The organism is Methylobacterium isbiliense (genome assembly GCF_022179325.1).
GTDB lineage: Bacteria > Pseudomonadota > Alphaproteobacteria > Rhizobiales > Beijerinckiaceae > Methylobacterium > Methylobacterium isbiliense.
In genome coordinates, this window is the sequence record NZ_BPQQ01000022.1 from 273,616 (window position 1) to 323,073 (window position 49,458).

Annotated in this window: 48 protein-coding genes and 2 tRNA genes (1 of these 50 only partly in view); 23 read left to right on the forward strand and 27 right to left on the reverse strand. The window is 71.0% G+C overall.

What is annotated here, in order from left to right:
- A protein-coding gene (locus MFF61_RS10860; protein WP_238235125.1) for a pyridoxal phosphate-dependent aminotransferase crosses the window boundary here: on the forward strand, positions 1-705 show its 3' portion. Its footprint begins 474 nt before the window's first position; the window shows 705 of its 1,179 coding nt (coding positions 475-1,179); its start codon lies beyond the left edge, outside the window; it ends in the stop codon at positions 703-705.
- Positions 706-739: 34 nt separating this feature from the next.
- Positions 740-1,309 carry a sugar O-acetyltransferase gene (locus MFF61_RS10865; protein ID WP_238235126.1) on the forward strand — a complete coding sequence of 190 codons (570 nt, stop codon included), beginning with the start codon at positions 740-742 and terminating at the stop codon, positions 1,307-1,309.
- 169 nt (positions 1,310-1,478) lie between these two features.
- Here MFF61_RS10865 and MFF61_RS10870 read toward each other — a convergent pair whose 3' ends face one another.
- Together MFF61_RS10870 and MFF61_RS10875 are read right to left on the reverse strand one after the other, a co-directional pair.
- Complete coding sequence (locus MFF61_RS10870) at positions 1,479-2,321, reverse strand: DUF1206 domain-containing protein (protein ID WP_238235127.1); 843 nt, start codon at positions 2,319-2,321, stop codon at positions 1,479-1,481.
- A 5-nt stretch (positions 2,322-2,326) separates the two neighbouring features.
- Positions 2,327-2,848 carry a DUF533 domain-containing protein gene (locus MFF61_RS10875; protein WP_238235128.1) on the reverse strand — a complete coding sequence of 174 codons (522 nt, stop codon included), beginning with the start codon at positions 2,846-2,848 and terminating at the stop codon, positions 2,327-2,329.
- Positions 2,849-2,975: 127 nt separating this feature from the next.
- On the opposite strand from MFF61_RS10875, the gene MFF61_RS10880 reads away from it, so the two are divergent.
- Positions 2,976-3,665 carry a phosphatase PAP2 family protein gene (locus tag MFF61_RS10880; RefSeq protein WP_238235129.1) on the forward strand — a complete coding sequence of 230 codons (690 nt, stop codon included), beginning with the start codon at positions 2,976-2,978 and terminating at the stop codon, positions 3,663-3,665.
- Here MFF61_RS10880 and MFF61_RS10885 read toward each other — a convergent pair.
- From MFF61_RS10885 to MFF61_RS10895, 3 genes are read right to left on the reverse strand one after another with little or no spacing between them, the layout of a single operon-like run.
- Complete coding sequence (locus MFF61_RS10885; RefSeq protein ID WP_238235130.1) at positions 3,580-6,702, reverse strand: efflux RND transporter permease subunit; 3,123 nt, start codon at positions 6,700-6,702, stop codon at positions 3,580-3,582. The two genes, MFF61_RS10880 and MFF61_RS10885, sit on opposite strands and share 86 nt — an antisense overlap.
- A gap of 57 nt (positions 6,703-6,759) precedes the next feature.
- On the reverse strand, positions 6,760-7,977 hold the full coding sequence (locus MFF61_RS10890; RefSeq protein WP_238235131.1) for an efflux RND transporter periplasmic adaptor subunit: 1,218 nt from the start codon (positions 7,975-7,977) through the stop codon (positions 6,760-6,762).
- Positions 7,977-8,630: a TetR/AcrR family transcriptional regulator gene (locus MFF61_RS10895; RefSeq protein WP_238235132.1), complete on the reverse strand. Its 654-nt coding sequence runs from the start codon at positions 8,628-8,630 to the stop codon at positions 7,977-7,979. Before MFF61_RS10895 ends, MFF61_RS10890 begins: the two co-directional genes overlap by 1 nt.
- Before the next feature lie 159 nt (positions 8,631-8,789).
- On the opposite strand from MFF61_RS10895, the gene MFF61_RS10900 reads away from it, so the two are divergent.
- The 5 genes from MFF61_RS10900 to MFF61_RS10920 all read left to right on the forward strand — a co-directional run bounded on the left by MFF61_RS10900 (position 8,790) and on the right by MFF61_RS10920 (position 13,067).
- On the forward strand, positions 8,790-8,963 hold the full coding sequence (locus MFF61_RS10900) for a hypothetical protein (RefSeq protein WP_238235133.1): 174 nt from the start codon (positions 8,790-8,792) through the stop codon (positions 8,961-8,963).
- A gap of 221 nt (positions 8,964-9,184) precedes the next feature.
- A complete protein-coding gene (locus MFF61_RS10905; protein WP_238235134.1) occupies positions 9,185-9,838 on the forward strand; it encodes an ABC transporter ATP-binding protein in 654 nt (217 codons plus the stop codon).
- 81 nt (positions 9,839-9,919) lie between these two features.
- Positions 9,920-11,161 (forward strand): KpsE/RkpR family capsule polysaccharide export protein, encoded by a 1,242-nt coding sequence (locus MFF61_RS10910; RefSeq protein WP_238235135.1) that lies wholly within the window; start codon positions 9,920-9,922, stop codon positions 11,159-11,161.
- 52 nt (positions 11,162-11,213) lie between these two features.
- Entirely contained in the window at positions 11,214-11,915 is a 702-nt protein-coding gene (locus MFF61_RS10915; protein WP_238235136.1) for an SHOCT domain-containing protein, read from the forward strand.
- Positions 11,916-11,996: 81 nt separating this feature from the next.
- The gene (locus tag MFF61_RS10920) at positions 11,997-13,067 is read left to right on the forward strand and encodes a spore photoproduct lyase family protein (RefSeq protein ID WP_238235183.1); all 1,071 of its coding nucleotides are present in this window, start codon (positions 11,997-11,999) and stop codon (positions 13,065-13,067) included.
- Between the two features lie 15 nt (positions 13,068-13,082).
- Here the strand turns inward: MFF61_RS10920 and MFF61_RS10925 are convergent, their stop codons facing one another.
- Together MFF61_RS10925 and MFF61_RS10930 are read right to left on the reverse strand one after the other, a co-directional pair.
- Positions 13,083-13,391, reverse strand: coding sequence for an ETC complex I subunit (locus tag MFF61_RS10925; protein ID WP_238235137.1), 309 nt, complete (start codon positions 13,389-13,391; stop codon positions 13,083-13,085).
- 25 nt (positions 13,392-13,416) lie between these two features.
- Positions 13,417-13,493, reverse strand: a tRNA-Pro gene (locus MFF61_RS10930).
- 1,021 nt (positions 13,494-14,514) lie between these two features.
- On the opposite strand from MFF61_RS10930, the gene MFF61_RS10935 reads away from it, so the two are divergent.
- From MFF61_RS10935 to mtnA, 4 genes are all read left to right on the forward strand, one after another.
- Complete coding sequence (locus MFF61_RS10935) at positions 14,515-15,714, forward strand: glycosyltransferase family 61 protein (protein WP_238235138.1); 1,200 nt, start codon at positions 14,515-14,517, stop codon at positions 15,712-15,714.
- A 123-nt stretch (positions 15,715-15,837) separates the two neighbouring features.
- Positions 15,838-15,990, forward strand: coding sequence for a hypothetical protein (locus MFF61_RS10940; protein WP_238235139.1), 153 nt, complete (start codon positions 15,838-15,840; stop codon positions 15,988-15,990).
- A 634-nt stretch (positions 15,991-16,624) separates the two neighbouring features.
- Positions 16,625-18,310, forward strand: a complete 1,686-nt coding sequence (locus tag MFF61_RS10945; protein WP_238235140.1) for a methyl-accepting chemotaxis protein — start codon at positions 16,625-16,627, stop codon at positions 18,308-18,310.
- A 99-nt stretch (positions 18,311-18,409) separates the two neighbouring features.
- Entirely contained in the window at positions 18,410-19,507 is a 1,098-nt protein-coding gene (gene mtnA, locus MFF61_RS10950; RefSeq protein WP_238235141.1) for an S-methyl-5-thioribose-1-phosphate isomerase, read from the forward strand.
- A 15-nt stretch (positions 19,508-19,522) separates the two neighbouring features.
- Here mtnA and MFF61_RS10955 read toward each other — a convergent pair whose 3' ends face one another.
- Complete coding sequence (locus MFF61_RS10955; RefSeq protein WP_238235142.1) at positions 19,523-20,371, reverse strand: transporter substrate-binding domain-containing protein; 849 nt, start codon at positions 20,369-20,371, stop codon at positions 19,523-19,525.
- A gap of 110 nt (positions 20,372-20,481) precedes the next feature.
- On the opposite strand from MFF61_RS10955, the gene MFF61_RS10960 reads away from it, so the two are divergent.
- The gene (locus MFF61_RS10960; protein WP_238235143.1) at positions 20,482-22,314 is read left to right on the forward strand and encodes a glycosyltransferase family 2 protein; all 1,833 of its coding nucleotides are present in this window, start codon (positions 20,482-20,484) and stop codon (positions 22,312-22,314) included.
- A gap of 22 nt (positions 22,315-22,336) precedes the next feature.
- On the opposite strand, the gene MFF61_RS10965 is transcribed toward MFF61_RS10960, so the two are convergent.
- Positions 22,337-22,930, reverse strand: coding sequence for an SCO family protein (locus tag MFF61_RS10965; RefSeq protein WP_238235144.1), 594 nt, complete (start codon positions 22,928-22,930; stop codon positions 22,337-22,339).
- A gap of 188 nt (positions 22,931-23,118) precedes the next feature.
- Between MFF61_RS10965 and serA the strand changes: the two genes are divergently transcribed.
- On the forward strand, positions 23,119-24,369 hold the full coding sequence (serA, locus tag MFF61_RS10970) for a phosphoglycerate dehydrogenase (RefSeq protein WP_238235145.1): 1,251 nt from the start codon (positions 23,119-23,121) through the stop codon (positions 24,367-24,369).
- A gap of 67 nt (positions 24,370-24,436) precedes the next feature.
- On the opposite strand, the gene MFF61_RS10975 is transcribed toward serA, so the two are convergent.
- From MFF61_RS10975 to MFF61_RS10990, 4 genes are all read right to left on the reverse strand, one after another.
- Positions 24,437-24,512: transfer RNA gene (locus tag MFF61_RS10975), tRNA-Ile, on the reverse strand.
- A gap of 291 nt (positions 24,513-24,803) precedes the next feature.
- On the reverse strand, positions 24,804-26,546 hold the full coding sequence (locus MFF61_RS10980) for an ATP-binding protein (RefSeq protein ID WP_238235184.1): 1,743 nt from the start codon (positions 26,544-26,546) through the stop codon (positions 24,804-24,806).
- Between the two features lie 264 nt (positions 26,547-26,810).
- The gene (locus MFF61_RS10985; RefSeq protein WP_238235146.1) at positions 26,811-27,689 is read right to left on the reverse strand and encodes an outer membrane protein; all 879 of its coding nucleotides are present in this window, start codon (positions 27,687-27,689) and stop codon (positions 26,811-26,813) included.
- Positions 27,690-27,818: 129 nt separating this feature from the next.
- Complete coding sequence (locus MFF61_RS10990) at positions 27,819-27,965, reverse strand: hypothetical protein (protein ID WP_238235147.1); 147 nt, start codon at positions 27,963-27,965, stop codon at positions 27,819-27,821.
- A gap of 243 nt (positions 27,966-28,208) precedes the next feature.
- Between MFF61_RS10990 and MFF61_RS10995 the strand changes: the two genes are divergently transcribed.
- The 3 genes from MFF61_RS10995 to MFF61_RS11005 all read left to right on the forward strand — a co-directional run bounded on the left by MFF61_RS10995 (position 28,209) and on the right by MFF61_RS11005 (position 32,458).
- On the forward strand, positions 28,209-29,747 hold the full coding sequence (locus tag MFF61_RS10995) for a YifB family Mg chelatase-like AAA ATPase (protein WP_238235148.1): 1,539 nt from the start codon (positions 28,209-28,211) through the stop codon (positions 29,745-29,747).
- A gap of 319 nt (positions 29,748-30,066) precedes the next feature.
- Positions 30,067-32,124: an ATP-binding protein gene (locus tag MFF61_RS11000; RefSeq protein WP_238235185.1), complete on the forward strand. Its 2,058-nt coding sequence runs from the start codon at positions 30,067-30,069 to the stop codon at positions 32,122-32,124.
- 76 nt (positions 32,125-32,200) lie between these two features.
- Complete coding sequence (locus tag MFF61_RS11005; RefSeq protein ID WP_238235149.1) at positions 32,201-32,458, forward strand: hypothetical protein; 258 nt, start codon at positions 32,201-32,203, stop codon at positions 32,456-32,458.
- Between the two features lie 31 nt (positions 32,459-32,489).
- Here MFF61_RS11005 and MFF61_RS11010 read toward each other — a convergent pair whose 3' ends face one another.
- From MFF61_RS11010 to MFF61_RS11030, 5 genes are all read right to left on the reverse strand, one after another.
- Complete coding sequence (locus MFF61_RS11010) at positions 32,490-32,879, reverse strand: GcrA family cell cycle regulator (protein WP_238235150.1); 390 nt, start codon at positions 32,877-32,879, stop codon at positions 32,490-32,492.
- A 138-nt stretch (positions 32,880-33,017) separates the two neighbouring features.
- Positions 33,018-33,437 carry an RNA polymerase-binding protein DksA gene (dksA, locus tag MFF61_RS11015; RefSeq protein ID WP_238235151.1) on the reverse strand — a complete coding sequence of 140 codons (420 nt, stop codon included), beginning with the start codon at positions 33,435-33,437 and terminating at the stop codon, positions 33,018-33,020.
- Between the two features lie 167 nt (positions 33,438-33,604).
- Positions 33,605-34,294, reverse strand: a complete 690-nt coding sequence (locus MFF61_RS11020; RefSeq protein ID WP_238235152.1) for a class I SAM-dependent methyltransferase — start codon at positions 34,292-34,294, stop codon at positions 33,605-33,607.
- A 76-nt stretch (positions 34,295-34,370) separates the two neighbouring features.
- Positions 34,371-35,744 (reverse strand): MBOAT family O-acyltransferase, encoded by a 1,374-nt coding sequence (locus tag MFF61_RS11025; protein ID WP_238235153.1) that lies wholly within the window; start codon positions 35,742-35,744, stop codon positions 34,371-34,373.
- 72 nt (positions 35,745-35,816) lie between these two features.
- Positions 35,817-36,236 carry a flagellar assembly protein FliX gene (locus MFF61_RS11030; RefSeq protein WP_238235154.1) on the reverse strand — a complete coding sequence of 140 codons (420 nt, stop codon included), beginning with the start codon at positions 36,234-36,236 and terminating at the stop codon, positions 35,817-35,819.
- Positions 36,237-36,466: 230 nt separating this feature from the next.
- Between MFF61_RS11030 and MFF61_RS11035 the strand changes: the two genes are divergently transcribed.
- The 3 genes from MFF61_RS11035 to MFF61_RS11045 are packed head-to-tail and all read left to right on the forward strand — an operon-like array spanning position 36,467 to position 38,430.
- Positions 36,467-37,570, forward strand: coding sequence for a flagellar basal body P-ring protein FlgI (locus MFF61_RS11035; RefSeq protein WP_238235155.1), 1,104 nt, complete (start codon positions 36,467-36,469; stop codon positions 37,568-37,570).
- Between the two features lie 52 nt (positions 37,571-37,622).
- Positions 37,623-37,973: a rod-binding protein gene (locus MFF61_RS11040; RefSeq protein WP_238235156.1), complete on the forward strand. Its 351-nt coding sequence runs from the start codon at positions 37,623-37,625 to the stop codon at positions 37,971-37,973.
- A complete protein-coding gene (locus MFF61_RS11045; RefSeq protein WP_238235157.1) occupies positions 37,957-38,430 on the forward strand; it encodes a hypothetical protein in 474 nt (157 codons plus the stop codon). Before MFF61_RS11040 ends, MFF61_RS11045 begins: the two co-directional genes overlap by 17 nt.
- A gap of 10 nt (positions 38,431-38,440) precedes the next feature.
- Here MFF61_RS11045 and MFF61_RS11050 read toward each other — a convergent pair whose 3' ends face one another.
- The 4 genes from MFF61_RS11050 to MFF61_RS11065 form a co-directional block, all read right to left on the reverse strand.
- Positions 38,441-38,785: a porin gene (locus MFF61_RS11050; RefSeq protein ID WP_238235158.1), complete on the reverse strand. Its 345-nt coding sequence runs from the start codon at positions 38,783-38,785 to the stop codon at positions 38,441-38,443.
- A gap of 205 nt (positions 38,786-38,990) precedes the next feature.
- Positions 38,991-40,793: a flagellin gene (locus tag MFF61_RS11055; RefSeq protein ID WP_238235159.1), complete on the reverse strand. Its 1,803-nt coding sequence runs from the start codon at positions 40,791-40,793 to the stop codon at positions 38,991-38,993.
- Positions 40,794-40,797: 4 nt separating this feature from the next.
- Positions 40,798-42,666, reverse strand: coding sequence for a flagellar hook-associated protein FlgK (gene flgK, locus MFF61_RS11060; RefSeq protein WP_238235160.1), 1,869 nt, complete (start codon positions 42,664-42,666; stop codon positions 40,798-40,800).
- Between the two features lie 97 nt (positions 42,667-42,763).
- Positions 42,764-44,134, reverse strand: a complete 1,371-nt coding sequence (locus MFF61_RS11065) for a flagellar hook protein FlgE (protein ID WP_238235161.1) — start codon at positions 44,132-44,134, stop codon at positions 42,764-42,766.
- 235 nt (positions 44,135-44,369) lie between these two features.
- Here MFF61_RS11065 and MFF61_RS11070 point away from each other — a divergent pair, with 235 nt between their 5' ends.
- The 3 genes from MFF61_RS11070 (at position 44,370) to MFF61_RS11080 (ending at position 46,178) form a co-directional block, all read left to right on the forward strand.
- Entirely contained in the window at positions 44,370-44,837 is a 468-nt protein-coding gene (locus MFF61_RS11070; protein ID WP_238235162.1) for a BLUF domain-containing protein, read from the forward strand.
- Between the two features lie 141 nt (positions 44,838-44,978).
- Positions 44,979-45,431, forward strand: coding sequence for a response regulator (locus MFF61_RS11075; RefSeq protein ID WP_238235163.1), 453 nt, complete (start codon positions 44,979-44,981; stop codon positions 45,429-45,431).
- Between the two features lie 165 nt (positions 45,432-45,596).
- On the forward strand, positions 45,597-46,178 hold the full coding sequence (locus MFF61_RS11080; RefSeq protein ID WP_238235164.1) for a pyridoxamine 5'-phosphate oxidase family protein: 582 nt from the start codon (positions 45,597-45,599) through the stop codon (positions 46,176-46,178).
- 14 nt (positions 46,179-46,192) lie between these two features.
- On the opposite strand, the gene MFF61_RS11085 is transcribed toward MFF61_RS11080, so the two are convergent.
- From MFF61_RS11085 to MFF61_RS11105, 5 genes are all read right to left on the reverse strand, one after another.
- Entirely contained in the window at positions 46,193-46,729 is a 537-nt protein-coding gene (locus MFF61_RS11085) for a hypothetical protein (protein ID WP_238235165.1), read from the reverse strand.
- A gap of 29 nt (positions 46,730-46,758) precedes the next feature.
- On the reverse strand, positions 46,759-46,968 hold the full coding sequence (locus MFF61_RS11090; protein WP_238235166.1) for a hypothetical protein: 210 nt from the start codon (positions 46,966-46,968) through the stop codon (positions 46,759-46,761).
- 31 nt (positions 46,969-46,999) lie between these two features.
- Positions 47,000-48,016, reverse strand: coding sequence for a formate dehydrogenase subunit gamma (locus MFF61_RS11095; protein WP_238235167.1), 1,017 nt, complete (start codon positions 48,014-48,016; stop codon positions 47,000-47,002).
- A gap of 22 nt (positions 48,017-48,038) precedes the next feature.
- Complete coding sequence (fdh3B, locus tag MFF61_RS11100) at positions 48,039-48,635, reverse strand: formate dehydrogenase FDH3 subunit beta (protein ID WP_238235168.1); 597 nt, start codon at positions 48,633-48,635, stop codon at positions 48,039-48,041.
- An 18-nt stretch (positions 48,636-48,653) separates the two neighbouring features.
- The coding region (locus MFF61_RS11105) for a molybdopterin dinucleotide binding domain-containing protein (RefSeq protein WP_238235169.1) at positions 48,654-49,458 on the reverse strand (805 nt) is incomplete at its 5' end.

Genomic DNA, 49,458 nt, shown 5'->3' on the forward strand with positions numbered 1-49,458 from the left:
GGCCTGATCACCCCGCGCACGCGCCTGGTGATCCTGAACTCGCCCGCGAACCCGACCGGCGGCGTGACGCCGAAGGCCGAGATCGACCGGCTGGTGGCGGGCCTCGCCGGGCACCCGCAGGTCGCGGTGCTGTCGGACGAGATCTACGGCACCATGACGTATGACGGCGAGCGCCACCACACGCTGCTCGCCTATCCGGAGATCCGCGACCGGCTGATCTATCTCGACGGCGCCTCCAAGACCTACGCGATGACCGGCTGGCGCCTCGGCTGGTCTGTCTGGCCGGCGCCCCTGTACGAGGCGGCGCGCAAGCTCGCGGTGAACTCGTTCTCCTGCGTCAACGCCGCGACGCAATGGGCCGGGATCAGTGCGCTCGATGGCCCGCAGGACGCCGTCGCCGCGATGATGGCCGAGTTCGACCGCCGCCGCCTGCTGGTGGTCGAGGGGCTCAACCGGCTGCCGGGGGTGTCCTGCATCACCCCGAAGGGCGCCTTCTACGCCTTCCCCAACATCGCCGGCACCGGCTGGAAGGCCAAGGCGCTCGCCTCCGCGCTCCTCGAAGAGGCCGGCATCGCCACCATCGGCGGCCCCGATTTCGGCGTGCACGGCGAGGGCTATCTGCGCCTCTCCTATGCCAACTCCGCCGAGAACATCGCCCGGGCGCTGGAGCGGATGGGCGCCTTCCTGGCGGAACGGCGGGCCTGAGCGGGCGCTCCGGTCGCCGTCCGCGGGAGACGACATGACGCGATCCGAGAAGGACAAGATGCTGGCGGGCGAACTCTACCGCCCTGAAGGCCCGGAGATCCTGGCCGACGTGGCGCGGACGGCCGAATGGCTCGCCCGCTACAACGCCCCGGGCGTGATGGACCCTGCGGCGCGGCACGCGCTGCTGCGCGCGTTCCTGGCCGAGGCCGGTCCCGACACGGTGGTGCGCCCGCCCTTCTACTGCGACCTCGGCTACAACATCCGTCTCGGGCGCAACGTCTTCCTGAACTACAACTGCACCATCCTCGACATCATGCCGGTGGAGATCGGCGACTTCACCCTGATCGGGCCGGGGGTGCAGATCCTGGCGGCGGACCACCCGCGCGACCCGGCGCAGCGCCGGGCGCTGCTCGAATTCGGCCGTCCGGTGCGCATCGGCGCCAATTGCTGGATCGGCGCCGGCGCCCTGGTGCTGCCGGGCGTCACGGTGGGGGACGACGCGATCATCGGGGCGGGCAGCGTCGTCACCCGCGACGTGCCGCCGGGCGCCACCGTGGCGGGCAACCCAGCCCGGCCGGTGCGGCGCACCGCGCCGGCCGGCTGACGCCATCGCCCCAGGATGCTGACGCATCGATCTCGATCCCGGGCAAGCCCGGGATCGACGGGGCCGATGACCCATCTCGACGTGTCGATGCCAAGCCAGAGGCTGGGCGACACGTCGAGAACGGAACCGACGGTCGCTTTCAACGACCGTTGGCATAGGCGGGCGCGGCTCAGCGCCCGAGCCCGACCCGGCGCGCGGCCGCAGCGGGATCGAGATCGGGCGGATCGATGCGGCGGTAGCGCGCCTGGACGAGGCCGAAGGCCCCGAACGCCGCAAGGCCCGCCGCCGTCAGGCCGAGGAGCGCGGCGCCGTAAGGCTGGTCGCGCAGGGTCCTGAGCGCTCCGCCGAGGCCCTGGACGGCGCTCGACCGGCTCTCGATCGCGGCCACGATCAGGAAGCCGCCGATGAGCCAGAACACGATGCCCCGCGCCGCGTAGCCGAAGCGGCCCGCGCGCGTCGCCCAGGGCCGGGCATCCACCGGCAGGGCGAGGAAGCGCGTGACGTCGCCGCGCCAGGCCTTGAGCAGGAAGGCGCCGCCGGCCGCGATCACCACGGCGCCCACGCCCCCGACGAGCCACGCGCCGAGCGGCTGCTGCAGCAGCCACGCGGTCCAGTCGCGCGCCGCCTGATCCTCCGCTCCGCCGCCGCCGCGGCCGAGCGCGGTCGCCGCCACCGAGACCGCGAGCGAGCCGTAGAGGCCGCCGCTGACGAGATGGCCGGCCCGCACCGCGAGCCCCTTCGCCGAGCGGCCGCGCCGGTCGGCATCCGTCACCGCCTCGACCACGCGCCAGAGCGCGAAGCTGGCGAGCCCCGCCGCCACGGCCCCGAGCAGGACGCGGCCGAAGGGCTGGCCGAGGAGCGTCGCGAGCGCGCTGCGGCTGCCGCCGGTCCGCCCGCCCTCCCCGATCGCCGCCAGGACCGCCAAGCCGCCGACGAGGCAATAGGTGAGCCCGCGGGCGCCGTAGCCCGCCCGCGCCAGGAGTTCGAGCAGGGAGGGCCGGGCATCCCGCATGGCGCTCAGGCTCCGGCTTCCGCCTCGACCCGCGCCACGACCTCCGCGTCGAGGTCGAGGGCTTCGGCGAGTTGGGCGAGGAAGGTGCGCTCCTGCACGGTGTCGGGGTCGATGGCGAGGCGCGCCGCCGCGTAGACCCGGGCCGCCGCGTCCGGGTCCGCCACCCGGTCGGCGATCTCGTCCACGGCCGGCGGGTCGGCAAACAGCCGGTCGAGGTCGCGGCGGCCCGCCGCGTCGAGGCCGGCCTCGTCGATCGCCGCATCGAGCCGGGCGCGCTCCTGCGTGTCGATCATCCCGTCCGCCAGCGTCGCCGCCACCATGGCCCGCAGGTACAGGTCCGCATCGTCGTCGCTGACATCCTCGGCCGAGAGGGCGCGCCGGGCGGCGGCCGGTGCGCCGTCGCGCGCCAGGGCGCGGTAGCCGAGCCCGGCGATGAGGGCGAGGCCGCCGAGCGCCGCCAGACCGCCCGCGAGGCCACCTCTGCGGGAGCGGACCAGGGCATCAACCAGTCGCTTCGTGTCGGCCATGGCGGATACTCCCACATTGCATGGTGTCGCGCTCGTCAACGGCCGAGCCCCGCGGCGGTTTCTGAGCAATGCGCGCGACGAACGCAGGGCCGGCGGGCACGATCGGCCAAGCTCCGCGTTGACGGCCATGCTGATCCTCAGACTCGCGATCGACGACGGACGCAGCGTCGAGCTGGAAGTGGCGTCCGCGGTCGAGGCGGCGGACATCGCGCTCGCGGTCGCCCTCGCGCGCGGCCGGGATGAGCCCCTGATGCGGGCTCTCGCCCGGACGAGCGAGGCGGGAAGCCAGCAGGCGCTGCTCGCGCTCTGCGGCGGCCTCCTCGCCTACGGCCTGCTCGCCGGACACAGCCCGGCCCTGCGCGCGGGCGGGCGGGCGCTCGCCGCCCATCTCGCGGCGAGCGCCGTCAAGACCACGCTGAAGCGCCTCCTCGTGCGCACGCGGCCGAACGAGATGCTGGAGACGGGCCGCTACGCCTTCCGGCGCGGGCGGCCGGATCGCGGGCCGCTGCAATCCTTCCCGTCCGGCCACGCCGCCGTGAGCGTCGCGGTGGCGCGCTCGCTCGCCCGCTCCTGCCCGGAGCTGCGAGCACCCGCCCTCGCTGCCGCCGCCGCCGTGACGCTGATCCAGGTGCCGCGGGGCGCCCACTACCCGGCGGATGCCGCGGCGGGCGCGGCGATCGGCGTGGCCGCCGAGTGGCTGGCCGCGCGGGTGGCCGACCGGCTGGCCGGCCCTACTCCGCCGCCATCGGCGGCGCATGAGCCCGAGGCTGATGGGCCTGAGGCTGATGCGAGGGAGGCTCGTCCACCGCCCCGATGAAGCGCCCGAACAGGCGGCCGAAGAGCCGCGAGAGATCGTCCATCAGCACGAAGATCGCCGGCACGAACAGCAGCGACAGCAGCGTCGAGACGAGGAGCCCCGAGATCACCGCGATCGCCATCGGCGAGCGGAACTCGCCGCCGATGCCGAGCGCCATCGCGGAGGGCACCATGCCGGCCGCCATCGCGATGGTCGTCATGACGATCGGCCGCGCGCGCTTGCGGCCGGCCTCCGTGATGGCGGTGATGCGGTCGACGCCGCGGGCCATCTCCTCGACGGCGAAATCCACCAGCATGATGGCGTTCTTGGTCACCACGCCCATCAGCATCAGGATGCCGATGACGACCGGCATCGAGATCGGCCGGTTGAAGATCAGGAGGCCGAGGATCGCCCCGCCGATCGACAGCGGCAGCGAGAACAGGATGGTGAGCGGCTGCAGGAACGAGCCGAACAGCAGGATCAGCACGCCGAGCACCATCATCAGGCCGGCGCCCATGGCGAGCGCGAAGCCCTCGAACACCTCGCCCATCACCTCCGCGTCGCCGGTCTGGCGGATCTCGACCCCGGGCGGCAGGTTCTTGGCCGCCGGCACGCTCATCGCCTGGGCGAGGGCGGCGGCGAGGGCGTCCGAGCCCTGGAGGTTCGCCTCCAGCGCCACGCGCACCGCGCGGTCGTAGCGGTCGATCGCGGTCGGCCCGCGGCCCAGTGTGATGTCGGCCACCGCCGTCAGCGGCACCGCGCCGCCGTTCTTGGTCGGGACCTTGAGGGCTTCGAGGGTGTCGAGGTCGCCGCGGGTCTCGATCGGCAGCTGGACGCGGATCGGGATCTGCCGATCGGTGGCGTTGAACTTGGCGAGGTTGGCGCCGATGTCGCCGATGGTGCCGACCCGCACCGTCTCGGCGATGGTGTCGGTGGACACGCCGAGATCGGCCGCGACCGCCGGCTTGGGGCGGATGCGCACCTCGGTGCGGTCGAGCGGCGCGGTCGACATCACGTTGACGAGGTTCGGGATCTGGGCGACCTCGCGCTGCATCCGCTCGGCCGTGTCCTTCACCACTGCCGTGTCGGGGCCGGCGACGATCAGCGCGAAGTCGCGCTGGCCGCCCTCGCGCAGGGACCAGTAGCGGATGTCGGGCTCCTCGCGCAGGAGGCTCATGATCGCCGCCTCCACATCGGCCTGCTTGCGCGCGCGGTCCTTCTTGGGCGTCAGGTTGATGGTCAGGGTGGCCAGCCGGATCTCCTTCTTGCCCGGCAGCTGGCGCCCGCCGTCCACGAAGACGGAGCGCACCTCGGGCAGGCCGCGGATGCGGTCGGCCACCCGGTCGGTGACCGCGATCGTGTCGTCCAGCCGGGCGCCCGGCGGCAGTTCCACGACGAGGAGGGTGCGCGCCGCGTCCTCCTTGGGGATGAATCCGGCGGGCAGGAGCTGCGTGGAGGCGATCGAGCCCGCGAACAGCCCGAGGCCGGCGACCAGCGTGATGTACTTGTGGCGCACCGACCACGCGACGACGCGGCCGTAGAGGCGCATGACCGGCCCCTCGCGCTCCTCGGCATGGCCGTGGTCGCGCATGAAGTAGGCGGCCATCATCGGGGTGATCAGGCGCGCGACGAGCAGCGACATGAACACCGCCGCCGCGATGGTGAGGCCGAACTGCTTGAAGTACTGGCCGGCGATGCCGCCCATGAAGCTCACCGGCGCGAAGATCGCGATCAGGGTCGCCGTGATGGCGATGACCGCGAGCCCGATCTCGTCGGCGCCCTCGATCGCGGCGCGATAGGGCGACTTGCCGAGCCGGATGTGCCGGACGATGTTCTCGATCTCCACGATCGCATCGTCGACCAGGATGCCGGTGACGAGGGTGATGGCCAAGAGGCTCACCGCGTTGAGGGAGAAGCCCATCGCGCTCATCGCCCAGAAGGTCGGCAGCACCGAGAGCGGCAGCGCCACCGAGGCGATCAGCGTCGCCCGCCAGTCGCGCAGGAACAGCAGCACCACCAGCACCGCGAGCGCCGCCCCTTCGAGCAGGCCCAGCATCGCCGAGTGGTAGTTGCCGATCGCGTTGGTGACGGAGGTGTCGATCAGGTCGAAGCGCACCTCCGGGTAGGCCCGGCGCAGCTCCTCGATCTTCCTCGCCACCACCTCGGCCACCGAGGCATCGCTCGCCCCGTTGGCGCGCGAGATCGCGAAGGCCACCACCGGCTCGCCGTTGAAGCGCGCGAAGGTGCGCGGCTCCTCGGCCCCGTCGCTGAGGGTGGCGAGTTCGTCGAGCCGCACCTTGCGGCCCCCCGGCAGCACGATCGAGGTGGCAGCCAGCGTGTCGAGGCTCGCCGAGGCCGCCAGCGTGCGGATCGACTGCTCCTGCCCGCCGATCTCGGCCCGGCCGCCCGCCATGTCGGCGGAGGTCAGGCGCAGCTGCCGGTTCACGTCGGCGGCGGTGATGCCGAGCGAGAGCAGCCTGTCGGGCTTGAGGGTGACCCGCACCTCGCGGGCGACGCCGCCCAGGCGCTCCACTCCGCCGACGCCGCGCAGGCCCTGGATCTGGCGCGCCACCACGTCGTCCACGAACCAGGACAGGTCCTCGGGCGTCATCGCGGGCGCCGAGGCGCCGTAGACCATGATCGGCAGGCCGACGATCTCGACGCGGTTGATGATCGGCTCGTCGATCGTCCGCGGCAGGTTCATGCGGATCTTGGCGATCGCGTCCTTGACGTCGTTGACGGCCCGGTCGGTGTTGACCTCCAGGCGGAACTCGATCGTCGTCGCCGAGGTGCCCTCGGTGATCGAGGAGGTGATGTGCTTGACGCCCTTCACCCCCGCCACCGCGTCCTCGACCCACTTCGTCACCTGGGTCTGGAGTTCGGAGGGGGCGGCGCCGGGCTGCGTCACCGTGACGGCGACGATCGGCACGTCGATGTTGGGGAAGCGGGTGATCGGCAGGGCGCGGAAGCTGACGAGCCCGAGCAGCCCCAGCACGAGGAAGAGCACGATCGAGGGGATCGGCTTGCGGATCGCCCAGGCGGAGACGTTGAGGCGCATCGTCGGGTGTCCTCGGGCGGCGGCGCAGGGTCAGTGGGCGCCGCCTCTCAGGGAGCGTCAGGGTCGGGCGGCGGCGTCGGCGGTCGCGGGCTGCGCGGGAAAGATCGGCCGCACGCGGTCGCCGTCGCGCAGGAAGCTGCCGGCGCGGGCCACCACCGCGTCGCCGGCCTTCACGCCGTCGCGGATCTCGATCAGGCCCCCGGCCGACAGGCCGGTGCGGATGCTGCGCGCCTCGACCCGGTCGCCCGTCACCACGAGCGCGGTGGCGCCGCCGGTGCCGTAGATCACCGAGGCGATCGGCACCGCGACGCCGGTGCGCCGGGCCACCTCGACGCTGCCGCGCGCGAAGGCGCCGATGCGCAGCCGCGGGTCGGGCTCCAGCCGGATGCGCACCTTGCCGAGCCGCGTCGCGCGGTCGATCTCGGGATAGACCGCACGCACGCGCCCCTGGACCGCCACCGGCCCCTCCGGCGTGTCGAGGTCGAGCCGGGCGGGCGCGCCCGCCTTGAGGCGCGGCATGCCGGTCTCGGTGACCTCGCCCTCCAGCTCGATCTCCCCGCGGGCGATCAGGCGGAAGAGCGGCTCGCCCGACCCGCTCGCGGTGGAGCCCACCCGCGCCGTGCGCCGGCTGACGATGCCGCCCTCGGGGGCGCGGATCTCGGTGCGGGCGAGCTTCAGGTCGAGCTCCCGGCGCAGCGCCCGCGCCTGCGTGAGTTCGGCCTCGGCGATCGACAGGCCGTTGCGGGCGGCGGCGAGCCTGCCGTCCGCCGAGCGGGCGGCGGCGGTGCGCTGCTCCAGCACCGCCTCGGTGGCGTTGCCGCTCTTCATCAGCGTGCGGGTGCGCTCCAGCGCCAGGGAGGCCTCGACCTGCGCGGCCTCGGCCTGGATGATGGTGCTCTGCGCCTGAGCCACCGCGCCCTCGGCCTTGGCGATGGCGGCGGCGTTCTGGGCGAGCTGGGCGTCGAGCATCTCGCGCGAGAGCCGGGCGAGCACGTCGCCCTGGGCGACCCGGTCGCCCTCCTCGACCAGAAGTTCGGTGATGCGGTAGCCGTCGATCTCGGGCGAGACCAGGATCTCGTCGCGCGGCACCAGCGTGCCGGTGACCACCGTGCGCTCGACGATCTCGCGCTCGGCCGCGACCGCGACGGTGACGGCCGGCACCGGCAGCTCGCTCCCGGCCGCGCGCGCCGGCAGGGCGGGCGCCGCGAGGGCGACGGCCAGGAGGGCCGCCACCGGCGCGGCGTGGACCCCGACGGGGAGACGGAGGCGAGGCATCACGGGCTGTCCTGAATGGATGCGGGGCTCTCGCCCCGGGTCGGATCGAATCGCCCGGCGCGCGCGGCTTCCACGAGCCTGAGCATGACGTCGAGAATGGGGCCGGGATCGAAGTCGGGCAGGAGCGCGCGGCGGGCCAGCATGCCGTCGGCCAGGACCATGATGAGCAGGGTCAGCGCCTCGGCGTCGGCGCCCTTCTCCTCGACGCCGGCCTGGCGCAGGATGCCGGTGATGCGCTGGCGCATCTCCTGCTCGAAATCGCGGCAGATGGCCGACATGGCCGGGTTGCGGGTCGCCTCCGCCCACATCTCGACGCAGAGCACCGCCTTCTCCACCGGCTCGTCCACGAGGTGCTGGCGGGCGAGCCCGAAGAAGGCCTGGAGCAGGTCCGGCCCGGTCGGCAGCGCCCCGAACCCCTCCTGGACCATGCCGCGGTCGCGCTCGGCGAGGCCGGCCACGATGGCGTCCTTGGACGGGAAGTAGCGGTAGAGGTTGCCGGGGCTCATGGCCGCCTCGGCCGCGACGTCCTGCATGGTGGTGCGGTGGAACCCGCTGCGCACGAAGCAGCGCTCCGCCGCATCGAGGATGCGGATGCGCCGCTCCCCGGCAGGGTCGTGAGGCTCTCGGGCGGGCAGGCTCGACACGGCGGTCACGGTTGCGTCAGGCTTGAGAATGAACGTTCATTCTCTATCCCGAAACGGGGCTGTGCACAAGGGCGCGGCGGCGGGGCGCCGCGGCCGGTCGCGCGCAACCGTCGCGGGACGATCCGCGTTGTGCAGACGACACATCGGGCGTGACGAGGGAGGCGCACCGTGACCATCTTCCAGATCAAGCAAGCTGCGACCGGCGCCGTGCTCTGGACGGGCGGCGCGGCAGACGAGCAGCAGGCTCTCGACGCGATGGCGCGCGAGGCCGGCTACGCCGATTTCGCGGCGCTCCCCGAATCCCTGCGGGGCGCCACCGTCGACCGCCTCAATCTCGGCTGATCGTCCGCCCGGTCCAGGAGCGCGGGCGGGGGGCGTGGCGGCCGGGACACGCTGTGGCGCGGGCTGCGCGACGGTGCGGCAATCTTCTCAGATTCGCCGTTTTCGCCCCCTAGGCGCCGGGTGAAGGCGGAGTTCCGGGCGCCGTGGCCGGCAGGTGGTCAACCTCCGGGTGCGGCCGTGGGCTCGTCCTTCGTGCCTGCCGCGCGCCGCCCACGGACCCCATGATCCGCTTCGATACCGTCACGAAGATCTACAAGACCAACGGGCACCGCCGCACCGTCCTCGACCGCGCCTCGATCACCATGCGGTCCGGGGTGAATTACGGCATCCTCGGCATCAACGGTGCCGGCAAGTCCACGATGATCCGGATGATGGCCGGATCGGAGAGCGCGACCCGCGGCCACATCCTGCGCACGAGCCGCGTGTCCTGGCCGCTCGGCTTCTCGGGCGGCTTCCACCCGTTGATGACCGGCAAGGAGAACGCGATCTTCGTCGCCCGAGTCTACGGGGAGGATCCGCGCAAGGTGCTCGACTTCGTCGCCGACTTCTCGGAAATCGGCGACTACATCAACGTGCCGATCCGCACCTATTCGTCGGGGATGAGCTCGCGGTTCAACTTCGGCATGAGCATGGCGATCCCGTTCGACACCTATCTGATCGACGAAGTGACCGCGGTCGGCGACGCGCGCTTCCAGCAGCGCTGCGAGGAGGTGTGGAGCACCCGCCGGGCGAATGCCGACATCATCATCTGCTCCCACAGCATGGAGACCCTGCGCTCCTACGCCACGGAGGGCATCGTGCTGGCGAACGGCCGGGCCGTGATCTATCCCGACATCAACGACGCCATCGAAGTGTATCAGCGCCTGAACCAGTGAGACGGCGCTTCGCCCTCTGCCTGCCGCCGCCGGTGGCACTGACCCCCCGGCCACTGCCGAACCGAACCGGAACCCGCCTGCATGACGGTCGATGCCCGCAACCCGCAAGGCCAGCCGCTCACCCCCTCCGAGCGCTCGCGCATGATCTCGGAGTCGCTGCGGCAGATGGCCCGCGTGTCGCGCTACAACGATCCGCGCCAGCAGATCCGGGGCGTGCGGGCGCACCGGCGCCGCGACATCATCACGCCGCTCCTGTTCGTCGGCCTGTTCCTGCTGCCCTCCCTCATCGGAGCGCTGGTCTTCGGCCTCTACCTGTCCGACCGCTTCGTCACCGAGGCGCAGTTCGCGATCCGGCCGGCCATCGGCAGCGCGGACAAGTCCCTGCGCGACGGTGTCGGCACCTCCTCGGGCGTGCCCAAGGAGATGATCACCCAGGACACGCTCATCGTCGCGGAGTACATCCGCAGCCGCCCGATGGTGGAGGCGATCGAGCGGCAGCTGCCGCTGCGGGAGATGTTCTCGCGCGACTCGATCGACTACTTCTCGCGCTTCGACCGCGAGAAGCCGATCGAGAAGCTGGTGCGGTACTGGAACAACCGGGTCTCGGCCAAGCTCGAGGGAACCTCCGGCATCGTCTTGGTGACGGTCAACACCTTCGACGCCCAGGACGCGCTCGCAATCATGCAGGCAATCCTGTCCGAGAGCGAGCGCATGGTGAACGATCTGACGGCGCGCGCCCGCCGCGACGCGCTCGCCGAGAGCGAGCGCGAGATGCAGCGGGCCGAGGAGCGGCTCTCCGCCCTCCAGGTGGCGGTGCGCGACCTGCGCAACCGCGACGGGGTGCTCGACGCGCAGAAGACCAACGAGGCCAACGTGAGGATGGTCGCGGAGGTGCGCGCCCAGCGGATCAACCTCGCGGTGAAGCTCGCGCTGCTGCAGCGCGACCTGCGCGAGGACACGCGCAGCATCCAGGATCTGAAGGCCCAGATCGCGCAGCTCGACGCCACCATCGCCCGGGTGGAGCGGGAGGCGACGACGCAGGATCCCGACCAGCGCCGGGTGCTCGCCGACGCGCTGAGCCGGTTCGAACAGCTCGACGTCGAGCGCAAGAACGCCCAGACCTTGTACGGGCTCGTCATCTCGGCCCGGGAGCGCGCCCGCATCATCGCCGACCGGCAGATCGAGTTCTTCAGCATGGTGGTGCAGCCGGTGCTGCCCGAATCGGCCGAGCTGCCGCGCCGCCTGCTCTGGACCTGCCTCACGGTAGCGGGTGCGGCGCTCTCCTTCGGCGGTGCCGTGATGCTGCGCAAGTTCATCGCCTGAACGGGCGACCCGGGGAGACAGTCCGGGATCGCCGCGACCGACGGGGACACCGATGGCCGACCTCGATGCGATCGCCGCCCGCCATGGGGTGAGCCCCGCGGCCGCCCGGCACCTGCGCGACGCCCTGGCCCGGGGCGGCGGCCGCGCGGCACAGTTCAGCCATCCCGAACTCGGCGGCCTGGGGCAATGGTCCGCGGGCGGGATGATCATGATCGGCGACATGTTCAACAACGGCCTCAAGGCCCGGGTCGCCGCGCTCTGCGAGGAGCTCGCGCCCCTGGCCGGCGAAGCGCCGGCGGCGGGTGCGTGGTGGCCCGCCGATCTCGGCCGGCCCGCCGCGACCGGAGACCAGAACGGGCTGCGCTACGCCTACTTCCCCGAGACGCGCCGCCTCGCGGTGGAATCCGGCGGGCAGCTGAGCCTTTACGAGACCGGCGACCACCGCATCGGCGGGGTGTCGCAGCAGCAGGGCGCCGGCCGCACGCTCGCATTCACGAGCCAGCACGGGCCAGTCCGGCTGGAGGATCTGCCGCGCGTGCCGACCGCCGCGCAGGAGCCGCCTCCTCCCGCTCTCCCGGCGAGCGCGGCCGCGACCGCGCAGGCCGCGGCCGCGCCGGCGGTCTCCGCCTCCCCGGCCGGCTCCGGCGCCGAGATCCTGTCGCTGCTCGAACGGTTGGCCGAACTCCACCGCAAGGGCGTGCTCACGGAGGCGGAGTTCGTCGCCAAGAAGACGGACCTGCTCGCCCGCCTCTGAGCGGCGGCATTCCCGGGCCCGCCCGCCATCCCCATATGCGGGGCGACGCGGCGCGCCCGCGCCCCCGCGCGAGCCCCTGTCCTGACCCGTTCTGCCGCCCCTCCCCTCGCCGTCGACACGATCTACCTCGAACCCGCCGTCGAGGCTTTTCCGCGCGGGCGCGAGATCCTGGCGCGCTTTCCCGCGGCGCGGCGCATCCCGGTGCGCTCGCACTGGACCATCCCGGACCTGCACGGCAATGCCGGATCGGCAGAGGACTGGATCCGCATCAAGCGCTCGACCCTGGTGCTCGGGGTCAAGAAGGGGCTGGCGCTGCGGCCGAACGGGCGCAGCGCCCACTTCATCGCGCCCTCGACCTCCAACGGCTGCGCGATGGCCTGCGCCTATTGCTACGTGCCCCGCCGCAAGGGCTTCGCCAACCCGATCACGCTCTTCGTCAACGGCGAGGAGATCGGCCGGGCCATCGGCCGCCACGCCGCGGCGCAGGGACCCCTCCCGGCCCCGGACCAGATCGACCCGCAGGCCTGGGTCTACGATCTCGGCGAGAACGGCGATCTCTCGGTGGACGCGCTCGTCTGCGATGCGGTGCGCGACCTCGTCGCGCTGTTTCGCGACCTGCCGAACGCGAAGGGCTCCTTCGCCACCAAGTTCGTCAACCGCGATCTCCTCGCCTACGACCCGCAGGGGCGCACGCGCATCCGCTTCTCCCTGATGCCCGAGCGCATCGCCCGGATCGTGGACGTGCGCACCTCGCCCATGCCCGAGCGCATCGCCGCGATCGACGATTTCGTGCGGGCCGGCTACGAGGTTCACGTGAACTTCTCGCCGGTGATCCTCTACGAGGGCTGGGAGGCGGACTGGCGCGACCTCTTCCGCGCGCTCGATGCCGGCATCGGGGCCGCGGCGCGGCGCCAGCTCAAGGCCGAGATCATCTTCCTCACGCACAACGCCGCGCTGCACGCGGTGAACCTGCGCTGGCATCCCAAGGCCGAGGACCTGCTCTGGCGCCCCGACATCCAGGAGGCGAAGCGCAGCGAGGGCGGGCAGGAGAACCTGCGCTACCGCAGCGGCTGGAAGGGCCGCTGGCTCGCCCGATTCCGCGACCTGCTGGCCGCCGAACTGCCGTATTGCGCCGTGCGCTACGCGTTCTGAGCCGGCGGCGCCCGCTCAGTGGGTCCAGGGGGCCGTGCGGTTGTACTTGAAGTTGTCCGCGTAGGAGAGGCCCTTGCGCAGGGGCTGCTTGGGTTCCTCGATCCGGTAGGCGATCCCCTCCCGGGTGGCGTAGGCCACCGCCTCCTCCTGGGTGTCGAATTCGAGCCGCACCTGCTGCAGCATGTCGGAGGAGGAGGTCCAGCCCATCAGCGGGTCGGTCTCGCGCGGGCTCGTCTGGTCGAATTCGAGCACCCACTGCTTGGTCCGGGCCATGCCGGACTGCGACGGGTCCTTGGCGGGCTTGTAGATGCGGGCGCTCGACATCGATCACGGTCCGTCGGGAGGCGGGTGGTCGGGGCGGCCGGATTCGAACCAGCGACCCTCTGGTCCCAAACCAGATGCGCTACCAGACTGCGCTACGCCCCGTGCGGTGCTACCGCCTTGGCGAGGTAGCGATTTCCAACGCGGGCCGCAAGCGGCAAGAGGGCCACAGGGCGGAACGCAGGTGCAAGGTCGGGAGGCGGTCGGGACGGAAGTTCCCGACCGGTATTCGTGGCCTGTTCGCGCGTTCTGCTCAGCCGATCGGCGCGCACGATGCTGCGCTCTCGCTGTGCATCACGAAGAGCGTCCGCCGCCCCAGCACGACACCCACAAAGCAAGACCCCCGCCGCTGGAAACGGCAGGAGTCTCAAGCCCGCGAGGGGCCGGAGAGGGCCAGGCAAGCCAATCCCCCTCGGCAGCACGTCTGAGCCAAGCTGAAGGCACTGTTTTCGAAGGCGGGCACACTTTGCGATCGCCCTGCCGTGGCGCCGACCGGGGCCGGGACCGATGCCGCATGTCCGTTCGCAACCAGTGGCGATCCGCGAGAGCCGGAACGCCCCCGCACCGCTGCCTTGGAGGCGCCGGTCACGCCGGCCGTGGAGCCCGACAACGGCCGGACCCGACCGCTTGCCGCGTGGCGTGGATGACCGCCTTGGCCGACCATCACGCTCTCGGGCTGACCGAAGCCAGGGTACGAGGTGCCATCGATGAGTCGATGCCTGACGAAAAATCGCTGTCGCCGGAAGCTGCGCGGCGGCAAGCTCCACTCCATCTCCAGGCCATACCCAGTAGGCATGTCCGGTGCTGCCTTCTCCGCCGATTGTTCTCCCGCCGTTCCCGACGGGTCTCGCGGCCTCGCCAGCCTCTCGCCCGGCCAGCCATTCTGCCCCGGCTTCAAGCCTGAGGACTGTGGCGCGACCCTGACGGATGCCCGCCGCTTCATGGACCACTTCCGACCTGAGGCCGACCGGTTCGGCCGAGACTCGCTCATTCTGCCTCACGTCCCTCCAAAATCGGGCAAGATCCTCGCCGACTGGTCCGGTGTGCTGATGCCGTGCCTATGCAACATTCCCGATGTGTCGATTTGCCGCCTTCAGAGGCGAAATCGAGTAAGGTGAGAACTACAATGGATCATTTGAGTAAAATTCTGATGGGAGGCGAGGTAAAGGTTTCGCGCGTAACTAGTACCGTTTATAATTTTGAAGGACATCGCACATTATTGGCGCCTCCAAAAATCGTTCTGCCTGCGGTTGAAACGTTCAATAACCAAAGTGAGCCGCCACCTGCATATACGCGAGAAATAGAAATTAGAACCAACAAAGCGACATTGGAAGGGTCGGATCTAATCCTGTTTCCGAAATCAGGCTGCATACTGGAGTCGAATCATAGAGGTTACACATTGATCGAAGAATCAACGTGGCACAGCGATTTTCGCTCCGATCCTGATGCTAGAATCACACAGATTTCTAACCGAATTTTTTTAGATCAAATCGATTTTAGAGAATGTGAAGAAGATTCTGATATAATCTGGGGCCCATTTTGGCATCATTATTTTCACTGGATAATCGATGTGTTGCCAAGGCTACATGCATCCATGAAAGATCGATTTAAAAATAGGAAAACTGTCCTTCCATTTGCCGCACCCGGGAGCATGCAAGCAATACTTGCGAACGCCTATGGCGTGCGGCTTGAGGATATACATTCTCAGCCTCAATCTGTGATCAGGTTTAGTAACTCCAGATATTTCGCCTTTGATTCGCACGAGACGCTTGGATCCATTCCACCAGGAATACCGAGCGCGACAGGCGGAGCGCACCATTTCAAAGGTTGGACGCCTGATTTCTTTGAGGATCTTTACGAAAGAGCAAAGACCATCGTACGCTCAAGCAGTGAAAAGCATTCTCCTCGTAGAATTTATGTGAGCCGACGCGATGCTCCTACGAGGAAATGCCGAAATGAGGCGGAGATAGTCAATCTTCTCCTGCAGCACGGATTTGAGATAGTCTGCCCAGGAGAGTTGAATTTATATCAACAAATCATCACGTTTCAGGATGCAGACATCATAATTGGTCTGCACGGCGCCGGCCTGACCAATATCGTCTGGGCGCCTAGATCTGCACGCGTATTAGAGATAATGCCATCTGGATACAACGATATAGGGTATAGATTCATCGCGGGACTGCGTGGTATGGAGTATCATGCTTTGATGGCGACCATGATTAAAGATCCAAATCTTCACGGACATGAGGCGCTGAAACATGCCGATTGCCGTGTTGATATGCACTTATTCTCGCTGGCTCTCTCGCGTATTTTGATGCAGCATTGATAATGCTGATATTGGAAAATAAACACTGCAATTTCACTTCCGATCATTTGCAGATTCATCGTTCAACAGGATCCGGGAGTCGTTTTCGGTAGGTCCACGAGAAGATCAATTGGGGCTTATCTCATGCACGGTCTTCTAGGGCTCTACAATGCCAAGCACCTCACCGACGACCTGACCGCGGCCGTGCTCGCGAGCCCCTGCGCGATCGAGAACCCAGCGCGCGAGGGCAAGAACGAGGGACGACATCAGAGGAAGCGCGACTTGACGGCCGCCTGATGCCAGCGGTCATTGGAAATGACTGCCGGTTCGGTTCTCGATTTTCCGTCAAATCTTCGATTTGGCGTCGAAATACCGAGATCTCTCGATGGCGCGATGCGTCAGCATCTTGGGCCGTCGGTATGACGCAACAGCATCGCTTCCCCATCAACTGGGTCGATCTCTGGGGCTATGTGGCCGCTCTGTGCACACCGGCAGCCTCTCTCCCCCAAGCTTGAATGGCCCTGCCAAAATCGCGGCCGAGCCGTGACGCGCAAGCGGCAGCCGCGCCACACCGCGGGGGGTGCAGCAGGGGAACCCGGTCCGCGCGGGCGATCGCGACCGCAATCGGCGCCGCGGCGGCGGCGCGTGCCCCTACGGGCGATCCGGCGGCCCATCGTCTCGTCTGCTTCCCGGATGCCGGATGACGCATCCTGTCGTCAGAGAACTTCTGCGGCAATGATGCCGCGTGTCCTTGCTGGAATTCAATTTGTATAAGATGCGTTGCGTTGAGGAATGGGTACGCGTGGAAGGCGTCATGGTGATGTTGCGACGGCGGGACCTGGGGGGATTAGTGGTGCACTAACGCTTGGATGCCACGTTGCGGCCGACCGAGGCGTCCGGATCCGGATGCCGATCGAGGATTCCCCCGCAGATGCGCCTCTCCATCACAGCAGCCCTGACGGGGCTGTTCGCCTTGCTCACGCTCGTCCTGGCGGGGCAAAGCGCCCTGTCGCTGCTGAAGCTGGACAGCATCCGCGTCAGCGTCGGCGAGGTCGCCACGAACTGGCTTCCGTCCGTCGTGACCATCGGCGAGCTCGATTCGGCCGTCCATCGGACGCGGATTCTCCAGTACAGGCTGGTGACGGCGTCCACGGACGCGACCCGTCTGGATCAGAACCGCACGACCTACCTCGATATCCTCGGAACGATCGCCGACATCCGCCAACGTTACGAACCCCTGATCTCCTCGCCCGAAGAGCGCGCGCTCTACGACCGGTTCCTGGCGGATTGGACGGCGTTCATGAACGTCAGCAACGACGTGGTCGAGCTGATGGATGCGGGGCGGCAGCCCGAGGCGCTGGTGCTCCTCACCCGTTCTGATTCGGTCACGCTCTACGCTCAGATCTCGGAGACGCTGCGCCGGATCGTGGATCTCAACAGCCGTGGCGCGCAGCGCGATGCGGATGCCAGCACGGCCAATGCCGACGCGGCCTCCTCCGCCACCCTCGCCGCGATGGGCATCGCGCTCGTGTGCGCGATCGGCGCAGCCCTGTTCAGCCTGCTGCGCGTCTCCCGCCCGATCGCCCGGGTGACGCAGGTGATGAACGCGCTGGCGGGCGGCGACACGGGCGTCGCGGTTCCGTTCCAGGGCCGGCGGGACGAGATCGGCGCCATGGCGGCGGCCGTGGGGGTGTTCAAGGACAACCTGATCCGGACCCGCAGGCTCGAGGAGGAGACGGCGCTCGCCCGCTCCAGCGCGGAGGTGCAGCGCAAGGCGGCGATGCGCGAGATGGCGGATCGCTTCGAACAGGCGGTGGGCAGCATCATGGACCGCGTGAGCGCCGCGGCCTCCGAGCTCCACGTCACCGCCGGCAGCATGAGCGGGACCGCCACCGAGACGGCGAGCCAGTCTTCCGCCGTGGCGGCCGCCGCCGAGGAGGCGGCCTCGAACGTCAACACGGTGGCGGCCGCCGCCGAGGAACTGGGCGCCTCCGTGCAGGAGATCGGCCGTCAGGTGACCGGCTCGGCGAGCCTCGCCCGGGCCGCCGTGTCCGAGGCGGACCAGACGGAGCATCTCGTGCAGGATCTCAGCGCCGCGGCGGCCAAGATCGGCGACGTGGTGGCGATGATCTCGACCATCGCGGGCCAGACCAACCTTCTGGCGCTCAACGCCACGATCGAAGCGGCGCGGGCCGGCGAGGCCGGGCGCGGCTTCGCCGTGGTGGCCACCGAGGTGAAGACCCTCGCGGCCCAGACCGCGAAGGCCACCGATGAGATCGGCGGCCAGATCACCCGGATCCAGGCCTCGACCCAGCAGGCCGTGAGCGCGATCCAGAGCATCGCCGGTCGGATCCGCGAGATCTCCGGCGTGGCGACCGGGATCGCCGCGGCGGTCGAGGAGCAGGGCGCGGCCACCCAGGAGATCGTGCGCAACGTCGGCCAGGCGGCCGCGGGCACGAGCGAGGTGACGACCACCATCGCGGGCGTCGCCGGAGCGGCCGAGAGCACCGGGGCCGCAGCCAACCACGTGCTGGCCTCCGCCTCCGATCTGTCCCGTCAGGCCGAGCAGCTGCGCGCCGAGGTCGATCGCTTCCTCGGCACCGTGCGGGCGGCGTGAGACCGGTCCGCCCCCGTCGGCCCGCTCGCCTGCGCGGCGGCGGGCCTGCCGGTCGCGCGGCCTCCCCCAGGGGCGGCGCGGCGTGCTAAGACGCCCGCCATGAAGATCGACGGCCAGCCCTACCGCACCATTTTCCCCGAGCCCGGCGGCGAGGCCGTCCTGGTCATCGACCAGACCCGGCTCCCCTTCGCGTTCGAGATCCGGCGGCTCGCCACGGTGGAGGAGGCCGCCGAGGCGATCCGCACCATGGTGGTGCGCGGGGCGCCGCTCATCGGCGTCACGGCGGCCTACGGGCTGGCGCTCGGCCTGCGCCAGGACCCGAGCGACACCGGGCTGGAGCGCGCCGTGGCGATGCTCGCGGCGACCCGGCCCACGGCCGTCAACCTGCGCTGGGCGCTCGACCGGCTGAGCGCGTCCCTGCGCCCGCTGCCGCCCGACGCCCGCGCCGGCCACGCCTTCGCGGAGGCCGGGCGGGTGGCCGAGGAGGACGTCGCCAATTGCCAGGCGATCGGCGAGCACGGGGCGCAGCTCATCGCCCGGGCCGCCGCCGCCAAGGGCGGACGGGTGAACGTCCTCACCCATTGCAACGCCGGCTGGCTCGCCACCGTGGACTGGGGCACGGCGCTGGCACCGATCTACGTGGCGCACGATGCCGGCATCCCGGTCCACGTCTACGTGGACGAGACCCGGCCGCGCAACCAGGGCGCCGCGCTCACCGCCTTCGAGCTCAACGCCCACGGCGTGCCGCACACGGTGATCGCCGACAATGCCGGCGGGCACCTGATGCAGCACGGCGCGGTCGACCTCTGCATCGTCGGCTCCGACCGCACCACGTCCACGGGTGACGTGTGCAACAAGATCGGCACCTACCTGAAGGCGCTCGCCGCCCACGACAACGGCGTGCCGTTCTACGCCGCCCTGCCCGTCTCCACCATCGACTGGACGCTGACGGACGGCGTGGCCCAGATCCCGATCGAGGAGCGCGACGCCCGCGAGGTGACGCACCTGACCGGCCGCACCGACGAGGGCGGCTTCGCCACCGTGGCGGTGGTCTCGCCCGGCAGCCCGGTCGCCAACCCGGCCTTCGACGTCACGCCCGCCCGGCTGGTCACCGGCCTCATCACCGAGCGCGGCGTCGGCGCGGCCTCGGCCGAGGGCCTGCTGACGCTCTATCCCGAGCGGCGCGCCGCGGCCTGAGCAGCGCGGAGCGGGTCAGAACGGGCTCACCGGGAAGAACCGCAGGTAGAGTTCCGCGTACTTGCCCTCGTCCCAGAGGCGCTGGAGCGCGTCGTCGAGGGCGCGGGCCAGCACCTCGTCCTCCTTGCGGGTGACGAGGCCGATGCCCTCGCCGAAATAGCGGTTCTCCAGGTAGTCGCCGCCCACGAAGGCGCAGCAGCCCGCGGCGTCGACGCCCCCGAGCCAGAGCGCGAGCGACACGCCGTCGGCGAACAGGTAGTCGATCTCCCCGCGCCGGAGCGCGGCTTCCGCGGAGGCGAGATCCGGGAAGGTCCGGGGCGTCACGCGGAAGAACGCCTTGAGGTAGGCCTCGTGGGCGGTGCCCGCGACGGCGCCGGTGCTGCGCCCGGCGAGCGCCGCGACGCTCGGCTCCGGCACGCCCCGGTCGGTGCGGGCGGCGAAGCGCGCCGGCCAGCGGAAGTAGGGCCGCGTCGCGAGGTAGCCCGCCCGCAGGGCCGGCGTCAGCGGCACGGCCGCCGCCACCACGTCGCCCTGATTGGCCGAGAGCGCGTCGAGCAGCGTGTCGAAGCGGCGCGCCTGCACGGTGCAGGTCAGGTTCAGCTTCTCGCAGGCCGCCCGCGCGAGTTCGACGGCAAAGCCGGTCGGGTTGCCGTCCGGCCCGGCGAAGTGCAGCGGCGGAAACTCGTCGTCGGTGATGAAGCGGATCGCCCGGGTGGTCTGCGGCGGCTCGGGCCGCTCCAGCCGCGCGCGGGGATTCCAGAAGTTCGGGATCGTCACGGATTCGGCCGCCGCGACCAGGACCGGCGCCAGGGCGACGGCGGCCGCGACCAGACCGGCCAGCCGGCGCAGCTTCCCTTGCGGCATCAAAGCCACGGTTGCACGGAAACCGCGCGATACGCGCAGAAGGGGTGTCGTGACGCGGCGCAGGCCCATAGGCTTCCCTTAGCACGATCCCGTCACGCGGGGAGTCCGTGGTGTCGTTCGAGGCCCGATCCGCTCCGCGCGCGCAGGCGCTCGCGCTCCCGCCCGACCTCGCCTTCCTGCTCTGGCAGGGCGTGCCGCCGGACCGCCTGCTGCGGGCGGCCGCGGACGCAAGGCGCGCCGGGGTCGATGGGGCGACCGCCCTGCTGGCCTCCGGGCTGATGGCGGAGGAGGCCTATTACCGCGCCCTCGCCCGGGCCCTCGGGACCCCCTATCTCGGCGCCGAGCTGCCCCTCGCCCCCGACGCCGGTCACCCCGCCCTTCTCGCCGCGAGCACGGCGCCGCTGCGGCCCGGGGAGCCGGCCCGGTGGGTGGCGGCCCCGCGCGGTGCGGCCATCGCCCGCCTCCTGCACCGGGCCGGCGAGCCGCCGCCCGCCATCGCCGTGCCGGCCGTGCTGCGCGCGGCGCTGCTGCGCCAGGGCGGCGAGGCCGCCGCGCGCGAGGCGGCGGAGGGGCTGGAGCGGCGCGCGCCGGCCTGGGCCTTCCGGCCGGGGCCGGACCCGGCCCAGTGGCTCGCCCTGGGCCTCGCGGTCGCGGCGGTGCCGCTCGTGCTCGGCGCTCCGGCCTGGATCCAGGCCGCCTGTCTCGGGCTCCTCAACCTGCTCTTCCTCGCCATGACGGCGTTCCGCCTGGGCGCGCTGTGCCTGCGGCCGGCGGCGCCGGTGGTGGACCGCGCCGAGGAGGCCCTCCTGCCGGTCTACACGGTGCTGGTCGCTCTCTGCCGCGAGGCCCCGGTGGTGCCGCGGCTCGTGCGCGCCCTGGCGCAGCTCGATTATCCGCGCACGAAGCTCGACGTGAAGTTCGTCATCGAGGCGGACGATCCCGACACCGCCGCTGCGCTGGCAGAGGTGCCCAATCCCGGCTGGTTCGAGGTGATCATGGCCCCGCCCGGGCTGCCCCGCACCAAGCCCCGCGCGCTCAACCTCGCCCTGCCGTTCGCCCGCGGGGAGCACCTCGTGGTCTACGATGCCGAGGACGTGCCCGATCCGGGCCAGCTGCGCGCCGCCGCCGCGCTCTTCGCCCGCAGCTCGCCCCGCACGGCCTGCCTGCAGGGCCGCCTCGTCATCGACAACACCGCAGATTCCTGGCTCACGCGCTGCTTCACCCTCGAATACGCGGCCCTGTTCGACGTGCTCGGCCCCGCCCTCTCGGCGTGCCGGCTGCCGGTGCCGCTCGGCGGCACGACGACGCATTTCCGCACCGCCACGCTGCGGGCGCTGCACGGCTGGGACGCCTGGAACGTCACGGAGGATGCCGATCTCGGCCTGCGCCTCGCGCTGGCCGGCTACCATGTCGGCGACCTGCCGCTCTCCACCCTGGAGGAGGCGCCAGCCCGCCTCCGGCCATGGCTGCGCCAGCGCACCCGCTGGATGAAGGGCTTCATCCAGACCAGCATCACCCACAGCCGCCGCCCCATCCACGCCCTCGTCCGGCTGGGGCCGCTCGGCCTGCTCGCCGCCGCCGCGATGGTGCCCGGCACCGTGCTGTCGGCCCTCGCCTATCCGGTGCTGATCGCGGTGGCCGCCTGGCAGTTCCTGGCCCGTCCCCTGCCGGCCGACCCCAGCTTCGCCGCCAACCTGCTCACCGGCCTCGCCCTCGTCCTGTTCGCCGCCGGCTTCGCCGCGATGCTGCTGCCCGCCGCGTTGGGCTGCATCCGGCGGCGCTGGTGGGGCCTGCTGCCCTGGATCGGCCTGCTGCCGGCCTATTTCATGCTCGTCAGCGCCGCGGCCTGGCTCGGCCTGATCGAACTCATCCGGGCGCCCGCGCGCTGGAACAAGACCGAGCATGGTCTCGCCGTAACCTCGCGCAGCGGGCGATTGCAGTGACGCGCGGCCGGGCCGCGGTGCCTCAGAGCTGCCGCGCCACCTCCGCGGCGGCCTCTGCCGCCGGCCGCATCAGGTTGAGCGAGCCGACGAAGCCGTTCTTCGCGTCCATGATGTAGACGAGCGAGGTGTGCTCCATCGTGTAGTCCCCGTCCTTGAGCGGGACCTTGCGGCTGTAGGCGCGGTAGGCCTTGACGGCCTGCGCCACCGCCTCGGGCGAGCCCGTGAGGCCGACGATGCGGGGATCGAAGCTCTCGAGGTACTGCTGCAGCGCCCCGGGCGTGTCGCGCTCGGGATCGACGCTGATGAACAGGGCCTTCACGTCCCGCCCCTTGGGGCCGAGGGCGGCGAGCACGTCGGAGATCTGCTGCAGCGTGGTCGGGCAGACGTCGGGGCAGCGGGTGAAGCCGAAGAAGACGAGGTGCGGGCGGCCGAGGAAGTCCTTCTCGGTCACGGTGCGTCCGCGCTGGTCGGTGAGCGTGAACGGGCCGCCGACGGCGCTGGCCGTGACCGCCGGCCGGCCGAGCAGGGTCACGGCGACGAGCCCGAGCGCCGCCAGCCCCAGGGCGAAGACGAGGAGCGGGATCGCAGCGCGGCGCATCACGGGTGAGAGCGGCATCGGGCACCCCTGGCACGAGAGGCTGCCGCCACACCACGGCCGGGGCGGACCCGCAAGGGGACACGCGGTCGCCCTGGCCCGCGCGCCGCGCAGGCCTGCCTTCCGCCGGGCGACGCGGTGGCGTGTTGCGTCGGGCGCACGGCTCTCCTATCGCTCGCCGCCAGCCGCCCGCAGCGCCGGACCACGAGATGATGATCGACAAGCTCTCCCTGCCGAAGGACAAGATCCGCGTTCTTCTTCTCGAAGGCATCAACGACAGCGCCGTGGCGCTGCTGAACGCGGCCGGCTACACCAACGTCACCCGGCTGGCGAAGGCCCTCGATCCGGCCGACCTGCGCGAGGCGCTGCGGGGCACGCACATCCTCGGCATCCGCTCGCGCACCGAGCTCGACGAGGCGGCGCTGGAGGCCGCCGACCGGCTGATCGCGGTGGGCTGCTTCTCGGTCGGCACCAATCAGGTCGACCTCGAGGCCGCGCGCCGCCGCGGCATCCCGGTCTTCAACGCTCCCTTCTCCAACACCCGCTCGGTGGCCGAACTCGTCATCGGCGAGATCGTGATGCTCCTGCGCCGCATCGTGCCGCGCTCCGTCTCGGCGCATGCGGGCGGCTGGGACAAGTCGGCGGCCGGTTCCTTCGAGGTGCGCGGCAAGACGCTCGGCATCGTCGGCTACGGCAACATCGGCTCGCAGCTCTCCAACCTCGCCGAGGCGATGGGCATGCGGGTGATCTTCCACGACCTCACCGACCGCCTGCGCCACGGCAACACCGAGCCGGTGGACACCCTCGACGACCTCCTGGCGCAGAGCGACGTGGTCTCGCTGCACGTGCCGGAGACGCCCGCCACGCACGCCATGATCGGCGAGGCGCAGATCCGGGCGATGAAGCCCGGCGCCTACCTGATCAACAACAGCCGCGGCACGGTGGTCGACCTCGACGCGCTCGCGGGCGCCTTGCGCGACGGCCACCTGCGCGGGGCGGCGGTCGACGTCTTCCCGGTCGAGCCGAAATCGAACAGCGAGCGCTTCGTCTCGCCGCTCCAGGGGCTGGAGAACGTGATCCTCACCCCGCATGTCGGCGGCTCCACCGAGGAGGCGCAGGAGCGCATCGGCGCCGAGGTGGCGCGCAAGCTCGTGGACTATTCGGACATCGGCTCGACCGTGGGCGCGGTGAACTTCCCGCAGGTGCAGCTCGCCGCCCGCCCGCTCGGCACCCGCTACATCCACGTGCAGCGCAACCTGCCCGGCATGCTGCGGCGCCTCAACGACGTCTTCGCCCGCCAGGGCATCAACATCGCGGCCCAGTTCTACCAGACCGACGGAGAGATCGGCTACGTGGTGATCGAGACCGATGCGGTGGACGGCGACGCCGAGGCGCTGCTGGAGGAGATCCGCCAGCTCGACGGCACGATCCGGGCGCGGCTGCTCTACGAGCGGCGGTGAGGCGACGGGCCTGCCGCGCGCAGCCGGACTCCGCCGGTGCGGGTCGAGGCTGCGCGGAACGGACAGGTGGTGGGCCCGGCAGGACTCGAACCTGCAACCAGACCGTTATGAGCGGCCGGCTCTAACCATTGAGCTACGGGCCCTGCGTCGCCAATCTCAAAACCTTGGTGCAGATCTCGAGGGCCGGCGAGGGCTTCGGCGGCGGAAGCCGTGGCCGTGAGTACCCGCGCGTCGGTCGATCGGCAAGCCCCTCGGCCGGCGGCCGGGAGCCTCTCACCCGACGACGCTCCCGCCTCGTTCGCCGGCCGGGCCGTTCGCCCGAGCGGGAGCGCGCTCCGGCAGCGTCGGCACTCGTCCGGTTCACACCCTCCGCCGGCCATCCGCCCCCGATCGGCACCTGGGCGCGCGCGATGACCGCCCGGGCGCGGCACGCCTCAGCGAGAGCCGAACCGGGGTTGGTAGCGTGTCGGCCGCGAGGGGGCGGTGAAGTCTTCCTCATGCAGGAGGGGCGGAGGGCTGCGCTGCGCGTCCAGTGGAGACTTGATCGGCGAGGCCGCCACCAGTCCGTCATTGGGCTGGAGCGACTTCACGCCCGGGCCTCGCCATCGCTCGACGATCGACGCGATGTAGCTGTGATCCACGCCCGAGGCGCTGAAGGCGGCACATCCGGTCGCATCGCTGCGCGGGAGGAGATGGGCCGGCATCTCGGCGAACCGGATGCGTGTGGGCAGCGGCATGCCTTCGCCGAACCCCAGGGCTTCGCGAAGTCCGAGCGAGGGGACGAAGCTCAGCAGGTTGGCGGCCGCGTCCGGGACCGCAGCCCGCAGGATGGTCTGATCGCACTCGTTCGTCATCCGCATCGCGAAGACGGTGCTGCATTGCGAGAGAATGGTCGCGTCGAGCTCGGCCGCACGCTGCGTCACCAGGCCGAGATAGATGCCGTACTTGCGTCCCTCCTTGGCGATGCGCGAGAGGGCCTTGCGGGTCGGCCCGAACCCCATCGTGCGGTCGGCCGGCGCATAGCGGTGGGCCTCTTCGCAGACGAGCAGCATCGGCAGGTTGCCGTCGCTCCACAGCCCCAGCTCGAAGGCCATGCGGCACACCACCGAGACCACCGAATCCACCACCTCGGCCGGAAAGCCGGCGAGTTGCATCACGGTCACGGACCTGCCGTTTCCCGGGTACTTGAACAGCTCGCTCACAACCTCGACCATGCTGTCGCCGCCGACGTTGGCGCTGTCGAACATGAAGGCGTAGCGCTGGTCGCTCCGGACATGCTCGATGCGGCTCAGCAATCTCGTATAGTTGAAGACGAGCGCACGATTCTCCAGTTTGCCCCGTCGCTCCTCGATGAGAGCAACGAGATCGACGAGCCGGTAAGGGACGGGCGTGTCCACACTGAAGCCCGTGGACTTGAGATCCGACCGCTTCAGCACGGCGCGATCGAGGGAGTTTCGGCTGCTCGCAAACTGCGCCCTCGCCAGAGGGACGAGTTCGGCGAGAATGTCGACCTCTTCTTCAACGCCTGGGCGGCCGCGAAACAGGACGTCGACGAACTCTTCGAAGTTGAACAGCCAGAATGGTAGGCGAAGATTGCTGGGTCGGATCACATCGGCATGAGGCGCAAAACAGGATCCATATTCGTTGTGCGGATCGACGAAAAGAACGCGCAGATCGGGCTTCGACTTCAAGATCTCCCTGACGAGCAGTGCAACGCCGCTCGATTTACCAACGCCAGTGGAGCCGAGCACCGCGAAGTGCTTCTTGAGCAGTTCGTCAACCTTGATGTCTGCCGTTACGGTTTCGTCCTGGCGCAAATGGCCGATCGTGATCGTGTTCTCGCCCGGGCAGCGGAAGATGGCGGTCAGATCCCCTTCAGACAAGGCATGAGCGAAATGCCCGACCCTTGGGTAGGATGTCACACCTCGTCTATATGATGGTGTACCATTGGCTCCGGTGAAGATCTCGCCGAACAAATCGACCGAGCAGGCCATTCCGGATTTTGGAGAGCTCGACGATGATATCGATGTGACCACGCCGACGATCGTGGTGCCTGCTGTTCGTATGCCGATGAGATTGCCAACGGTCACGGAGCAGACTTGCTCGCTTGTGACCGACGCCGAGCTGAGAAGAGTGATGCCAGCTTGCGATCCACTGACGAGGTGCACGCGTCCCATCACCGCGGGATCGTCGATGTGAGATTCCAAGCCCGTTCTCCCGCCTTCCGCGTGGAGAGGGACCATGGCATTCGCCGGTAAACGGCCGGACACCGCCGGTGAACGCCTGGCGTCATAGTGAATCAATGTCTTGCGCGGCCCACCTCCGTCGGTGAACGCGCGCCGACACGGCCGGCACCTGGCTAGCCGCGTCCGTCACACTGAAGAATAACCGCCCTGGGTACGGGCGCGAGGGGCAGCCTGCCCCTCGCGCCGTCGGCCGCCTCAGAAGCTGCCGAACTTGTAGTTCACGCCGGCGCGCACGAGGTTGCCCTCGGTCGAGAAGCGCGAGGTGTAGGAGCCGGTGGCGGCCGTGAAGGTCGCACCCGTCGCCGGGTTGATGCTGCTCACGATCACGTTGCGGCTGCCGAGGTCGTAGCGCAGGTACTCGACCTTCAGCGTCACCGCGCTGGTCTTGAAGACGTTCAGGAAGCTGTCGGTCGGCAGCGCGTACTCGATGCCGCCGCCATAGGCGTAGCCGGTCTCCATGTCGCGGTAGCCGCCCGTGTAGGCGAGCGGGTTGCCGGCCGCGTTGCTGAGGAAGTTGGCCCGGTAGCCGACGTCGCCGTACGCAAAGCCGCCGGTGCCATAGACGAGGAAGCGGTCGAAGGCGTAGCCGATCCGGCCCCGCACCGTGCCGAGGAAGTCGAGCTGCTGGCGGAAGGTCGAGGGATCGCCGAGCCCGCTGACGAAGCCGCCGGTGCGGCGCAGGTCGGTGTACTGGGCGTCGGCCTCGACGCCGACGACGATGCCGGAGCCCGGCGTGAACTGGTAGTTGTAGCCGATCTGCGCGCCGCCCGTGAACCCTTCCTGCTGCACGCCGAAGACGCCCGGACGCCGGTTGGTCAGGACGTTGGTGACGGTGTTGGTGTTGGCCGGGCCGATCAGCGGGCCGGCACCGGCGCCGTTGTTGCCTCTGGTCTGGATCGCGGGGTTGTCGCTGAACGCGTAGCCCGCATTGAAGCCGGCGTAGAAGCCGGTCCAGGTGAGGACCGGCACCGGCGCGAAGACCGGCGGCGCCACGCGGCGCGGCAGGTCGGCCGCGAGCGCGCTGCTTCCGACCGCCGCGAGGCACAGGGCGATCAGGGATACTCTCTGAACCACGTGAAACGACCTCCGTTGATTGCGGCACAATCTAAACGGAGGCCATCGTCTCGTGCTGTAGCGCCCGGATCACGCCCGCGCGGAAACACGGCGGGAACGGTGGCATTGCGTCGCCCGTGCGAGTTGGCCTCAGGGTTCCCCGAGATCCGCCACCGTGACGGCCTCGGCCTCCGTCGGACCTGCGAGGAGCCAGGATCCCACCACGAGGGCGCCGGTCAGCAGGACGACCGGATAGGTGATGGCCAGGAGCGGGTGCTGCTTGGGGCGGGTGGTCATGCGGCCTCCTCACGCGCTGCGGGCGGTTCGCCCACACAACGCTCCGCCGCCGGAGGAGTGCCAGCGGGGCCGTTGCGAAAATTGCTCAAGCACAAGTCGTGCCGGTTGTCTGAGGATAAGCTTGCAACTTCCGGCCGATTACTCCGCCGCGGCGTCGCCGGCGCCGCAGGGCGCCACCGGCCGGGGTTGAGAATGGCCACGCTTGCCCCTACCCTTGCGGAATGCAGTCCGGACGAGCCCCGCATGGTCACGCGCGTCGCCACCGTCGCCTTCGAGGGGATCGAGGCCCGCGCCGTCGACGTGCAGGTGCAGATCGCCCCCGGCACGGTCGCCTTCACGGTGGTGGGGCTGCCCGACAAGGCGGTGGCGGAATCGCGCGAGCGGGTACGGGCGGCGCTGATCGCCTCGGGGCTCGCGCTGCCGGCCAAGCGCATCACCGTCAACCTCGCCCCAGCCGACCTGCCCAAGGAGGGTTCGCATTACGACCTGCCGATCGCCCTCGCCGTGATGGGCGCGATCGGGGCGCTGCCGCCGGACGCCCTCGGCGGCTACTGCGTGCTCGGCGAACTCGCGCTCGACGGCGGCATCACGGCGGTGGCCGGGGTGCTCCCGGCCGCGATGGCGGCGAATGCGCGAGGGCTGGGCCTGATCTGCCCGGCCGCCTCGGGGCCGGAAGCGGCCTGGGCGGGGGGCGACATGGATGTTCTGGCGCCCCGCTCGCTCATCCAGCTCGCCAACCATTTCAAGGGCACGCAGGTCATGGCCCGCCCTGAGGCCGCCGTGGCGGCCCCCGCCGGACCCGCCGCGGATCTGCGCGAGATCAAGGGCCAGGAGGGCGCCAAGCGCGTGCTCGAGATCGCGGCGGCGGGCGCGCACAACCTCCTGATGAACGGGCCGCCCGGGGCCGGCAAGTCGATGCTCGCCTCCCGCCTTCCCTCGATCCTGCCGATGCTCGGGCCGCGTGAGCTGCTCGAAGTCTCGATGATCCAGTCGGTGGCCGGGGTTCTGAAGGACGGCGCCCTGTCGAACCGGCGGCCGTTCCGGGCGCCCCACCACTCGGCCTCCATGGCGGCCCTGGTCGGCGGCGGCCTGGCGGCCAAGCCCGGCGAGGTGTCGCTCGCGCATGGCGGCGTGCTGTTCCTCGACGAACTGCCCGAGTTCCAGCCGCAGGTGCTCGATTCCCTGCGCCAGCCCCTGGAGACCGGCGCGGTGATGATCGCGCGCGCCAATCACCGGGTGACCTACCCGGCCCGGTTCCAGCTCGTCGCCGCAATGAATCCTTGCCGCTGCGGGCAGGCGACCGAGCCGGGCTTTGCCTGCCGGCGCGGGCCGAACGAGCGCTGCATGGCCCAGTACCAGGCCCGGATCTCCGGTCCGCTCCTCGACCGCATCGACCTGCAGATCGAGGTGCCGGCCGTCACCGCCGCCGACCTGATCCTGCCCCCGCCCGCCGAGGGCTCGGCGGAGGCCGCCGCCCGGGTCGCGGCGGCGCGCCGCTGCCAGGAGCGGCGCTACGCCGAGGCGGGCCTCTCCCCCGCCACCACCAACGCCTCCTGCCCGGCGAGCCTGATCGAAGAGGCGGCGCGGCCGGATGCGGACGGGCTCGCCCTCATCCGCGAGGCCGCGGACGCCATGCGGCTCTCCGCCCGCGGCTTCCACCGGGTGCTACGCGTGGCCCGCACCCTCGCGGATCTCGACGGCGAGGCCCGCGTGCGCCGCCTGCACCTCGCCGAGGCCCTCTCCTACCGCAGCCGCAGCGACCGGCGCCCGGCCGCCGCCTGATGTCAACGGTCGTTGAGGACGACCGTTGGTTCCGTCCTCGAATGTTCGCCAAGCCTCTGCTTGGCATCGACACGTCGAGATGGGTCATCGGCCCCGTCGATCCCGGGCTTGCCCGGGATCGAGACCGATGCGTCCGCATCCGGGGGCGACGGCATGAGATGCGATAAATGCGAAGCATCTCCGACAGATCCCGCTAACGGCGTTCCGCAAGCCATCCTTCAGTCCCCTCCGCCACTCTGCCCCCGGTTCACCCGAGGAGAGCGGCATGGCGGCCGGGGAGATGGTGCTCGCAGGATTCGCGCCCGTTCTCGGGACGCCGATGCGGGCCGGATTCGACCTCGGCGGCCCCGCCCTCGCGGCCGCGCTCGCGCTGGCGCTCCTCGCCGGGGCGGCGCTCTGGCATGCCGGCCGCTGGGCCGCCCTGCGCCGCGAGCGGGAGGTCGAGCACCTGCACGACCGGATCTGGCGGCTCGCCGAGCGCGAGGAGCGCTACCGCAGCCTCGTCGAGGCGCAGATCGAAACCATCGTCCAGCGCGACGCCAAGGGGCGCATCACCTTCGCCAACGAGGGCTTCGCCCGGCTGCTCGGGGAGAGCCCGGAGGCGCTGATCGGCTCGACCCGCCAGGCGACCGTCGTGGAGTTCGGCGGGATCGAGACCCGGCCGGACGGCACCCGGGTGGGCGACGTGGCGGTCGCCCCGGCGGGGGGCGGCCCGCCGCGCTGGTTCGCCTTCGTGGAGATCCCGGTGGTCGGGCGGGACGGCGGTCCGGAGGTGCTGCGGGCGGGCCGCGAGATCACCGAGCGCGTCGAGGCCGTGCGCTCCCTCGACGAGGCGAGGAGCCGCGCCGAGGCGGCGAGCGTGGCGAAGTCGCGCTTCCTCGCCACGGTCAGCCACGAGTTCCGCACGCCTCTCAACGGCATCCTCGGCATGGCCGACCTCGCCCTGGAAACGGCGCTCAGCCCCGAGCAGGAGACCTACCTGCGCGCCGTGAAGACCTCGGGCGAGGCGCTGCTGACGCTGATCGACGGCATCCTCGACTTCTCGAAGATCGAAGCCGGGCGCCTCGACTTGGCGGCTGAGCCCTTCGACCCGGCGGCGCTGGTGGAGAGCGTGGTCGAACTGCTGGCGCCGCGCGCCCAGGACAAGGGCCTGGAGATCGCCGCCGATCTCGGGGCGGGCCTGCCGCTCCAGGTGATCGGCGACGGCGACCGGGTGCGCCAGATCCTCGTCAACCTCGCGGGCAACGCCGTGAAGTTCACGGAGGCCGGCGGCGTCGGCGTGACGGTGGAATGGGGCGAGGAGGGCCTCGTGCTCGCCGTCCACGACACCGGCCCGGGCATCCCGGCCGAGCGGCTGCCGGCCCTGTTCGAGGAGTTCGAGCAGGGCGACGGCAGCGCGAGCCGGCGCCACGAGGGCACCGGCCTCGGGCTCGCCATCACGCGGCGGCTGGTGGACCGCATGGGCGGGCGGATCGCGGCGACCTCGCGGCTCGGGGCCGGGAGCTGCTTCCGGGTCGTGCTGCCGCTGCCCGCCACGGGCGGCGCCCGCCCGGCCCCGCCGGCCCTGGAGGGGCGGCGCGTGCTCATCGCGGCGCCCGAGCTGTTCGAGGGGCCCTACCTCGCCCGGCGCGTCGCACGGGCGGGCGCCGCCACGGTCGCGGCCCAGACCGAGGCCGCGGCCCTCGCGGCCCTGCGGGAGGACGGCCCCTTCGACGCCGTGCTGGCGGACCGGGCGCTCGGGGACGAGGCGGTGCGGCGCATCGCGGGCGCCGCCCGGCAGGCCGAGGTGCCGCGCAGCCTCGTGCTGCTCTCGCCCTTCGACCGGCGCGACTTCGGCTCGCCCGCGGCGGCCGGCTTCGACCGCTACCTCGTCAAGCCGGTGCGCGCGGCCTCCCTCTACGCCCGGCTCAGCGAGGCGACGCGGCCGGCACCCGGCCGCCCGGCCCGGCCGGCCGCCGGGTCGTCGCGGCCGCGCCCCGGGCGCCCGCGGGTGCTGCTGGCCGAGGACAATGCCATCAGCGCGCTGCTGGCCCGCAAGGCGCTGGAGCGGCTGGAGGCGACCGTGACTTGGGCGCCGGACGGCGCCGAGGCGCTGCGCCGGCTCGAAGCCGCGGCGCTCGGCGAGGCCGAGGGCTTCGACCTCGCCCTCCTCGACATCCGCATGCCGCGCCGCGACGGGCTCGACGTCGCCCGCTCGTTGCGGGCGCTCGAACGCGAGCGCCGCCTGCCGCCGCTGCGCCTCGTCGCCCTCACGGCGAACGTGCTCGCCGAGGACGAGGCCGCCGCCCGCGCGGCCGGCTTCGACGGCTTCCTGTCGAAGCCCCTCGACCTCACGGCGCTGCCGCCGCTCCTCGACTCGGTGGCGCGTGCGGCGTGACGCGCGGGGGCCGGCAGGCCGCCGGCGAGGATCCACCGGATTGACAGCGCGCGGGCCCGCAGGCGAGGAGAGCCGCATGGCCGCACCCGCCTCCCCCGACCGCACCCCCGATGCCGCGATCGCCTGGAGCGTGGCGGCGGTGACGCTCGCCACGGTGCTGCTCGCCAATCTCGTGCCGGCCGCCCACCGCGGCGGCCTGCCGCCGGCTCAGGATCCGACCTGCCTCGAATGGACCGATGCCTGCGTGGTCTGCTCCCGGCAGGGCGAGGGCGTCGCCTGTTCCATGCCGGGCATCGCCTGCACGCGCGGCGCGCAGGAATGCACCCGCCGCTGACCGGGGCCGCCGGGCGCCGAGCGGCGGCGCCTCAGCGCCGCATTGCGCGGACCGACCGCTCCACGGGCGTGTAGGCAATGCGGGCGTGCTCCTCGCAATAGGGCAGGCCCGCCTTTCGCTTGGCGCAGCAGAACCGGAATTCGCGGCCGAGCGGGTCGCCCACCGGGAAGCGGCAGGACCATTCCTTCAGGAGCAGGATCGGGTGCAGCGGCTCGGGTTCCGGCGGCATCGGGTCGTTGGCCGGTGCCCCGGCCTCCGTGGCGAGGTTCTTCCGGGCCAGCCCCAGGCGATGGATCTTGCCCATCACCGCGTTGCGGTCCTTGAGGCCGAGACGCTTGGCGATCTCCGTGCCCGTCAGGCTCTCGCTCCAGAGCCGCTTGAGTTCCTCGATCCGTTCATCCGTCCAGGTCGACATCGTCATCCCGTCGATCGTGCGTGGGATGACGTGTCGGGCATCGCCGGGCGGAGTTCCAGCGGGGCGAGCCCGGCGGGGCGCGCTATCCACCGGGATTTGCCACCGGGATTTGCCACCGGGTTCCGCCGCCCTGCCCCGCGGGGCTCAGTCGTCGCGGTAGACGCGCTCGCGGCGCTCGTGGCGCTCCTGCGCCTCCAGCGACAGGGTGGCGATCGGCCGGGCCTCCAGCCGCTTGAGGGAGATCGGCTCGCCGGTCTCCTCGCAATATCCGTAGGAGCCGTCCTCGATCCGCGACAGCGCCGCGTCGATCTTGGCGATCAGCTTGCGCTGCCGGTCCCTCGCCCGCAGTTCGATCGCCCGGTCGGTCTCGGACGAGGCCCTGTCGGTGAGGTCGGGGTGATTCTCGTTCTCGGTCTGCAGCGCCACCAGGGTGTCCTGGGCCTCGCGCAGAATGTCCTGTTTCCAGCTCAACAACTTGCGGCGGAAGTACTCGCGCTGCCGTTCGTTCATGAACGGTTCGGCATCGCTGGGGGCATAACCGTCCTCGATCACGACCTTCGCCATCTCGCCCCTCGGCTCATCGCTGTTATCGCGGCCGTCGCCGTTTGGTGCAGGCGTATAATCGAGCCTGGGTTGCCCGACAACGTGCTCAAGATGTCACGCAAGGTTCGGGCCGCGACCGCTCCCGCTTCGGCGGCCACCTGCTGCAAATCGGCCACGAGTGTGGCGCATCAGCCGCCCTTGTCCAGGATGGCGATCGACTGTCCCAGCGCGGGCGCGTCGGACCAGGGTGCATCCTCGCCGCTGATGAAGCCGACCGAGGCATAGCCGAGCCGTTTGGCCCAGACCTCGATCGCGTTGCGCTCGATGAACTGGTTGAGGTGCGGCACTGTGCTGCGCTTCTGCGCCGTCACGGTGTCGTCGAACACGGCCCAGTGGAAGTCCTTGGCGAATTCCAGGAAGGAGAACACCACGCGGCCGCCCGGCCGCAGCACCCGATGCATGTCTTCCAGGTAGATATAGGTCTCGGCATGCAGGAGATGCGTGAACACGCTGAAGGCCGAGACCATGTCGGCGCTGGCATCGGGGGCCGGGATGCTGAGCGCGTGGTTGCGCACGAAGCGGTAGTCCGGGCACTTGCCCCGCGCGTATTTGAGCAGGGTCTCGACCACATCAACGCCGAGGTAGTCGATCCGCATCTCGGCCTGCAGCGCCATCGCGAGGCGGCCGGCGCCGCAGCCGAAATCGATCAGCGCGTCGCCGTCCTTGAGGCCGGCATGGCGCACCACCGCCCGCTCCACCGCCCCGCCCGCTTCGAGGTCGCCGCCCACGGCCCGGCGCATGGCCTCGTCGAGCGGGTAGCGCTTCACGAGCTTGCGGACGACGCGCTCGTAATCCTCCACGAAGTGAAACCGCGCCATGCCCTCGCCGCATCCTCGTCGCCCGCTCGTCGGGGCGGGCCGTTCTAGCAGGATCGGCCGCCCGCGACAGCGTCGCCTAAAACTGGAAGTAGATGAACTCGAAGTTCGCGTCGTCGCCCACCCGCAGCAGGGCCGCGACGAGGAGGAGCGCCAGGGCGGTGGCGAGCGCCGGCCGGGGCTTGAGGCGGTGCACCGCCGCCCAGGCGGTCGGCCCCGCCAGGGCCACCAGGGCGGCCGGCACGAAGGCCCGCCACTTGAAGCCGTGGCCCGCGGGCGCGAGGCCGAACAGGCCCTTGAACATCGCCAGCGCCGCCTCGAAGCTCTGGGCGCGAAACAGCACCCAGGTCAGCGTCACGAAGAGGAAGGTGAGGAGCCAGCCGAGCGCGGCCGGCATCGGCAGGCCGGCCCGCCGCCACAGCACGCCGAGGCCCAGGCCGATGCCGTGGGCCGCCCCCCAGGCCACGAAGGTGAGCCCCGCCCCGTGCCACAGGCCCCCCAGCGTCATGGTGGCGAAGAGCGCGCCGAGCTGGACCGCGAGCCCGCGCCGGTTGCCGCCGAGCGGCACGTAGAGGTAGTCGCGCAGGAAGCGCGACAGCGTCATGTGCCAGCGCCGCCAGAACTCGCGCAGCGAGGTCGCCCGGTAGGGCGTGTCGAAGTTCTGGGGCAGCACGATGCCGAACAGCAGCGCCAGCCCCAGCGCCATGTCGGTGTAGCCCGAGAAGTCGAAGTAGATCTGGAACGTGAAGGCGAGCGTGCCCTGCCACGCCTCGGCCACCGAGACCGCCCTGCCCTCGGCGGCGGCCTGGAAGACCGGGTTGGCGTAGGAGGCGAGCGGATCGCCGAGAAAGACCTTCTTGGCGAGCCCGATCCCGAACAGCGTGAAGCCGCGCCCGATCCGCTCCCAGGCGTCCGGGCGGTCGTAGGGCGCCTCGTCGAACTGGTGGAGGATCTCGCTCCAGCGCACCAGCGGGCCGGCCAGCACCTGGGGGAAGAACGCGATGTAGAGGGCGTAGCGCGTCAGGTCCATCGGCGGCGCCCGTCCGGCCCGCAGGTCGACGAGGTACATCACGTGATGGAAGGTGAAGAACGAGATGCCGAGCGGCAGCGCCCAGGAGGGCCGCGGCGGATCGAGGCCCGGGATCAGGCCGGCGAGGTCGGCGAGCAATCCCGCGTATTTGAACAGCGCCAGGAGCGCGAGGTTGCCCGCCACGGCGAGCGGGATCAGCCACCGGCCGCCCCGCGCCCCGAAGCGGCGCGCCGTGAGCCAGTTCAGCCCGATCGAGACGACGAGGAGCGGCACGAAGCGCACGTCCCACCAGCCGTAGAAGACGAGCGACAGGAGGACGAGGAGCGGCAGCCGCCAGTCCGGCCGCGCGCGGGCCGCCAGCGCGTGCAGGGCGAGCGCGACCGGCAGGAAGCCGAAGAGAAACGCGAAGGAGTTGAACAGCATGCGGGCCGGTCCGGGCGGGCGCCCTTGTGCGGGATCGGCCCGGAGGCGTCAACGCAACGGGCGGCCTTCGCCTCACCCCGCAACGCCGAGCTTCGCCAGCTCCACCTCCGCCCGCAGCTCGATCTGGCCGATCAGGTCGTCGAGGCGCGGGTCGCCGCTTCCGCCCGCGCGCTCGGCGAGGCGGGCCGCGATGGCCTTGAGGTCGCCCGTGTTCACCCGCCCGCCGAGCAGGGCGGCCTTGAGGCGGTCGAGGGCATCGAGGAGGTCGTGCCCGCGCCGGGCGCTGCGGCGGCGGCGCTCGGCCGGGTCGTCCGGCTGGCTCTGCAGGGTGAGGATCGCGTCGAGCCCGGCGAGCGGCGCGGCGCTCCCGGCGCTGGTGGCGGAGCGGGCGGCGGGTTCCGCGCCGGGCGCGAAGCTCTGGCCCCCCTCCGCCGGGCGCTTGGCCGCGGCGGCGCCGGCGGCGTGGGTCGCGAAGCGGGGATCGACGCGCATGACGGGCCTGTCTGAGGGAGGGGACCGGGCAGGAGCCTCGCCCGTCATGGTGAACGAAGCGTAAACCACCCGGCAGATCCTGCCGGGCCGGCGCTTTCGGCCGGGCGGAGCGGACCCCGGCGATCCGGGCGGGTTCGAGAAAACCGCAGGTTTTCCAGCAACGTGGCGGCGAGCGGGGCGTGGCACGGTCCTGGCACGGCCGAACCCAGCGTTCCGCCCGGATTCCCCCGATGCGTCTCCTCCTCCTCGCCCTCCTGTTCGCCGCGGCGCTCGTGCCCTCGGGGGCGCTCGCCCTGTCGCGGGTGAAGGACCTCGCGGCGATCGAGGGCGTGCGCCCCAACCAACTCGTCGGCTACGGCATCGTGGTGGGCCTCAACGGCACCGGCGACACGCTCAACAACGTGCCCTTCACCCGGCAATCGGTGCAGGCGATGCTGGAGCGGCTCGGCGTCAACACCCGCGGGGCGACCATGCGGACCGCCAACCTGGCGGCCGTGATGGTGACGGCGAGCCTGCCGCCCTTCGCCACGCAGGGCACCCGCATCGACGTCACCGTCTCGTCGCTCGGCGACGCCAAGTCGCTGCAGGGGGGCACGCTCCTCGTGACTCCGCTGCTCGGCGCGGACGGGGAGGTCTACGCCCTGGCCCAGGGCTCGCTCGCCATCGCGGGGTTCCAGGCCGAGGGCGATGCCGCCAAGATCACCCGCGGGGTGCCGACCAACGGGCGCATCGCCAACGGGGCCATGATCGAGCGCGAGGTGGAGTTCAAGCTCAACCAGCAGCGCAGCTTGCGCCTGTCGCTGCGCAACCCCGACCTCACCACCTCGAAGCGGATCGCTGCCGCGATCAACGACTTCATGGGCGCCGATACCGCCGAGCCGACCGACCCCTCCACCGTCACCCTGCAGGTCCCCGCCCGCTACCAGGGCAACATGATCCGGCTCCTGACGGAGATCGAGCAGCTCAAGGTCGAGCCCGACCAGACCGCGCGGGTGATCATCGACGAGCGCTCCGGCATCATCGTGATGGGGCGGGACGTGCGCGTCTCCACGGTGGCGGTGGCGCAGGGCAACCTCACCGTCACCATCACCGAGCAGCCGCAGGTGAGCCAGCCCGAGCCCCTGTCGGGCGGCGAGACCGTGGTGGTGCCGCGCACCGCCGTGAAGGTCGATACCGGCGACCGCAACAAGCTCGCCCTCGTGCGCGAGGGGGTGAGCCTGCGCGAACTCGTCGACGGGCTCAACGCGCTGGGCATCGGCCCGCGCGACCTGATCTCGATCCTGCAGGCCATCAAGGCCGCGGGCGCCCTCCAGGCCGACATCGACGTGATGTGACGGCCAAGCGCCCCTTCCTCTCCCCCCTCCTTCCACACGGAGTTCCCGCACGATGGTTGCCCTCGCCCCCTTCGCGGCCACCGCCGCGCTCGCCGCCGGCAAGGCGCTCGCCGGCACGGTCGGCGCTGCCCTCACCTCCGCTCCCACGGCCCAGTCCAAGGTCAAGAAGACCGCCCAGGACTTCGAATCGATGTTCCTGGAGCACACCCTCGACACCCTGAACGGCGCGTCCGGCACCGAGGGGCCGCTCGGCGAGAACGGCACCGGCGGGGGCGTCTACCGCTCGATGCTCAACAAGGAATACGCGAGCAGCATCGTGAAGAGCGGCGGCGTCGGCATCGGCGACCAAGTGATGCGCGAGATGCTGCGGATGCAGGAGGCGGCTCGTGGCGCCGCGGCCTGAGCCCGTGCGGGTGGCCGACCGCGCCGCCGCCGACCGCCTGATCGCCGACACCCTGGCGCAGATGCGCGAACTGGCCGGGATCCTCGATCGCGAAAGCGCCCATGTGCGCGCCGGGCGCCTGCGCGACGGGCTGGCCGAGGAGGAGCGCAAGGCCGCCCTCGCGGCCGCCTACATGCAGGGTCTGGAGACGGTGAAGGCCAACGCCGTGGCGCTGGCCCGCCTCTGCCCCGGCGGCGTGGCCGACCTGCGGGAGGCCCATCGCCGCTTCGCCGCGGCGGTCGAGTCCAACCAGATGGTGCTGGCGACGGCCCGCAGCGTCTCCGAGAGCCTGATGAAGTCGCTCTCGGCCGACCTCGCCCGCGCCTCGCAGCCGCAGGGCTATGGCGGCCAGCGGCCGGCGGCCTCGCCCTACGGAGCGGTCCGCGCGACGCCGCTCGTGCTCTCGCGCAGCCTCTGAGCCGGGCGGCTCAGCGCTCCGGCGATCCGCCGTGCAGGCGGATGAAGGTCCGCACCGGGCCGAGTTCGGTCGGGGTGCGGGCATCGATCGACAGGCGCCCGGAGGCCCCGACCGGCGACGGGGCCTCGCGGCCGGGGCGGCGCGGCGCGGTGCCGGCCTCGGCCCGCACCCGCCCGCCGATGCGCAGGCAGGTCTGCGTGCCGCCAATTCCCGTGCCCTGCGCTGCGAAGCCCGGCCCCTGCGCGGCGCAGGGCGCGGGAATCGGCGGCAGGGCGAGGTCGAGGGCGGCGGCCGGGCCCGCCAGCACGACGAGACACGCCCCGAGACATCCCGCTCCGATCGAACCGCCCGTCATCGCCCGCTCCCGCGCACCACCCATCGTGTAGCAGGGATCCGGCCGGGGCGCAGTCGGGGTTGCGGTGGCGGCGCGCCGTCCGAGAGCGCCCAGGCCACCGCCGCCTCGGCGTGGATGGCGGTAGTGTCGAAGAGCGGCACGGCGCCGTCCGCCTGCGCGACCTGAGGATAGCCGGTGCGCGGCAAGCCCCGTCCGCGGCCCGCCGTCAGAGATAGTTCACCAGCGACATCTTCGAGAGCATCGAGGTGGTCTGGTAGCTCGCCTGGAGCTGCGTCTGCAGGGTGAGGAGCTTGGCCGCCACCTCCTCCACGTTGGCGTCCTCGATCCCGCCGATCGCGTCCTGGAGCACCGCCCGGGTGGCGCCGTTCTGGCTCTTCTGGCTCTCGATCCGGCTCGACGCGAGGCTCAGCTCGGTGCCGATCTCCTCGATCGACTGCCGGCCCTCCGACGGCTTGACCAGCGGCTTGAGGCGGTCGGCGAAGGCGCCGAAGCGGGCGTTGTCGCGATCGGAGCTGGTGAAGGTGACGCTCGCCAGCACGGCGATGCCGGCGAGCGCGTCGCGCAGGGCCGGCTCGTTGGCCTGCACCCCGACCGCCACCGCCTCGCCTGCGGAGACCTGAAGCGTGGCCGTCCGGCGGGCATCGGGCGCGGTGTCGTCGCCGGTGTACCAGATCAGCGTGCGGCCGGACGGATCGGCCGCGTAGCCGGCGGCTTCCCCTGCGGCATCGAGGACGACGCGCCGGGGGGCGAGGCCGGGCGTGCTCGACCCGGCGAAGAAGTCCGACGCCGCCCGCGTCGCCGAACTCGCCGCGAGATCCGTCTGCGCGGCGGTGTCGAGGGCGCCCGCGAGGGCGGCCGAGAGGTTGGCCGCCGTCGCGTCCGGGGTGGCCCCGAGCGCGAAGCTCCCGGTGCCGGTGGTGCCGGGGGCGGCGGCCGTCAAGGTCAGGGTATGGCTCGTCCCGTCGCGCAAGCCCAGGGTCAGGCGCACGGTGTCCCCGATCCGCGGCTGGTCCGCGACCGTGACGGCGACGCTCGCCGGGGTGCCGCCCGTCAGGGAGGCCGAGGCGCCGGGGGGGGCGGCGCTCTGGAGGCCGACCGGGACTTGGCCGGCCAGTGCGGCTTCGAGGTTGTCCGCGCTCTCCGCCGCGCTCGCGCCGATCCGGAAGGTGTTGGCCGCGCCGGCGGCCGGCGCGGTGCGCGCCACGAGGTCGACGAAACCCTGGCTGCCGTCGGCGTTCTGGACGGTGACGCGCACGAGGTCGCCGTCCCGGGGCTGGGTGGCGAAGGCCGCATCGAAACGCGGCGCGGTCGCGGCCGACGGCGTCGCCGTCAGCGCCGCGAGGTTCGAACTCACCGCCCCGACGATCGTGAAGCCGAAATTCGTCCGCACGGCCGGATCCGCGCTCTCCGAGAGCGTCACGGCGTTGCCCGCGCGGGTGAGCGCGAGGCGGCCCGTCGCCGGGCTGGCGGTGCCGAGATCCGCCGCGCCGCGCTCGGCGATGAGGGCCCCGACCCCGTCGAGCCCCGCCGCCGGATCGCCGTTCAGGATCCGGCTCGCGGTCTCGACCGGCGGGCGGTCGGTCTCGCGCCCGCCGAAGATGTACTGGTCGGCCACGCTCTGGTTGAGGGCGTCCAGCATACCGCCGAGCCGCCCCGCCGCGATGCCCTGCAGGCTGGCGCGCGCGCTCGCCCCCGAGGAGGCGACGGTGTTGCCGATCTCGCTCCAGGTCTGCGAGGCGAGGCTCGCCGCCTGCTCGATGCTGGCGCTGGCGAGCTTGAGGCGCGTCGTGCCGGCCTCGATCGCCGCATCGTAGCCGTCGAGCGCGCTGATCTGGGCGCGGGCGCTGAGGCTCGTGGCGCGGCCGGCGCCGAGGCCGCCATAGGTCTCGGAGACGCGGCCCGTGGCGAGCTGCGTCGACAGGCCGTCGAGCTGGCCCTTGAGGCCGAGCAGGCGGCGGGTGTTGAGGTCGCTCGCGGCGGTGCCGGCCGCGTAGGGGGCGATCGTCATCGGCTCAGATCCGCATCAGGGTGTCGAGCATCTCCTTGGCCGCCGTCAGCACTCGGGCGTTGGCGCTGTAGGCGGATTGGAGCTGGATCAGCTTGGACATCTCCTCGTCGATCTTCACGCCGGACTGCTCGGCGAAGCGGCTCTGCGCGGTCGAGAGGGCGATCTGCTGGCCCTCGTCGAGCTGCTGGGCCTGCGCCGCCGCCGCGCCCTGCGCGTCGATGATCGCCTGCGCGAAGGACTGGACGCTGGAGCTGAAGGGCGCGCTGACGCCGCCGATGCCGCTCGCCGCCGAGAAGGTCCGCTTGGCGCCCGTGAGCGCCTCGTAGAGGGCTTGCGGGCGGGTCGCGTCGCCCGAGGGCGTGCCGTCCTGGTAGGAGACGAGGGCCGAGGTATCGGCGCTGATCTTCGGGTTGACCACCAGGCGCTGGGCGAGGCCGGTGAGGTGCGAGCCGCCCTCGAACGAGCCGGTATGGACGCTGTTGCCGTAGCCCGAATCGACGAAGAGCGGCAGCTGCGTGCCGCCGCTGCGGGTGTCGGCGGCGCTCGTCGGCACGGTGATCGACGCGGAGGCACCCGTGAGCGCGACCCCGCCCGACAGGATGCGCACCGCGCCGGCACCGCCCGCGGCCGCGCTCACGGTGAAGCCCGGGCCCAGGGCGGCGCCGATGCGGCCGGCGAAGGTGGACGGGCCGCCCGAGATGTCGAAGGTCGCCACGAGGGCGGTCGGATCGTCCGTGAGGGCCGGATCGATCGCCGCCGGGGCGTTGCCGGTGGTCGGCACCAGGATGACGTTGCGGGGGCCGGCCGCGGTCTGCACGCGAAGCGTCACGGCGTTGCCGGGCTGCAGGCCCGTGAGGTCGATGTCGACGCCGCTGCCGCCCGCTCCGCTCGCCGCGATCCCGGTCACGCTGCGGTCGCTGACCGCCCGCGCCAGCCCGGCCGCGAGGTCGTCGAGCTGGCGCTGGGCCTGGACCAGGGTGTCGTCGCGCAGGCCGATCCCGGCGGCGATCGAACCCGAGCGGATCGCCTGGTCGGCGATCAGGTCGATGCGGGTCCCGGCGGGCGTCGTCGCCGTCACCGTGCCGACCCCGCGCGCCGCCGGATCGGTGGAGTAGACCGCCGAGGGGCCGAGCTGGCTGCGCGCGTCGAAGCTCAGCTGCGTGGCCGAACCGCGATCCACCAGGGTGACGCCGGAACTCGTCAGCACCGAGACCGAGCCGTCGTTCGCCGCGGTGGTCTGCACGTCCATGTACTGGGCGAGCTGGGTGATGCGCTGGTCGCGCTGATCGAGGAGTTCCGCCCCGGTCGCCGCGCTGCCGACGCTGCCCGTGGCGCCGACGATCTTCACGTTGAGGGCGGCGATCTCGGTGAGCAGGGTGTTGGCCGCCGAGACGTCGCTGGCGAGCTGAGCTTCGAGGCCGCCGCGCAGGTCCTGCACACCCTGTGCGATCCCGGCGATCCGGTTCGTCAGGCGCGAGGCGTCGCTGAGGGCGGCCGTCCGGTTGGGGGCCGAGGTCGGATTGGCGGCGAGCGTCTGCAGCGACCGGGTGAAGGCGTTTACCGCGCCGTCGAGCGCAGCGTCGCTGCCCGGCGTGCCGTAGAGAGCATCGAGCTGCTTGGCGATGCCGGCGACGAGGTCGGTGTAGGCGGCGCCCGAGGTCTCCAGGCGCAGCTGCTTCTGCGCCGCCGCATCGAGCACCCGGTCGACCGTGCCGGTGGCGACGCCTGCATTGCCGGACTGGGTGATGGGCGTGAGGGTGCGCCTGACGTAGCCCGCCGTGCCCGCGTTGGCGATGTTCTGGGAGACGATGCCGACCTGAGCCTGCGTCACCTGCAGGCCCGCGGTCGCGGTGCTCAGCGCGTTGAAGGTCATCGCCCTCGTCCTCGACCCCGCCCGGTCGCATCATCCGGCATCGGGGTTGCGTCTTCGTCTCGCCGATCGCGCGAATTGCGACCGATCCGGAGCAGGCTCAGCGGATGATGTTGATGAGGTCGGACATCATCTGCTGGGCCGTCGACATCACCCGGGTGTTGGCCGAGTAGGCCTGCTGGGTGATGATCAGCTTGGAGAACTCGTTGGCCGTGTCGGTGTTGGATTGCTCGACGTTGCCGCCGACCACGGTGGTGCCGTTGAGGCCGGTCAGCGGCTCGCCGGACTCGAAGGTGCGGGCGTAGTTGCCGTAGGAATCCGGCTTGAGCGCATCGGGCGCGCTGAACCGCACGACCCCGATCTGCGCCAGCGCGAGGCTGTTGCCGTTCGAGTAGGTGCCGGTGAGCTTGCCGTCGCTCGTCACCGCCAGCGAGTTGAGGCTGCCGGCCGCGTAACCGTCCTGCTGCAGCGTGTCGGTCTTCACCTGCCCGTTCGCGGCGCCGTACTGGGTCAGGCCGCCCGTGCCGAAGTTCAGGCTGACGGTGCCGAGATTCGTGCCGTCCACGGTCAGGTTCTGGATCGGCAGCGACGTGCCGGTGGGCGCCGTGAGCTGGCCGTTGCCGTTGAAGGTGAAGGCGGTGCCGGCGTTCTGCCAGGTCGAGGCCGCGGAGGTGTCGCCGTTCTGGGAGGCGTAGAACAGGTTCCAGGTATCGGGGGTGTTGGTGGCCGTGTCGGCATCGGCGACCTTGGCCCAGCGCAGCTGAAGGTTCACGGGCGCGCCGGTGGACGAATAGGCGGTCAGCGAGCCGCCCGAGACGCTCGATCCGAGGAAGGCCGAGGTATCGCTGCCGGCCACCGTCAGGGTCCCGGTCGCGGTGCCGCTCAGCACCCGCACGTCTCCCCCGGGCAGCGCCGCGAGGAGCGAGGAGCTGGTGGTCGCGGGCGTGCTCGGCAAGTTCGCCGCATAGGAGATCGACGTCGTCGCCCGGGCGGGCAGCGTCTGGTTCGGGATCCGGATGACGCCTCCGCTCGTCGCTTGGCCGGTCGCCGGGTCGAGGCTCTGGCCGACGAGGTAGGAGCCGGCGCCGTTGACGAGGTAGCCGTCCTTGTCGACCGTGAAGTCGCCCCGACGGGTGTAGAGGTCGCCGCCCGTGAACCCGCGCTGGTTGGCCGCATCCGTGGTGGCATTCCGCACCACGAAGAACCCGTCCCCGTTCAGCCCCATGTTGGTGGAGATTCCGGTCGCGGTCAGATTGCCCTGGATGGTGTTGGTGAGCTGCGAGAAGGCGCCCACCGACCCGCTGGTCTGCTTCTTGACCGGCTCGTCGGCCACCAGATCGACGAAGCTGGTGTCGATCCGCTTGTAGCCGGTGGTCTGGGAGTTGGCGATGTTGCCCGAGATGTTGTCGAGCGAGAACGCTTGAGCCCTCAGGCCGGTGACGGCGGTCTGCAGCGCGTTGAAGATGTCCATCGTGACGATTCCGGATCTCGTGCCGGTTTCTGCCGCCGCAAGCCCGGTGCCACGCCTAAGTCGCTGATTCCGTTGGGGTGACCTCCGCCGCCGCACGGCACGAACTGCCGGGTTGGCCGGGCGCGCCGGCAAAAGCTGCCGCCCTGCCGGGAGCCCGCGCGGTTGAGGATTTCCGTTTACGCGCTGTTGAGCGCAAGCCCGTATCAGGGTCGGTGGACCCGCGCCGGAGGAGGCGATGCGCAACAAACGGAACAGCCTCATCCACCTGATCTATTTCTCGCGGGCGCTCCTCTCCGCCGATGCCGCGGCGCGCGCGCGCGAACTCGGCGAGATCGCCCGCCAAGCCCAGAAGCGCAACGAGTTCTCGGTCATCACCAGCTTCATGATTCTGGAGCAGGGCTATTTCCTGCAGGTCCTGGAGGGGGAGCGCTCGTCGGTGCAGGACACCTTCGCGCGCATCGCCAACGACCGGCGCCATCGCGACGTCCAGATCGTGGAGTGGCGCGAGATCGTGAAGCGCGAGTTCATGACCTCCTTCAACACGGCGCAGCGCACGCCCGCCAACGAGGCGCTGTTCCAGAAGGCGAACCTGCAGCCGATGCTGCAGCGCGGCACCCCGAAGGCCGCGATCGTCTACGCTCTCGCGCGCTCCCTGCAGGCCGACACCATGGCCAAGCAGGGTATCGATCACCTCTTCGTCTGACCTCGCACGCATTCGCGCGCCCACCTCACCCGTTACACCCGCGGCGCGTAGCTATTCCTCAATGATTTTGATGTCGCATGACGCCAGCATCGCTGCCTTCCCTCCGAGGCAGCGCCACGAAACCAGGTCCGGTCGAGTTCCATGAACGAAGTACCACCGATCCTCATCGTCGACGATCAGGCGAAGCTGCTTCGCCTCGTCACCGAACTGATGAACCGCCTCGGCTTCCCGGAAGTGGACGGCGTCTCGGACGGGCCGCTGGCGCTGGAGCGGATGCGGGAGCGCAAGTACGGTCTCGTGATCGCTGATCTCGACATGGAGCCGATGGACGGAATCCAGCTCCTGCGCGAGATCCGGGCCGACGACGGGCTGATGAACACGCCCTTCATCCTCACCGAGACGTCGTTCAGCTTCGAGGACATCAACCTCGCGCACCTCGCCGGGGCGGATGCCTTCATCCTCAAGCCCTTCGACCTCGCCCTGCTCAAGACCAAGCTGAAGCAGGTGCTCAACGGCCGTCCGCGCAAGCGCGAGACCCCGGTCACGCCGGTGTCGAGCCTCTCGATCGACTTCCCGATGCTCGGCAAGCTCTGACGCGCCGTCCGTCCGGGAGGACACGGCCCCGGCGCAGACCGCGGCCCGTGATCGTTCCGGATCGTGCAAGAGTGTCGGTCCGGAATGAGCCATTCCGGCGCAGGCCGCACCGGACTACCTCAGGGCGAGACGCGCGGCCCGCGCGATCGGACCCGGAGCACGACCATGCGGCGCTTCCTCGACACGCTGTTCACCCCCGCGGTTCGGGCGCAGCAGGAGCGCCTGGGCTCGCCCTTCGCACAGGCGCGCCCGCACCCGGACGAGGTTCCGGGGGACGTGCATCTCGGTGCGCCCGAGGCGGAGTTCCTGGCCGCGCGGGACAGCTTCTACCTGGCGAGCGTGACGGAGACGGGCTGGCCCTACATCCAGCACCGCGGCGGGCCGCCCGGCTTCGTGCGGGTGCTGGATCCCGACACCCTCGCCTGGGCCGAGTTCGCCGGCAACCGCCAGTACATTTCCCTCGGCAACGTCTCGGCCGACGACCGGGTCTCGCTGTTCTTCATGGATTATGCGGCCCGCCACCGGCTCAAGCTGATCGGCCATCTGGCGATGCACGAGGCCGCGGAGCGTCCCGACCTCGCGACCGCGGTCGCCCCGGGGCTCTATCGGGGCCGCCTCGAACGGGTGGCGGTGCTCAGGGTGGCGGGGTTCGACTGGAACTGCCCTCAGCACATCACGCCGCGCTTCACCGCCGCGGAGATCGAGGCGGCGATGGAGCGACGGCGACGGGCACTGATGGCGGAGTGAGGGATCCCCGGCCGCTACGGGGCGGCCGGGAAGAACTTCGGATCGAGGGCCGCGAGCGCGAGGAGCGGGGCGGGCATCACCACGCCGGCCGTGCGCATCTGCCGGGCGACGGCGCGGCAGGCCTTCACGTCCCGGCTGGCGGCCGCGGCATCGACCTGCTCGATCATCGCCGGCGTCGGCTTGCCCGGCGCCGGCGGGGCCGCAGCGCCCGAGGGGGCGGCGGCCTGGGCCTGCCCCTGCGGGCCCGGAGCGCCGGGGCCGTTCTGCGCCACCGGGCCGCTGAGGCCCGATTTCTGCTGCGTCTCCCCTGCCCCGGCCGAGGGGAGCTGCGACTGCCCGCCCTGCGGCGCCTGCACGGCGACGGCTTGACTCGGCGGTGCGGCGGGCTGGGCCGGCGCGGCCGGCGCAGGCGGGCGCACGAAGGCGACGAGTTCCCGGCAGAGGTCCGCCGGACCGCTGCGGGGCGCGGTGTCGCCCGGTTGCTGCGCCAGGGCGGCCGCCGGCAGAAGGACGAGTGCCGCCGCGAGCGCGGTGCGCATCAATGAGGCCATGATCGATTCCCTGGCGGCGTGCGCGGAGATCACGAGCCGGTGGTGGCCTTGTGGCCGTCCGCCGGTCCCGTCACGTCGCCGGTCCAGCGCGGACCGACGAGGTTGGTGCCCGGATGCGAGACCCGGGCGCCGGAGGTCGAGAACGCCTCGTAGGCGTATTTCTGGTTCGCGCCGAGGAGGAACGACGCGCCCACGGCGAGCGCCACGGCCGCCAGCACGGCCACCGCGAAGGCTTTCATCTCACACTCTCCTGCCGGACGACCGGCCCTGTCATTCCGCCGGGACCTGACCGCGGCCGAGTTGCGGCCCGCTCGCGGTCTTGGCCAACTGCTCCTTCACCCACAGGTCGTGGTGCACCTTCGCCCAGGCGAGGTCGACCTCGCCGCTGCCCATGGCGTCGTAGGCCCCCTCCATCCCGAGGCTGCCGATGTAGATGTGGGCGAGGATCGCCGCGATGAACACCACGCCGATCAGGGCGTGCACGCCCTGCACGATCTGCATCCCGTTGATGTCGGTCGCCGCGAAGGGGAAGAGCATCACCAGCCCGGTGGCGCTCATGGCGAAGCCGAAGCCGATCACCATCCAGAACACCACCTTCTGGCCGGCGTTGAAGCGCTCCGCATGCGGGTGCTGGTCGCCGAGGAAGCCGCCGCCCTGGCGGATCCACTGCACGTCGATGCGGTTGGGGATGTTGTCGCGCACCCACACCACCAGCATGAACACCACGCCGAGCATGAACGGCCACGCGAGGTAGACATGAGCGTATTTCGCCCATTGCGACAGGGCCGCGAAGGCGTCCGGTCCGATCAGCGGCATCAGCAGCCGCTTGCCGAAGATGTAGTTGAGGCCCGAGAGTCCGAGCACGATGAAGCAGGTCGCGGTCATCCAGTGGGTGAACCGCTCGAAGCCGTTGAACCGCAGCAGCTTGCGGCCGGATTCCTCGCTGTGCTCCAGGCGGATGCGACCGCGCGTGAAGTAGAACAGAGCGAGCGCCGCGATCATGCCGAGGATCGCGAGCCCGCCGATCCAGGGCAGCCAGGATTCGCGGAAGTCGCGCCATTCGCGGCCCTGCGGCTGGATCAGGTTGGCGGCCTTGGCGTCCGGGATCGACACGCGCCCGCCGATGGTGGGCGCTTGGCGGAAGAGCAGATCCTCGTTCACCGAGGAGGCGGTCGGGTTGGGGGCACCGTCCGGCGCGTTGACCGCGTGGGCCGGCTGGGTCAGACCGACGGACGCCCAGACGAGGGCGGCCATCGCGAGGGTCCCGAGATGCGACGGCTGGCGCATGGCGCGTTCCTTCCCAGGCATGTCAGATCGCGATGGTCTCGCGGTAGGCCGTCTTCCAGCCCCAGGCGCCCGAGCCGTAGCCGCGCTTGATCACCCGCTCCTTGTAGATCTGGGCGATCATCTCGCCGTCGCCGGCGAGCAGGGCCTTGGTCGAGCACATCTCGGCGCAGAGCGGCAGCTTGCCCTCGGCCAGGCGGTTCGAGCCGTACTTCTCGTACTCGATGGTCGAGAGGTCGGCCTCGGGTCCGCCCGAGCAGTAGGTGCACTTGTCCATCTTGCCGCGCGAGCCGAAGTTCCCGACCCGCGGGTATTGCGGGGCGCCGAACGGGCAGGCGTAGAAGCAGTAGCCGCAGCCGATGCACAGGTCCTTGGAGTGCAGCACCACGGCGTCCGCCGTGGTGTAGAAGCAGTTCACCGGGCAGACGGCCGCGCAGGGCGCGTCCGTGCAGTGCATGCAGGCCATCGACACCGAGCGCTCGCCCGGCTTGCCGTCGTTGAGGGTGATGACGCGGCGGCGGTTGATGCCCCACGGCACCTCGTGCTCGTTCTTGCAGGCGGTGACGCAGGCGTTGCACTCGATGCAGCGGTCGGCGTCGCAGAGGAACTTCATTCGAGCCATGGCGAAGGCTTTCTTCCCTTAGGCCGCACGGATCTGGCAGAGGGTCACCTTGGTCTCCTGCATGCCCGTGACCGGATCGAAACCGTAGGTCGTGACGGTGTTGACGCTCTCGCCGAGCACCACCGGGTCGGTGCCCTTCGGGTAGTAGGCGCGCATGTCCTGGCCGAGGTACCAGCCGGAGAAGTGGAACGGCATCCAGGCGACACCCTTCGCCACGCGCTCGGTGACCAGGGCCTTCACCTTGGCCTTCGCGCTGTTCTCCGGCCCCAGCACCCAGACGAACTGCCCGTCCTTGATGCCCCGCTCGGCCGCATCCTGCGTGTTGATCTCCACGAACATGTCCTGCTGGAGTTCCGCCAGCCACGGGTTCGACCGCGTCTCCTCGCCCCCGCCCTCGTATTCCACGAGGCGCCCGGACGAGAGGATGATCGGGAAGTCCCGGGACAGGTTCTTGTCGACCGCGGCCTTCTGCACCGAGAAGCCGAGATTCGGCATGCGCAGCTGCCGCTCGTCGGGGCGGGTCGGGTACTTGGCCACGAGGTCGGGACGGGCCGAGTAGATCGGCTCGCGGTGCACCGGCACCGGGTCAGGCAGGTTCCAGGCATTCGCCCGCGCCTTGCCGTTCCCGAACGGGATCACCCCGTGCTCCAGGCAGACCCGCTGGATGCCCCCCGACAGGTCGGTGGCCCAGCTCACCGCATCGATGGTGTTGCCGCCGATGCGGGTGATGACGGCCAGCTCCTCGGCGGTGAGGTCCTTGTCCCAGCCGAGCTTCTTGAACACCCCCATGGTGAATTCGGGGTAGCCGTCGGTGAGGTCGGAG

Coding starts and splice junctions, on each gene's coding strand:
- MFF61_RS10865 (WP_238235126.1), top strand. CDS start 740: ATGACGCGATCCGAGAAGGACAAGATGCTGGCGGGCGAACTCTACCGC.
- MFF61_RS10870 (WP_238235127.1), bottom strand. CDS start 2,321: ATGCGGGATGCCCGGCCCTCCCTGCTCGAACTCCTGGCGCGGGCGGGC.
- MFF61_RS10875 (WP_238235128.1), bottom strand. CDS start 2,848: ATGGCCGACACGAAGCGACTGGTTGATGCCCTGGTCCGCTCCCGCAGA.
- MFF61_RS10880 (WP_238235129.1), top strand. CDS start 2,976: ATGCTGATCCTCAGACTCGCGATCGACGACGGACGCAGCGTCGAGCTG.
- MFF61_RS10885 (WP_238235130.1), bottom strand. CDS start 6,702: ATGCGCCTCAACGTCTCCGCCTGGGCGATCCGCAAGCCGATCCCCTCG.
- MFF61_RS10890 (WP_238235131.1), bottom strand. CDS start 7,977: ATGCCTCGCCTCCGTCTCCCCGTCGGGGTCCACGCCGCGCCGGTGGCG.
- MFF61_RS10905 (WP_238235134.1), top strand. CDS start 9,185: ATGATCCGCTTCGATACCGTCACGAAGATCTACAAGACCAACGGGCAC.
- MFF61_RS10910 (WP_238235135.1), top strand. CDS start 9,920: ATGACGGTCGATGCCCGCAACCCGCAAGGCCAGCCGCTCACCCCCTCC.
- MFF61_RS10915 (WP_238235136.1), top strand. CDS start 11,214: ATGGCCGACCTCGATGCGATCGCCGCCCGCCATGGGGTGAGCCCCGCG.
- MFF61_RS10925 (WP_238235137.1), bottom strand. CDS start 13,391: ATGTCGAGCGCCCGCATCTACAAGCCCGCCAAGGACCCGTCGCAGTCC.
- MFF61_RS10935 (WP_238235138.1), top strand. CDS start 14,515: ATGGATCATTTGAGTAAAATTCTGATGGGAGGCGAGGTAAAGGTTTCG.
- MFF61_RS10940 (WP_238235139.1), top strand. CDS start 15,838: ATGCACGGTCTTCTAGGGCTCTACAATGCCAAGCACCTCACCGACGAC.
- MFF61_RS10945 (WP_238235140.1), top strand. CDS start 16,625: ATGCGCCTCTCCATCACAGCAGCCCTGACGGGGCTGTTCGCCTTGCTC.
- mtnA (WP_238235141.1), top strand. CDS start 18,410: ATGAAGATCGACGGCCAGCCCTACCGCACCATTTTCCCCGAGCCCGGC.
- MFF61_RS10955 (WP_238235142.1), bottom strand. CDS start 20,371: ATGCCGCAAGGGAAGCTGCGCCGGCTGGCCGGTCTGGTCGCGGCCGCC.
- MFF61_RS10965 (WP_238235144.1), bottom strand. CDS start 22,930: ATGCCGCTCTCACCCGTGATGCGCCGCGCTGCGATCCCGCTCCTCGTC.
- serA (WP_238235145.1), top strand. CDS start 23,119: ATGATGATCGACAAGCTCTCCCTGCCGAAGGACAAGATCCGCGTTCTT.
- MFF61_RS10980 (WP_238235184.1), bottom strand. CDS start 26,546: ATGGGACGCGTGCACCTCGTCAGTGGATCGCAAGCTGGCATCACTCTT.
- MFF61_RS10990 (WP_238235147.1), bottom strand. CDS start 27,965: ATGACCACCCGCCCCAAGCAGCACCCGCTCCTGGCCATCACCTATCCG.
- MFF61_RS10995 (WP_238235148.1), top strand. CDS start 28,209: ATGGTCACGCGCGTCGCCACCGTCGCCTTCGAGGGGATCGAGGCCCGC.
- MFF61_RS11000 (WP_238235185.1), top strand. CDS start 30,067: ATGCGGGCCGGATTCGACCTCGGCGGCCCCGCCCTCGCGGCCGCGCTC.
- MFF61_RS11005 (WP_238235149.1), top strand. CDS start 32,201: ATGGCCGCACCCGCCTCCCCCGACCGCACCCCCGATGCCGCGATCGCC.
- MFF61_RS11010 (WP_238235150.1), bottom strand. CDS start 32,879: ATGACGATGTCGACCTGGACGGATGAACGGATCGAGGAACTCAAGCGG.
- dksA (WP_238235151.1), bottom strand. CDS start 33,437: ATGGCGAAGGTCGTGATCGAGGACGGTTATGCCCCCAGCGATGCCGAA.
- MFF61_RS11020 (WP_238235152.1), bottom strand. CDS start 34,294: ATGGCGCGGTTTCACTTCGTGGAGGATTACGAGCGCGTCGTCCGCAAG.
- MFF61_RS11025 (WP_238235153.1), bottom strand. CDS start 35,744: ATGCTGTTCAACTCCTTCGCGTTTCTCTTCGGCTTCCTGCCGGTCGCG.
- MFF61_RS11030 (WP_238235154.1), bottom strand. CDS start 36,236: ATGCGCGTCGATCCCCGCTTCGCGACCCACGCCGCCGGCGCCGCCGCG.
- MFF61_RS11035 (WP_238235155.1), top strand. CDS start 36,467: ATGCGTCTCCTCCTCCTCGCCCTCCTGTTCGCCGCGGCGCTCGTGCCC.
- MFF61_RS11040 (WP_238235156.1), top strand. CDS start 37,623: ATGGTTGCCCTCGCCCCCTTCGCGGCCACCGCCGCGCTCGCCGCCGGC.
- MFF61_RS11050 (WP_238235158.1), bottom strand. CDS start 38,785: ATGACGGGCGGTTCGATCGGAGCGGGATGTCTCGGGGCGTGTCTCGTC.
- MFF61_RS11055 (WP_238235159.1), bottom strand. CDS start 40,793: ATGACGATCGCCCCCTACGCGGCCGGCACCGCCGCGAGCGACCTCAAC.
- flgK (WP_238235160.1), bottom strand. CDS start 42,666: ATGACCTTCAACGCGCTGAGCACCGCGACCGCGGGCCTGCAGGTGACG.
- MFF61_RS11065 (WP_238235161.1), bottom strand. CDS start 44,134: ATGGACATCTTCAACGCGCTGCAGACCGCCGTCACCGGCCTGAGGGCT.
- MFF61_RS11070 (WP_238235162.1), top strand. CDS start 44,370: ATGCGCAACAAACGGAACAGCCTCATCCACCTGATCTATTTCTCGCGG.
- MFF61_RS11075 (WP_238235163.1), top strand. CDS start 44,979: ATGAACGAAGTACCACCGATCCTCATCGTCGACGATCAGGCGAAGCTG.
- MFF61_RS11080 (WP_238235164.1), top strand. CDS start 45,597: ATGCGGCGCTTCCTCGACACGCTGTTCACCCCCGCGGTTCGGGCGCAG.
- MFF61_RS11085 (WP_238235165.1), bottom strand. CDS start 46,729: ATGGCCTCATTGATGCGCACCGCGCTCGCGGCGGCACTCGTCCTTCTG.
- MFF61_RS11090 (WP_238235166.1), bottom strand. CDS start 46,968: ATGAAAGCCTTCGCGGTGGCCGTGCTGGCGGCCGTGGCGCTCGCCGTG.
- MFF61_RS11095 (WP_238235167.1), bottom strand. CDS start 48,016: ATGCGCCAGCCGTCGCATCTCGGGACCCTCGCGATGGCCGCCCTCGTC.
- fdh3B (WP_238235168.1), bottom strand. CDS start 48,635: ATGGCTCGAATGAAGTTCCTCTGCGACGCCGACCGCTGCATCGAGTGC.